Here is a 57,671-nt window from a genome sequence, read left to right as displayed (position 1 = left end):
CAATATTTTCATCAATTTCTTTAAGCTCTTTCATATCAAAAACAGTATGCTTATTATGATGTTCTAAGGAGCCGCACACAGGACAAGGCATTCCATCCCTAAGCTCACTTGATAATACCGCTGCCATATTGCTTATCTCTATTTCCTTTTTTCTTTCCTCCAGCTGCTTTATGGTTTCTGAAAGCTCTTCTATATGAAGCTGAAGCTCATTTTCAGAAGATTTTAATTCAACAAGCTTTTTATCTATATCATGGATTTCAGCTGATGAATTTTCTTTTTTATCCTTATAAGCCCTAACCTCTTCTATATTCTTATCTAATTTAAATACTTTTTCCTTCATAGCAATTAGCACAAAATTATCAGGAGGCACATCTTTATTTATTTTAACCATATCATCCTGAGCTACAGCCAATTCCTTAAAGCTTATATCTTTTTTACTGTTTATAACTTCTATTTCCATTTTAAGCTTATCGATATTCATTTTTCTCAATGAATTTTTCTTCTCCAGTTCCTGCTGTGAAATTTTAATTTTACTTATTTCCTGATTCAGAAGATACATGCTGTTTACAGCATTTCTATATTCGGCAGTTATAGTTTCACTATCAATTTTTGTCTCGTAATCCGCTTTAAGCTTCTGCTGCTGTTCCTGTTTTGAAATTATTTCGTTTAGTTCCGAATTTATTGAAGTAAGTAAATCTTTCTTAGTTCCATAAGCTCCTAAAAGCTCTTCTCTTTCCTTTTTAAGCTCTTTATTTTTCTCAATTAGCTCCAAAGCTCTAGTTAAATTAGTTTCTTTTTCTATGAGCACAGGTATCTCCTGTTCTCTCATTTTAGCATTACTTTTGTATTTTTCCTCCAAAGCTGAAAGCTCTTTTTCGCTTTCCTGAAGCCTATCTTTCATATGTTTAATAGACTCTTCACTGTTTTTTATTTTTAAAGCTATATCCTTTAGCTCATCTATATAAGGCTTAATAATCCATGCTTTCCTAGAAACGTTAAGTTTCTCTCTAGACTCTTCTATAAGCCTTGAATCCTTTAAAAGCTGATTTTCAATATTTTTATATTCTTCTAATTCCTTTTGAGCCTGCCACAATAATCTGTTTTGTTCATATTCCTTGTCTAAACTTTCTTTTTCAGACTTTATCCTTTGGTTTTCCTCCTCTAAAATCAAAAGCTCCTCTTTGAGCTTTTTATAGCTCTCTTCACTCACGCCTTTTTCAATATATATATTCTCTCGCCCAGTGAGCACATTCAAAGCATCACTCTTTTCCCTTTTCACCCCTCGTATCTTATCGCCTAGCTTTCTTCCGAACATCTCTAGATTAAAGAGCCTCTCCAGCATGTTTCTTCTTTCCTTACCTGTCAGCTTTAAAAATTCGCTAAACTTACCTTGAGGAAGTACCACAGATCTAGTAAAATCGTCAAAGGTTAAACCTAGTATTTTTTCAACATTATTTTTAACATCTGTAACGCCTTCTGCAATAACATTAGTTTCTCCAGCTGTACATTCCGTAAGCACAGCATGCTTGGATTTATAGCTTCCAGTTTTATCTCTTGAAAGAATCCTTTCAGCACAATAAGTTTTTCTTTCCCCGGAAGAAGCTATCTCGAATTCATAGCTCACTCTTAGGCTGTCACTTTCAGTATTCATGAACTCTCTGGTATCTCTTGCCACACTTCCATACAAAGCTATAGTCATAGCATCTAAAATAGTAGATTTTCCGCTGCCAGTAGGTCCGAATATACCAAATATACCTTTATCGGTAAGACTCTTAAAATCTATTTCCTGCTCTTCAACAAAGCTGTTTAATCCCTTTATTATTAGTTTTTTAGGTTTCATTCATTTTCTCCCTCCGAGTATGCTATTTCAGAAAAAAGCTTTAATATGTCCTCCTTGGGCTCTACTCCTCTTTGAGATAGGTAAAAATCTTTAAAGAGTTCTAATATGCTTTTCTCAGATATATTTATTTCTTCTTCCTCTTCGGTTTCTTGTCCAACTATCTTAGGTAATATTTCTACAATATCTTTTTTATATTCATTCATCTGCTTTATGTATTCCTGAGATATGTATTCTTCGGTTTCTATCTCTATATATACCCAGGAATCCTTATCTGAATTTGCCTTACACTTTTCTAAAGCCTCCTCCACACCCTTGCATTTCCAAATCTCTATAGGCTTATAGTTTTTAAGATAAATTTCTTCTACATTAGCCTCTTCTCCAGCTTTTACATCAATTAAATACACACACTTGCTATAGCCTATTTCACTTTTGCTATATTGAATTGGAGAACCGCTGTAATATGCCTTTGTGCTTATTCCTTTCACCCTTTGAGGTCTATGAAGATGTCCAAGAGCTATGTACTGAGCCTTCTCTGGAAGAGCTTCAGGTCTTACCGCTAAAGATCCTCCAAGTTCTATCTGCCTTTCAGAATCACTGCTTTCCCCACCAACTACATATATGTGAGAAATGGCTATATTTATGGTGTCTTCCCTATAGCAGCCTGAAAGTTCAGAGAATACCTGTTTGATTCTATCAGAATAGGTACTCTGTCTCTCTTCATCTGAAGACTTATCAATAAATATTTCATTCAATCTCTTTTCACTTGGGTATGGAAGAGTCACTATCGCTACTCTCTCCTCACCAATCTTTAATTCCAGAGCTCCCTCGATAGAAGCTGCCACTTGAATGCTTCCATAGCTTCCTGGGCTTATGGTGGCTTTGGGAGTTCCAAGAATTATAATCCCCTGCTCTAGGGCTAACGGATTTGACGCTGCAAGTCTTTCCGGGTTGTCATGGTTTCCAGCTATTATTAAAATAGTTCTCTCACCTCCTGCAGACAACCTTTTAAGAGTCTTATAAAAAAGTCTTTCTGCTCTTGCAGGAGGATTGCTGTTATCATATATATCTCCCGCGATGATAACAAGCTGTATATTTTTTTCTTCTACTATATCTATAAGTTCATCAATAAATTTCTCTTGTTCGTCTAATCTGCTGTTTTTTATTCCGTCTAGATATTTTCCAAGATGCCAATCTGCAGTATGCAATATTCTCATAAATTATCAACAGCCTAAGCAGGCTGTACCCCCTTCCTGTGGATAAGTATTGTGAATTAACTCTCCTAATACTATAATAAATTTTAATTATCAAAATTTCTATTGGTATTTTATATTTTTTTGCGTAGTTTTAGATATAATAAAATTATATCTGATTTAATACTTAGGCTTTAAAGCATAGCCTAAAAGAAAGTTGGTGTTAATATGCTGGATATTTGTCTTCTTGGCTGCGGGGGCAGTTTGCCAGTTCCATATAGAGCTCTTACCTCACTGCTGCTAAGCTGCAGGGGAAGAAAAATACTTATAGATTGCGGAGAAGGAACTCAAGTATCAATGAAACTGCTTGGATGGGGTTTCAAAAGCATTGATGTGATATGCTTTACTCACGCCCATGCGGATCATGTTTTAGGCCTTCCAGGTCTTCTCCTCACCATTGCAAACTCAGGAAGAGAAGAGACTCTCACCATAATTGGTCCTCCTGGATTTATAAATGTACTTAGAGGACTTATGGTAGTGTGTCCTGTACTGCCTTACGATATTTACTACATAGAATGTTCCATGGATGGTTCTGTGGATTTTTCCATAGATGATATTTACATAAAAAGCATGGCAGGAGATCACATGGCTCCCTGCGCCGCTTATTCCATAGATATAAAGAGGGCTAGGAAATTCGATGCAGAAAAAGCCAAGAAGCTTAATATTCCAATGAAACTTTGGAATAAGCTTCAAAAGGGTGAAACTGCAAAGGCAGATGGAATATCCTATTCCCCTGATATGGTGCTGGGAGATGAAAGAAAAGGCTTGAGACTAAGCTACTTTACTGATACCAGACCTTTAGACTCGCTAGTTGATTTTGTAGCTTACAGTGACCTTTTAATAGCCGAAGGAATGTATGGTGACAATGAAGAAATTTCGAAAGCTATAAAAAATAAACATATGCTTTTCAGTGAAGCTGCAGAGATAGCAAAAAAGGCCCAAGTATCGGAGCTTTGGCTAACCCACTTCAGCCCATCTCTTACTGAACCTGAAAAATATAAGGAAAATGCATCCTCAATATTTGAAAATACTGTTATTGGGGAAGATAGATTAATAAAGACCTTAAGTTTCGAATAAAAATTTTATTGAAAGAAGGATTGATATTTGTGAATAAGGAGCAAATAGAAAAAATGGATCCATTCATGCTTTTAAGCATAATTAATATGAAGCTCAGGGATCAGTACTCTTCTTTGCAGGATTACTGCGAAGACTTAGATGTAGGCATAACCTTGCTAACATCAAAATTGGAGTCAGCTGGATATAAATATAGCGAAGAGAAAAATCAATTTACAGCTGTATAGATTAATCAATCAGTATATAACAGATCTCATTATATTCTAATGGGACTTGTTATATACGTTCTGAAGGTGTCCTTTATCTCAAATCCATCACAATCATTAGCTGCAATGCTTGATGCAAAGATGGATACTGAAAATAATATTATCATGCTTATGATTTTTTTCATTACGATCACCCCATCTTTTAAGTATTAATGTATAACCATATTATTTCAATATTTAAATTTTATATACTTAGTAAAATATAACAATTCTTAAAATTCACAAAGTTTTAAACATTAAAAACTTAAATCTATGCTATAATTAATATAATTAAAGACAAAGGCTTTTTAAGCTTAGTTTTTCTAATAAATTACCTTAAACTATTATTTTACTCTTAATACAATTGAATTTGTAAGGGGGTTAAGTTGTGGTAGACGGCTTAAAAATAAGGGAAATTAGAATGAATAGGGGGCTTACTTCTCTGGATGTATCAAATCTTTCAAGAAACTTCAATGTAACAATTTCCAAAAGTTATTTAGAAGAACTGGAACGCGGAGATAAGAAAAATCCATCCTTTAATATTATTGAGACAATAGCAATAATATTAGGTGTAGGTATTGATGATATAAGACGCTTTGGATAAATTTTATGTAAATAAACTTATCATTAAATATTAAATAGCATCATTAAACTATATAAAGCTTAATGATGCTATTTCTTTGAAAATTATTTGAATTATAGTTCCAATAAAGATTCCATATACAAATTGAAATTTATCCCCTCTTTTGTCATCTTTAAAATCAGAGTAAGGAACCACCTTTCTACTTAAAGCAAATCTTATCAGATAATAGAAAAAATATTTAATCCTTTTAATAAAATTTTTTCTTATAACCATTATAAAGGCACTTATGATTCCAGCAGCAGCAAAAGAAAACAACATGTTGTTTAAGATAAAATTCACTCCTCCTATTATTCCAATTACAGAAAAGAGCTTAATATCTCCAGCTCCCATAATCCTAATAGCGTAAAGTAAAAATAAAAGAAAAAAAGGAATAAGGGAAGCTAAAAGTGAATTTTCTAACCCATATATCCCATAAAACACAATATTAAAAACCAGCCCTGCCAAGGCAAAAATCAGCAGCACCTTATTCTTAACTTTTTTATATTTAATATCGGTATAAAGGCATACGGAAGCTAAAATAATAATGATAACATACTTAAAAAACATAGCTCCCCTCCTATATGCTAATTAAAGTTATTACTACGGAAACATATATGAAGGGTGAAAATGGAATAGCTTTATTTTTATTATTTCTGTCCTTTATTAACAAAACAATACTTAATATGGCTGTAGCAAATATAGCCAATATGCACACAGACATAACACCATAAATTCCAAGCCATAGTCCTAACACTGCAAAAAGCTTAACATCCCCAAGCCCCAGTCCACCTCTGGTAGCCTTAGAAATAAGAAACATAGTGCCCCCCATGATTAAAACTCCTAGCAAGGCCGCAATATAAGTAATATTATGATTTAATAGCAAATTTCCTAAAGCTGCTGCCGCCATAATTATGAGCAATTTATTTAATATTATATATTTATCCATATCAATAAGAGTTACAACATATAAAACCGTCAATATTACAAATGAAAAAGCATAATATCTGAATTGTTTTTCATTGTTGAAAACAAATTCCATTGAGGCTAAATACAGCAGTGCTGCAGCTATATTTCTTTTTTTAGAAAACATCTTAATTAATATATTAGCAATTCCTTTCTCACCCTTATTATATAAACTGTAAAGCACTAAAATATTTGCCAAAAATGCAACTATAAAAACTATAAAATAACCCATATCTTTCTCCCATCAAAGCTATTATTTGGAATTATAAGGTCCATAATTCCAGCATCTTACATAAGCATTTTGTCTCAAAGTGAAGGAAGGAATTAATTTAATAGGAAGTGGCAATTTTACTTCATAAGTTACTTGGATGTCTATATCATTTTTTTTGTCCGCTAATATTTTTGATCCTGTAAAATCCAAGCCATCTATTCCCCCTACCACTCCAAAGTTTTTAAGCCTCTCATCTGCCGACATAGTACCTGAGGAAACCTGATTTTGCACAAAAGCATAAGCTATAGCAGAAGTTATATCCTCATTAATCGCCGGTCCATAATCATTAAATAGCAAAACTCCTACATAACATATAAGTCCGACCCCTTCTTGTTTTGCCATAGTTTTTGCCTTTTCTTTTATTTGATTTTTATCTGAATTTTTTATAGATTTACCCATGTTAACAGCATTTGTTATGGCGGAATTAATGGTGCCTTGCTGCTCTTCAGGACTCATATCACCAAATTTCCCTAAGGTCTCATAGGCGCTTGCTATGGCTTGCTGCTGCTGATCTATTTTATCTTTTCCGATTTCGGTACTATGAGCTAAACTATTTATTACAGACTCTAATCCACTACCAGTATATACGTAGCTATACTCTCCCACCTCGTTGGCAGCTTCATTGATAGAATCCTGAATTATTTCATGAAGCATGACAAGGTTCATGATATAAGCAAAAGTAAGTATAGCAAACATAAACAAAGGAACTACCAAAGCAGCTTCAACTGTTAAAGAACCTTTCCTTCTTTCATTCTTTTTATCTTCTTCCACATTCAAAAGCTCCGTATCCTCCTGAGGGCTGCAATCTATTAGCTCGGTATCATCAGCATTTATATTTGCTAATAATTCTGTATCCTCTTCTCCTTGAGTATCAATATACTGTGACTGTGCTTTGCTCTCTCCAAGGGTAAGGCTATTAATATTCCTTCCCAAAGAATAATCAAGACCGCCAGATGTTGCTCCAATATTATAATTAAGCTTCTTTTGAAGCTTCTTAAGCTTATTTAATTGAGCATCCTTTCTCCATTTCACTAGGAAGTCAAGTTTAGCATATTCGCTAAGGCCTTCCACCTTATACATTCTATATATCATAGCAGCACAGATTATCATGCCTAAAATCCCTATCGCTATCTTTATTATATTTTGAGTTATAATATCCATAAGGTCCTCCTACTTTATAACACCTTGATTTTTTAAATCATTATACTTTTTTTGTAAGGTTATAAAGTCTACATCATTATCATTATGATTTTTTTCCACCGCTAAATCATAATACTTTTTAAAATTATCATAATTTTTTAATTTGTTATTATTTTCATCAGTGACATATAAAAGAGCTAGCCCCATATATCCCTTATAGTCTTGGCCAAAAGAACTAACTTCTTGTAAAAAAATTTTTTCACTGTCTTGAAAATCTCCTAGATACTTATATATGGTTCCTAGATTATAATAATCGTCTGAAACCTTGCTACCTGCATTAATACAGATTTTATAATTATCTATAGCCTTGTTTAGATAATTATGGTAAGTATCTGGCTCAGGTTTATATTGTATAGCTTTATCATAATAAGCCTTAGCCAGCTGCTCATATAATATAGGGTTGTCCTTATTTACACATATACTATTGGCTTTTTCCAATACCTCTAAGGTTTTATCTGTGTTATCTTTAAAAACATTGGGATTGTCCCTGTATATACCAGCAAGCGTTATATAAGCATTTATCTTAAAATCCACATCCATGCTGCCGTTAACATAATCTGCTAAATCCTTAACCAGCTTTTCCACATCATCGTTAGTTTTAGGTGTGCTGTACCCTAGGGCCTGAGCCACTGGCTTATAATATTTAAGTCCCTCTAGTCCAACCTGTGACCCGTCTTTGATCTGAGCGAAATATTTATAGGCAGAATCATAATTTTTCTTTTGAAAATATACCATAGCTATTTTATAGAGAAGTTTATCCTCTTTCAGCACTGAAGAATTTTTATCTATTATATAGTTATCAATAAAATCAATGCAGTCATCAATATTATTTTGAGATACATAAGTATCTATAATTTTGCCATAAGCGTCTGCATTAGAAGAATCCTCATTTATAGCATTTTTGTAGGTTTCTATCGCCTTGTCTTCATTGCCTGAATCTTGAAATTTATTACCATTATCTATTATTGCATTGTACTGTCTTACCTTTTCTTTATGAATACCCATAACTCCATTTATGGTTAAAACAAGGCATATAAAAAAGAGTATTAAAAAAGAGTAAAATTTTACGAGCTTCTTTACTTGATTATTTTTGTATTGAGAATTTAATTTATGTATATTTTCTAAGTCATACCAAAGCTCTCTAACATTCTGATATCTTAAATTTGGATCTTGCCTTGTACATTTTTCTATTATTTTTTCTAACCCCTCTGAAAGAAGGTAGTTAACTTCTCTTATTGGTTTTATTTCATAAGGAGGTTCATTGGGACTCTTCCCAGTTACAAGGTGATATAGAGTAACCCCAAGGCTATAGATATCCGTTCTTGCATCCGTTTGATTGCTGCCATATTGCTCTGGAGCTGCATATCCTCTTGTGCCAATGTAAGTGGTATCTTGAGAAACATCTTCTTTATACTCTCTAGCTATTCCAAAATCAATTAATTTTATTTTTCCGCTGGGAGTAAGCATTAAATTACCTGGTTTCATATCCCTATATATTATAGGATTAGGCTCCTGTCTATGAAGATAATCTAAAACGTCGCAGATCTGCTTAGCCCAATACAAGGCTGTTCCTTCATCTATTACTTTATATTCCTTAAGCCTTTTATCCAGTGATACTCCATCTATATAATCAAGAATTACAAATATGCTCTCTTCTGTATTGATTATATCCACTATTCTAGGCAGTGCTGGATGGTCAAGTTTCTTTAAAATATTAGTTTCAGCCATCAAGTCTACCTTATTTAAGCTTTTCACACCTACATTCTTTTTTACTTCCTTTATAGCCCAAAGCTTTTGCAGTTTTACATCCTTTGCCAGGTATACAGTGCTCATTCCTCCACTGCCAAGCTTACCAATTATTTGATATTTATTATCAAACAAAGTCTCTGTCAAATTCATTTAGTATATTCCTCCTACACTGTTACACTTTACCATATTATAGTATCATTTTTTTAATTTAATTTCTATATATTAATTATATATTATTATTATAAACATATTAGTTTCATTTTACCATATTAGTAATATGTTGCATTTTGCGTTTAGTTGTTATAAAATGTAAATTATGTAGTTATAACTTATAATAGGAAGTGAGTGAATTTGAACAGAAAAAAAATATCCTCTATTATAATGGCATTTTTTTTGGCTTCGTATAACCTTTCAGGCTTTAAAGTTTACGCAGCAAATTCTGACGATAACAATATATTGCAATCTATAGAGGATGCTAATTCGTACAAATTACAGTTAGATGATTCAGCCTTAAAAAATGAGGTATCTTGGTATGATATAACTGGTGCTAACAAAGATGTATTAATAGAAATACAACAGGATATAGAAAGTGACAGCTACTTATCCAGCATATTCAGCATACTATATACCAATGATAAGGCTGTTAATTTACAGATATCCAAGACTAATGATACTGAAGAAAATATTAACAAACTTAAGGATAAAATAAATAACAGAGCTGTTCTAGAAAAAAATGAAAGCTTTGAAACTGGAAGTTCCGGAGATATATCCACAGCAGCTTATATTAAAGATTCATTAAACAACGAAAAATTTTTAAAAATTTCTTCTTTGTCAAGCAATAAAATCATCCCTAGCATCACTTGGGAAAAAGATTTTTCTGATAAAAACTATTCTTTGGTGTATGCAGTATCAAAAAAAGACAGCTCAGGCAATAGCTCTAAGGAAACTCATAGGTTTACAGGACTCTCAGCTGGAACCTTAAGTCTTTCTGAAATTGACGGAACAGATTTATCTTCAATAACCCTAAATTATAATATATTAGATAGCAATGGAAACATAATAAAAAAATGTGAACAGACTTTAACCAATGATACAACCGCTCCTAAATACTCCATAAAGAATATTTCTTGTGATGTAAACAACCAAAAAGTAACCGTACAAATAAATGCTCCAGATGAGGCAAATCTTTTAGAAAATCCTATTGTCTATTACAACAACAAAGTATTAGATTCCTCTAATATAACTTATAATAATAGTGAAAAGTCTTACTCCATTGTACTTGATAATGTAAACCCACTTACTTCTCCATTATCATCACTAACCTTCTATGCCGCTGATGATGCTTTAAACCTAGGAGAGATTTCTTTGACAGGGGATTTTATTCTTAGTTTCGATAAGATTTTTAAGAATCAAATTATGCTTTTTAAAGATAATGTTTTAAAAGGCTCTGCTTCAAGTGCTGGAAAAATATCTGACTTGTCCATTAATAGCAAGAATGTTGATATTGCTTCAGATAATAGTTTTTCCACTAATCTAGATGAAAAAACTAGCACTATAGATGCCAAATATACTTATGCTAAAGATGACAATACAAGCTTTCCTGTGGAGCTAACCGCCGCAATTTATAGCAGCTCTTCAGGACCAAACTTCAGTAGTTTTACTTGTACAAGCGGTGGAAAAACTTTAAATGTAGCTAACAGTGACACTTTATATATTACAGACAAAAATATCTCTATAAATGGTATCCTGAGTGACTATTCTGCCAGTGCAATAAACATAAACAGCATAAAGGCTAGGTACGATAATGAAGAGAGTGAGGAGCTTCCAAAGGACTCTTACAGTTTAACTTCCAAAGATGACAGCAGTGACAATCTATGCATAAACCTCTCTTTAAAAAATGATGATGATAAGAAACTTACCGCTATCACTATAGATGCCAAAAATGACTTAGGCTATGAAAGCAGCTTCACCTTTAATCTAGATGTGGACAATACTGCGCCTACGCTGTCCATGAAATATGAAGATGAAGACGGTCATATGTCTGACTTAAAAGATAATTCATATTTTAGCAGCAGCTTTTCACCTGCTTTTATAGTATCTGACAGCAATCTGGATTTAGATAACTCCTATGTTAAGCTGATAAGCTATGATAATAGTGGAAATAAAGTTGAAACCTCCACAGCCCTAAGGGATTTAACTTTAAAGGATGATAATCTCTATGTTTTGAAAAATTTAGATTTTCAAAATACTAAATATGATATATTGCTTCATGCAGTAGATAAAAGCGGCAATACAAATGAATTAAAGCAAACTTTTTACTTTGATAGCGAGGCACCTAAAATAACCTATTCAGGAGCTCTAGAAAATGCCAGCACTGCCTTCACTAGCTCTAAAAATGGATTTATTCCTGTAATAACTATAGAAGATTATTTACTAACTGAAGATGAAATTAAAGACTCTGAATACTTAGATGCCAAATTCAATGGTACTTCACTAACCATTGATCATATAGAAAGCTCCTTAAACGAAAATGGTGAGCACAAATATAAGCTAGTATATAAAAGCGTAAATTCTCCTGACTCTAAAGATGGAAGCTATGATATAACAGCAAAAGTAACAGGCTTGACAGGCCTAAGCAGTTCTTCCTCAAAAAGTATTTATTTTGATAACACGCCTCCTATTATAAGCTTCTGGGACCAAAATAATCTGCTGATAAATAATAATTCCGTAATAAGTACAAAAGCTGAACCCATTAAACCAACCATATATATCGGGGATGATGTAAAAATATCTAGTGATGCAATATCCATAACCAAAAAGACTCCGGATGGGAATTTGTCCACCATAGATAGCAGTACATTAAGCCCTTCAGATAATGAAGTTATAGATGGTAAACTCTATTCCAGCGGATGGACCTTCCGTGACACCATAAACGACCCAGGAGAATATACCATTACCGTCAATGCAGAAGATGCAGTAGGTAATGCCTATGAAAACGGCCCTTTTATTCTTCATTTTATAGTGGACAACTCGGCTCCTGTAATAAATATTGACGGAATTTCAGATAATGAGTTTTCAAATTCCACTTCACTTACAGCTGCTATTACAGCCTCTGATGATAATTTTTCAGAGGGTACTGCAATATTGACAAAGGATGATGGCTCAACACAAACTATTAGCTTGAACAATAACAAAGCTGAAAACATAAATATTAAGGATGAAGGTAAATATAAGCTGAAGGTAACAGCTAAAGATGCAGCAGGAAATAGCACCTCCGTTACCAGAAGCTTCTGCATAGACAGAACTGCTCCAGAAATAACCTCTTTTAATTTGACAAATAGCACCTATTATAGAAAGGCAATAGATCCCAGAATAGCTGTAAAAGAATCTAATCTGGATAGATCAAAATCTTATTTTAATGTAAATAAAAACGGTACATTATCACAATATACCTTGGATAGTGCTAATGTGGATTTTGACAATGCTACGGACGAATATGTGCTTAAAAATGTAGTTAATGAGGATGGAAGTTACAATGTCACTGTTCACATTGTGGACTTAGCAGGAAATCAGACTTCAAACGGTGATTTAAATTTAAATTTCTTTGTTCAATCCAAAGCTGCCACCGTAAGCATTAAAAATATAAATGACAATGAATACTTTAACCAAGCTGTCACACCCGAAATAGAAGTAGAGGATCCTTACATGGATTCATCTGATTTAAATTCAAGGATTACTGCTACCTTGAATGGTCAACCCTATGAATTAACCAGCTGCAAAAGAGAAGGAAGCAAACTTATAGTTACAGGTAAGGCTATAGAAAATCCTAAAGACTCCTTAGGGGACAACTATACCTTAAAAGTAACTACAAAGGATAGAACTAATTCTACAGACATAAATTCAGGTGAAAAAAGCTTCACCATTGATGAGGCTGCTCCAAGCTTAGAGACAAGTAATTTAACTAATGAAAAATATTATAGAAAAGCTTTGGATCCTGCTGTTGAACTACAGGAAAAATATCTTGATGAAACTAATTCATATTTTATTGTAACTAAAAATGGTGTTTCTTCAAAATATTCATTAGACGATGCTAATGTTCAGCAGCAATATAACACAGAAATAAACACTAGTGACTACACTTATACCCTAAAAAATGTTGTGGATGTGGATGGTACCTATGAGATAACAGTTCATTTAGTGGATTTATCAGGTAATTCTCCTTCCTCAGGTGATACTAAATATACTATATATATAGATTCAGTGCCCGCTTCAACCAACATAGTGAACATAGGTGATCCAAGCCAGGGTAAAAAGACCTATTTCAACAGTTCAGTAACTCCAGAAATATCCGTTACTGACGAATTTATGGATGCAGCGGACGTCAATAAGCTAATTACAGCTACAATTAACAATAAGCCCTACACCCTTCATTTTGATAAGAAAGAAAACGGAGTGCTGTATCTTCACGGGGATGAGCTAAAGCCAGATGCTGGAAAATCTACTGGAACGTATGCTCTTGTTGTATCTACCTCAGACAGAGCCAGTCAGCCAGGTGAATTTGAAACTATATCTCAAAGCTTTGTAATTGATGAAGCTAAGCCTATAATAAAAGCTACTAACATGGATGATAACAGATACTATAGAAGCTTTGATAATCCAAGCGTTACAATAGCAGAAGACTACCTTGACCTTAAAAATTCTTATTTTTCTGTTTCAAAGGATGGCAATGCTTCAACAAATTATAGTTTCGGCAGCTCCAATGTATCTAATGATGGCAGCGGAACTTATTTCTTAAATGGAGTTGTACAACAAGATGGCAAATATGTTATAACCATTCATGTACAAGATATGTCAGGAAACAATGCTGACAGCGATGTAACTAAAACCATATATATAGATAAACATCCCGCTGTGCCTATAATTCAAAATATAGATGAAGGTAAAAACTACAACTCTCAGGTTACAGCCCTAATAAAGGTTGAGGATAAATTTCTTCAGGATTCTGATATAAATACCTCAAGGTTATATGCTGCTTTGGACGGTCAAACCATAAGATTAAACCTTGTTGAAAAAGATATTGATCCTAATACAGGAGAAACCATATTCCTATTAAAAACAGATCCCATAACCGGGAATACAGCTAGAAATACTATGTACAATTTAAAGGTATATGCATTAGATATGGCAGCAAATTATGATCCAAATAATCAGGAAGCGCCTGGCACGGACAGCAGAGATTTTGTAGTAGATACCGACCCAGCTAAAATATCTTTTAGTGAAGATTCCGGAAGAAATATAGAAGACAATGGCTATTATAATGGTGTAATCAAACCTATCATCAAACTAACGGATAATTACACCGTAGATAATTACAGCATTACTCTAAATGGTAAGCCTTATAACGGAAGCGTTGAAAAAACCGATGACGGATATGTCTTCAAAGGAGCTCCTATAAATGGAGATGGCCTTTATACACTATCTGTTACTGATAATGATAAGGCTCAGGCTTCACCTACAACTTATCAAATATCCTTTACTATGGATAATACAAAACCAAATATAGACATATCCGGAGTTCAAAATAATGAGTTTAATAATAAAAGTGTTACAACTCCTACCATAAGGATTAGTGATACTAACATGGTGCTAGAGAACACTCATATAAATGTATATAAAAATGGTTCTCAAATACCCGTTAATATTAGTCAAAATGATAATTTATTTAGCTTCAGCGAGTATGACGAAGGAACCTATACTTTTAATGTAACTGCTGTAGATAAAGCTGGTAATTCCTATACTACTCCAGATTTAACCTTTACCATAGACAGGACTCCGCCTACTATGAAGTTTAATTTTAATGATGGCGATTTTATAAATAAGCCGTTTGCTCCAGAAGTTTCACCGGATAACCCAGATGATTTTATAAGTGAGCTGCTTATAAACGGACAAAGCTATGATTCTCACAATGTGCCTATCCTTACAGAAAATCGAAAATATGAAATAAAGGCTATTGCAAAGGATAAGGCAGGTAATGTTTCTGAGGAAATAGTAAAAAGCTTTGTATTAGACACAGAAGCCCCAAATGTTGATATTTCAGGTCTAGTGTCAAATTTCTATTATAATAAAAATATTTCTCCTTTAATAACCTGCACCGACACTAATTCGGATATATTCAATATTACATTAAACGGTCAGCCTTACAATAATTCAGTTATAAGCGCTGAAGGAAGCTATGAGCTTGTGGTATTTGCAGAAGATAAAGCTAAAAATATTACCAGAATAGTTTTAGACTTTGTTATAGATAAAACTGCTCCAAGCATAACTGTGCCAACTTTCATGAGCCAAAGCACTTTCTTATCTATATTTACTCCTCTAGTGGATATAGATGATGCAGATTGTGATAAAACACTAATGCTGGACGGTAATGACTACCACGGAGAACCTATAACTACAGATGGTAAACATACATTGTTAATTATAGCCGTAGACAGGGCTGGTAATGTTTCTAAGAAGGCATTTACCTTCTACCTGAAAGCTACACCGCCTAGCATTAAAATAACTAATATAATTGATGGAAGAAGCTACGATCATCCAGTAACTCCTGAATTTAATATATCTGATGATGCGGTGAGAGAAGCTACGGTGATAACCTTGGATGGGAAAGACTATAAAATAGGTGACAAAATTTCTTCTATAGGTGAACATACATTAACTATTACTGTAAAAGATTCTGTAGGGAATAAAACTACTCGAACTGTTAAATTTAAAATCGTTAGCGCTAAAGAATCCTTAACTGCAAAAATTACAAATAAAAAAGGCACTATTCTCCCAATTTTAGGCGGTGCCGCTGCGGGCATAGCAGCTCTTGGAACCCTATTATTTGTAAAAACTAAAAAATCAAGATTAAGAAAAGCAGAAAAAAATAAGGAAATACCAGCAGAATAAATCAAATAATCTTTAATTAAACTAATAAAAATAAGGTTGTACTAAAACTAATTCACATTAGTTTGTACAGCCTTATTTTTATATTTCTTTATAGCGTGACACACCGCTTATCTGAGGCTTGTAGCTGTGGTATGCCACGAAGAATCCTGATTTGGATTTCTTTTTATAGCCTGTCCTAAAACATCTTTTCTCTTATTAATTTTGCTTACCAAAGAATCCTCCCTTTGGAAGATTCTTGTGTAAACAAAATACTACTATTCTTATTTTTTTAGTTCCACCTTACCTGTATATAGCTTATACGCTAACATTTTTGTATTTGTTCCTTCTCCCAATATAACTTGAATATTTTGCTTGTAATCTCCAATGGTTGACTCCTCATTGCTTACCACATCTTTTAGTTCTTTATCCTGTGCAGTTTTTACTATCTGATTTAACTTACCAAAGTCGTAATTTGAGTCTCCTGTAATTGCTATTATCATATCTTTCAGCAGATTGCATGTATTAACATCAAATTGTGTCTTGTAATCTTTTTGCCTTACTGATATATTTATAACCTTTTGACCAGTGCTTCCATCATTGCTTACGGTTCCTCCAAATTTTATTACCTCATAAGAATTGTCTGATCCATCACTTAATTTAACCTTCTCTTCTTCAGTATCAAAAAAATAACCTGACCCCTTTTGTTCTGAATCCTGTCCTATAGAATCATCATTATCATATTTTACACCGTATTTGTCACATACCTTTTCCATATCCTTCATTATCTTCTTGCTCTGCTCTAAAAACTCTTCCTTTGTTGGCTTTTCTTTTTCTGTTTTTTGCACTGCCGTTGTTCCACTCGCTTTATTAGTGCTATCCTTTTTACCGCAGCCTGTGGATACAGCTGCTACTATTGTAACTACTATTAGTACACTCAATATTTTATTTGCTTTCATTTAATTCTCTCCTTACATTAATAATTCTTGTATCTTTTCATCTTAATAGTATACCTTGACCCTTTATCCTTTCTTCCCTCTGCAGGCATAAATGCTTCTGTCATAAAAATATAATTTATGCTTACCTGAGCTTCTACACATACAGTTGTAAATTTTTTAGTTAAATCATATCCGTTATTCGGATCCATATTAACATATACTAAATCTTTAATTCTTGCCAATGTGGTATCCTCACTCTGAAGTAAGAGATAAAACATAAGATAATCATGATAACTTAAGGCAAGTGGATCTTCATCACATATTTTTATTACTTTTTCTAATCTTGATGGTGAAATAACATTAAAAGTATCTGTAAACCAAGTTTTACTACCCTTTATTACTGGAATCCTATGCCCGTCCATTATTGCCTTCATATCATAACTTGCTTCTAACATGCTCCAGCATGCTAACAGAAGTGCCTCCATAGGTTTTATAAAAATACCGTCTCCAATCCAGCCTACTGCTGCAGTAGCAATTGCAGTAACTTCATGCTTTTTAGTATCATCTGTAACTATATAAGCAAAATCCAAAGCACATCTTATTATATAGGTTCTAATCCATATATTGTCTGCATTTTCTTTATCTGTTTTGGCTCCATTTATAACATATTCTATTTCATAATCCTCTGGTGCGCTTATTCCATCCGGCAGCGTTCTTTGGGCTGGCACCCTAAAATTACTTTTGTTTCCTACTTTGTCTCTAAATTCTGTCATAACATATTCATCAATATAATATTTATCTCTCACACCCAGCAATGCATTTTCTACAGCTGCACATATCTTATCTATTATGGAGTTACCGGCTGTTACCGTTGATGTATCTGCTGCATAATCTGAGCCTACAGTTACTCCATCGCCTCCATAACCGGCAATTTTACTTGGCAGCTTAGACCATAAGCTATCTGGTATCCCTTTTTTAGTATTATCTTCTGGAGGTTTGCTGTTATCTTTCGCTTTATTTTGTGCATCTTTTTTCCCGCCCTCATCCTTCTTTCCAGATGGCTTTCCATCTGTAACAATTATTATATCTATATCATTTATGCTGGCACTATCTCTGATTTTTTTCCCTGAATCATTTATCCAGCCTACCTGTTTATCAAACTGATGCATTATATCCTTATAATTATCCGCATCCTTTTTAGTGGTATCAAAGTTGTTTTCTGATGCCATTTTATCTATTTCATCTATAGATTTGTCATCAGCTTTATAAAAGTTATAGGCTTCGGTTCTGTCAGAAAGCAAATCTCCTAAAGGTTTTTTTATTCCAGCTATTTTATCTGCATTTGCTTTTATTACATCTATTTGCTTTTTTAAATTGTCTTCACCAGTAAATAATTTAGAATATTTGCCCAAATCATCAATATATCCATCATAATACGAAGATACATTTGGGTCATTTTTAAGTGCCTCAACTGCTTTTGCATAATCATCATATAAAGGTTTAACTTTCTTCATTTCGTTTAAGTAATCATTTATCTTATTGGTCAAATCTGACCCCTTGCTTACTAACATATCTAATAAAGAATTCATTTTATAATATTCATTTAAAGCTGCAGAGTCCAAGGTAGTGCGGAAAGTATCGATTTTATCCTTATCTTCTGGCTTTTCTTTGTCATACTCATCAGATTGTGTATATCTCAGTATTACCTTTCTTAGATAAACAGCTAGAGCTAAGCTTTCCAAATCGCTGTCGTTGCTGGGAGGATTGATTTTATTATAGGAAAAACTCTTTTTTATGCTGCCTATTATAGACTTATAGCTATTGGCCGCATCAACATATTTATCATAATAGTCTTTTACTTTTTCTATCTCATCATCTAGTGCCTTCTTTTTATTAGTGGCATCTGTTATCTTAGTTAAACTCTTAAACTTTTGAAATCTGTCTATTATTCCATCCACCAAATTCAATGGAGCTCTGTATTTCATGTATTCCAGCAGCTGCTCTTTAAATACATTATCATCAGATAAGGGGTTTAACCCTGAAGCCTTTACGCTTTCTATGTCATAATGATATAAATCAGTAAATTGTTTGCCATCGCTTTTGTCCACTAAAAGATTCTTTTGTAAAAAGGTCTGGGCGGTACTGTTTAGGTCAGCATTTTCTGTATTCATTGCCATAAAACCATAGGCATCCTTTAGCTTTGTATCATAATCGGCCAGCTCTGCTCTCACGGCATTATCTATGGCCCTAGACACTTGAGAATGAGCTGTTACCATTCTTGTGCCATCAACTAATGCTCCTACAAAACATATGAGAATTAGCAGTATGAGGCTTAAAAATACAGTTATTACGCCCTGCTCCCTTCTCCTAATCACATTTATTTTCCTCCTCCTCCAGTTAATTGTTTCCACTTATCTGCCAATTCATTCAATTTATTTATTATTGCATCATAACTGCTTTTAGTTTTTTGTACCACTGTAAATCTATGTCCTAATTCGTCAAAGGCATATGAAACAAAATCTACATTTCTTGTAACCTCCACAGGATCATTAACTATTAGATTTACATCCACCTCATCATTATAGGTGCCTGGAAAATGTAACAGCTGTATTAGTCCCTTTAACGGAAGGTCGTAATGATCTTGTATCTTAATTTTAATTTTTCTATAAAATAGATAATTTACATAGCCTATTTCTACATCTGACTGAGGATCTAAAAAACCTATATCCAGCTTTCTTTTATTAAAATAAGCTTTTACATCATTAATTTTGCTTTGAGTATTTGTTGCAAATAGCCTGGAATAAAGGTTATCATTTGTTATCATTTCGCCTGTGTCCACCTCTATATTAGGCGAAGATAGCATCATGGATGCTCTTTCTGAAACATCATGTCCTACTGCTGAAAGCTGTGTTCTGTTATACATTATCACGCATATATACATGAGTATAATCAAAACTGCAAATACTATAGGAAGCAGCAATGCTGCTTCAACAGTAAAGCTGCCCCTCTGATTAATATTTTTATTATTCTTCATTATGTTTCTTCACCTGCACTTATTTACCAGATGGTGTTGTTGGTGTTGTAGATTGTTGAGCATCATCTGCAGATTTTGTTATATTACTCATAATATTAGTAACCAATTGTTCTATTGATTTTCTGAATATTATTACCAATGCTATAAGTACAACGATTATAAGCGCTATCTCTAGAGTTGCCAGACCATCCTCTTCTTTAAAAAAATTTTTTAATACATTCATTTTTGATACCTCCCCAAAAATTAAAACTTTAAATTTTTCTTAATTGAAGAAATACTGGAGTAAGTATTACCATAAATATTGCCACAAGCATCAGCATCATTGGAAGCAGTAATCTAGTGCTAGCTTCCTCTCCCCTTTGCTTAGCCATGTTTTTTCTAAGTATCCAGCATTCATTTGAGAGATTTTTCAGCATATATACTATGTCCGTGGTACCTTTATTTAAGTTTTGAAGAATAATAGAAGTAAACTTTGTTATTTCTTGTACCTTGCATCTTCTTGAAAAATCTCTAAAAACTATTTCTTTTGACTTATTCGCTGAAAGTTCTTTGTAGACTATATTAAGTTCATAGTACAAAGGTGTTAGCTTCTTGTTTTCCAAAACTAATCTTTCCAGCGCTTTATCTACGGTTAATCCTGCATTAACCAGCAATATAAGCTTGTTCAGCAGATCTGGAAATTCATACTGAATATCCTTCCTTCTATTTTCATGCTTTTTGTTTAAGTCACTGTCCATGAGTATATATATAAATACAGCAGCTAGTGGGCCTCCAAAGAATATATATAAATCAAAGTTTCCTTCCGCAGCCATTATGAAGTATATGCCATCCAATATTATAAGCACAGTGGAAAACTTGTAAGCCACATATAATCTAAATTTGTTAAAGCCATCTAGCATGTACATAGAAAGCATTTTTTGAAGAGCTCCATTGTTGACTTTCTTAATGGTCTCATTTCCTATGAGATCTACTATAAATAATCCCATGGGAAGTACTTCTTTTGTTGAATACTCTTTCTTAGTTACGTCCTTAATTTCATCTTCATATTTATTTTTTGATAATAGATATAATACAATTATTATTATTAAGACAAATATAAATGGTATATAAGCCATAGCTACACCTCTATATTAGTTATTTTTCTGGCCCAAAGCTGAGCCAAAAATATGACTACCATCGCAATGGTCATTATAATTCTGCCCATGGTTGTAAACATAGGTGCAATAAAATCTTTTGCACTTACTTCTAAGAATAGCAATATGCCTATAGGTATAAGCACCAGAACTCTTCCTTCAAGCTTTTTAGAGGACACCATGGTGTTTATCTCCTGCTTAATTTCTATTTTTTCACTAATTATATCTGAGGATTTTTGTATTACTTCCTTTAAATTTCCTCCAGTTCTAGTGCAAGCATTGAAGATATCAGCGAAGCTTTGAACATCATCCAAGGTAGAACGTTCTGCGAAATCTATTAAGGCTTCTTCTATAGTCTCATTTCTTTCCAATCTTCTATTTATGAATTGAAGCTCCTCCAATATCATCATATTTTTTCCCTCATACATATTGGACAAATCCTCATAGGCTTCCTTGAAGGCCAGTGGCACTGATTTTCCTGCTGTAAGTGAAGATGATATAGCATAGAGAGCTTCTTTAAATTCAGAGGTAAGTTTATCTTTTCGAGCATTAATTATACTTTCTGTTTTAAATTTAGGGTAAACAAATCCTGATAAGCCTACTATAAAAGACCATATTATATTTCTATAGCACAAAAAGCCTATAGAGAACGCTCCAATAAACCCTACGGCTGCCCAAAGTATAAATTCTATTTTAGACATTTTGTAGCAGTTATAATGCGGAAGTTCATAATCTTCATCCTTGCTTCTCTTAGCTTTCACTATTTTTTTATTATTTTTCTCAGATTTTTCTTTCTTTTCTTGAATTAAAAAAAATATGCTTACTGCTGCTAAGATTACAAATACTGTTATCAATGCTATAATTGCTATTTTCATTGACTTATCACCTCATATTTTAGGAGTAATTCCTGCATGGACAAACTTATCCAGGTTTTTCATGGGATTATTGGTTCTTTTTAAAACTCCCTCTACTTTTCTAAGCTGTGATTGGCTGCTTTCCTCAAATTCATATAGAGGATTAAGAATTATTTCCCCATTTTGAAACCCTGACACTTCTGTTATCTCTACCACTTTCCTAGATTTATCTCTAAGCCTTGATAAATGCACTATTATATCCAAAGCTGAGGCTATCTGCTGCTTTATGGCCTCTAAGGGAAGAAGTGCTCCTGTAAGTACCATGGTTTCGAGCCTACTTAACATATCTGCTGTGGAGTTGGCATGGCCTGTGGAAAGAGAGCCATCATGGCCTGTATTCATAGCCTGAAGCATGTCTAGGGCCTCCGCTCCTCTTACTTCTCCTACTACTATTCTGTCCGGTCTCATTCTAAGAGAAGATTTTATAAGGTCTCTTATGGTTATTTCGCCCTTGCCTTCAGTATTGACGTTTCTGGTTTCAAGGCTTACTAGATTTTCTATAGTTTTTATCTGAAGCTCCGCAGAATCTTCTATTGTAATTACCCTTTCGTCATGAGGAATAAAATTTGATAGGGCATTTAACATGGTAGTTTTACCGGAGCCCGTACCTCCGCTTATGAATATATTGTATTTAGCCTCTACCAGCAGTCTTAAAAATTCTGCAGTTTCCTCCGTCAATGCCCCCCAGCTAACCAAATCTTCTATGGTTATAGGATTTTCGGGGAACTTTCTTATAGTCACAATAGGACCATTCAAGGCTATAGGCGGCAGCACTACATTTACTCTAGAGCCATCTTTTAATCTGGCATCAACTATAGGTGAGCTTTCATTAACTACTCTGTTTACATCAGATACTATTTTATATATTATATCCTCTAGCTTCTTTCGATTTTCAAATACCATATCTACCTTTTGTATGGCTCCATTTTTTTCAATAAATATATTTTCAGGCCCGTTTATCATTATTTCTGTTACAGTCTTATCATCTATTAATGGCTGCAGCACATCTAATTTTTTTATGGCATTAAATATTTGAACTATTATTTCTTTCTTCTCCATAATAGAAAGATTCTTTCTTTTTAACCTTGCAAAAACCTCTTCCTTGATAAGTTCCCAAAGCTCCTCTTCTTCCATGTCTTTCCTTAAGTACTTGTCATCCTGAATGCTGCTTTTAACCTCTTCTATTATAGTTTGCCTAGCTTCATCATCCATTTATAATCATCTCCGCTTTATTAAATCCATTAATTTTGTAGTGCCATTTACTAGGACTGCACTTTGTAAAAGATTATCATATTCTACCTCTCCTGACGCTAAGCTATTATCAAAACTTATAAAAGCTTCTATTTTTTTATTTTCTCTCTCTATATTCTTGGGAATATCGTAATTTTTCGCAGGAAAGCACTTATTCACTATAAAATAGAAATTGGACATATTTTCAAACTCATTTACAAATAGATTAGCTTTAAAACTAGACATAGTATCTTGTCCCAAAAGCACAAATACTCTGTATGACATATACATAAGAGTTTTATAATTTAAATCAAATTTCGAAGATGTATCCACAATTATATAGTTGTATATATTCATATTCTGAAGATTATCAAATAAAAACTTTATGTCCTCTTCTTCTAATTCATCTATATCCAGCAGGCTTTCCACTGAGGGTATATAATCTACTTTGGTCTTTTCATCCTTAGCCCTTATCTGCAAAAATTTTTGAGATAGATTACTGTCTCTTTCTTTTACATAGTATATAAGCTCAGAAAAACCTTTTTCTTTCTTTTCGCTAAAAAGTAAATAGGTGGATTGAATATCCTCTAAATTTATATACAAAACGTCGTTATTTTCTGCCAAGGCTTCCGCTAAAGCTAAGGAAACTGTAGTTTTTCCTATACCGCCTATAGGAGAATAAAAGGTTAATATTTTTGTATCCTTATTTCTGCTGGTGATTATTTCTAATCTTTCAGGATCTCTTTCTATATAAGTATTTATGATATCTTCATACATCTTTTCCGCATGTTGATATTTTTTAATTGAAGGGTAGCCACCTACCTCACCATCGGAATTTTTTTCTGAAAGTACCATAATTGACTTAGCCCTGCATTTCTCTATGTCCTTGCATAACATATTACTGCTTATTAGTAGTATATCTATACTTTTTTCTTCTTCTATGTATTTAATTAGGTACTCTTGATTAGTAAAACAATTAATATTAAATTTTTCATAGTGATTGCTTCTTAAAAACTTCATAAGTCCACTTAAATATTTATCATCAGTATCTGCTATCGTGAGATTAATTCTAGCCATATTTCCTCCCTGCATATTTATTTGAATTTCCTTTGAACAGGACTTGATTTTTATCTTTAAGTCCTCATTTTTATTTAAATAATCTTGAAAATAAATTTTCATGCTTTTTTCTATCACATTGTTCTGAATAAACTAATATTACGGATATATTATCTTTTTCTCCCTGATCTTTTATGGTTTTTACCGTTTTTCTTGATATTTCTTGAAGTATATCATTGTTTATCATTTTATGGTTGTTAATATTTTTCTTTAATGTATTAATATCTAATTTATTGTAAAATCCGTCAGTACAAAGCAAAAAAAATTCTCTTTCTCTTATAGATCCAATTCTCTTATAAATATCTATTTTTTCTTTTGCTCCAACGCATTGAATCAATACATGCTTTTGCGGACTCTGCTCAGCTTCTTCTTCACTTATTATCATGTTTTTAACTTGATATGCTACAAGAGAATGATCCTCAGTAATCTGTTTAAATTTATTTTCTAATTTATAAATTCTACTGTCTCCTACATGAACAATATAATATTTATCGTTGTATATAAAAATACAAGATACTGTGGTTCCATATAAGCTATTGTTCTGTTTACCTGCGTTGATTATTCTTAAATTTATTTTGTTCACAACACTTTCCATAGAAGTTATGATATCTTCATCTGCTGAAGTTATAATGTTTATGACTTCGTTTTTCCACCAAAGCTTAAAAGCATTTATCGCTATAGAACTGGCTATTTCTCCGTGGGAAAGTCCACCAACTCCATCACATACCACCATCAATCCAAATTCTCCATAGGGTCCATCACCAATCTGAACTAATATATTATCCTGGTTTATATTTTTATAATTGCCAATATCACTTAAAGCACCTGTAGAAAGTTGCAATCTACTCATACTATATCTCCCCTAATACAGCTTAAATATAAAGTTAATATCAGATAAAGTTATTAAATCATCATTCTGCAATAGATACTGTTGTCCACCTACAAGTCTTTCTCCATTTATATAGCTGCCATTTTTAGAATTTAAATCAGTTATATAGCATTCTATATCTATTTTATCTATTTTAGCATGAGTCTTTCCTATAGTTTTATTACTGCATATATAATCTGCTTGCCCTTGCAGCCTTCCGATAACAAAGCTGTTTTTATTAATATATATTTTTTCCACCGTACCATCATTACCTTTTAACAGTAAGTATGGGTTATTTGAAGTCAAAAGTTCTGTTTCAAAATTCATATCAGTAACTATTTCTCTTTTTGACAGATTTATTTGACTTTGGTTTAAAGATTTTGAGGCAGCTTTTTTATTTTTTTCTTCTTTGGGCTTGCTCTCAACCTGCTTAGAAATTTTAATTTCTGCTTCCTTTATTGGAATCTTTTTCTCTATTAAATTATTCTTGGAAAGCAATCTTCTAAGAATTAATATGTCTGCTGCTGCTGCAAGCAATACAGATGCCATTATGCTGGTTGTATCTAAATTCTGGGTCATAAATGCAAGCACCAAAACAATTATTAACGCAAGCTGTATTGTTAAACTTATTAATTTTATTGATGTTCTGTACTTTTTCTTCACCTCATATTTTACATCCTGAATTTGCTTTTGATGAATATTCTTCTGATTTGTTATTTTTTCTTTTGATAGGCTATTTGAAATGACAACACTTTCTTCTTTTATTTTCTTAGAATTTACGATTTTTTCTGAATTAGTCTTAGTTATCCTTGAGTTCAGGGCAGTATTATTGCTGCTTACTTTATTTGAATCTATATCCTTAAGTAATTTAAGGAAATCCTCCAAATTAAAACTTGCTGACTTTAAAGCACCTAATATCCTCTCTACAAAGTTGTCTCCAATTGTATTTTCAATTGTTGCGTAATCTACCAGAATACTTTTTGCCAGTTGCTGGTATTCTTCATTTACATTCTCATATAGTTCCACATCTAACGGTACATATATTAATTGAATTTCTAAAGAATCCTGACATACATATATCTTTTCTAGATCAAATATAAAATTTTTTTCACACAAAAAATAGTTTTCACAACTAGCAATTATCTCTCCAATACTTTTTAATATACCTATAAATTGCTGCTTATTTAATTTATTTTCCATAAGATAACTCTTTAGTGTAAGCTTTGAACTGATATCATAAAATAATTGGAAAGTTTCGTTATAGCGCTGACTATACAAAGTATTGATACCAGTATGATAATTATTGTTTATCATCTCGATTTGATAGCTTATTGGTTCCTTATTATTAGCACTAGTACATACTAAAAAATTCTTTAAACCATTACTATTATAATCAAAATATACATTTTCGCCCATTTGCATGCTATCACCTACATTTTTAATAAATTTAGTAATGCATGTATAATAATACCATAAAAATAGCTAAGTTTCCATTATTTCTTGATTTATTTTTATTTTTTAATACTTTTATTGAAAATTAGTTATTATTTAATTTTCGCATAAGATTCATATGTCATTTTTCAACAAATAAAGCTTTATTTAATTATACTGAAAAAATATCCTGTTAAATCTTTAAAATCCTCCAGCTCTTTTTTACCTTTTTCAGAGATTCCATAGAGTCCTCTGCCAGCTTTGTAAAACCATCCATAAACATCATTATATAATATGGACAAGGTTTTCTTTTCATCAGAGCCCATATTTCTAAGCTTCTTAGGGGTAAGTTCTCCATACTTACTAAGGCAACAGGCTATGTATATAGCGGCTTCTCTATAAGCAGTAACAAGCTTTTTCCCACGGCTTCCTCCTTTATTGAGGTCCATATATCTTCCCTGTGTTTCTTTGATTATGGCTGTTCTCTTGCCTTTATTAACCCTCTTGCTCTTTTCCATATCAAAGGCTTTCGGCTCTTGTACTATATCTACAAATGTCTTATTTTTTTTGAAGTCAACCATTATTAATCCAAGCTCTAACCTTCTTAAAAGGTGGCATATATCTCTCCACTTGCTGCTATATTTCATATTTTTAGGCTTTGGTACGGCCGCGTAAACAAAGTCCGCTGTTTTTTGTCTTTTTACTGCTTGAGCCAGAAGAGCTACTGTAAGATTTTTCTTCAGTTCAACGATTATAATCGTCTCATCCTTAATAGCTACCAAATCACAGTCCTTTACCTCTCCATTAACCTTATAGCCTTGAAGCTCAAAATATTCTTTTATTGGATTATATAAATCTTCTTCTTTAAGAATTTCATTCATGAAAAATCACCATTGTTAATCCTTTTAAGCATTTTTAATGTACATTCTTATTATAATATCAATATCTCTTTTATGTTAGTCTATATTAAACCTGCAATTCGTAATTTATAAATTATAAGTAAGAAGTAAAAATGAATAATTAGGAGTTTAGGTAGAAATTTAATATTAGAATTGCAGTATATTAAATACTGATAATGATAAACTCTTAAAAAAATGATATAATTATATAGTTAATGGTTTTATATTTATATTTTAATTTTTAATCCATGTCTATTTAACATGAGTTCTTATTAAGGGGGAATTTTATAATGAAAACATTACTTATGACAGATTCCTGCTCAGACCTGCCAATAGAATACACAAAGGAAAATGATATATTTGTTTTTCCCTTAACCTATCACTTTAAAGGAGAAGATCATGTAGATGATTTTGGAACTACTTTAAGCTATAGTGATTTTTATGCAGAGGTTAGAAAAGGTGAAATGTCGTCAACCTCTCAAGTAAACACCTATACCTTTAAAGAAACCTTTAAAAAATTTATCGACCAAGGATACTCTTTAGTATATATAGCTTTTTCTTCTGCTCTTAGCGGAACCTATAATAACGCTATGCTTGCAAAGGAAGAAATTATAGCAGAAAATCCAACTGCAGATATTTCTGTTATTGACTCCAGATGTGCCTCTATGGGTCTAGGCCTTCTAGTTTTTACAGCCTGCCAAAAGCTAATGGCTGGTATGGCTAAAGAGGATTTAGTAGCTTGGATAGAAGCTAACAAATTAAAATTAAATCATTGGTTTACGGTGGATGATCTTTTTCATTTAAAAAGAGGTGGAAGAGTTTCTGCTACCAGCGCTGTTATAGGAAGCCTATTAGATATTAAGCCTATACTTCATGTGGATGATGAAGGCCGTTTAATACCTGTAGCTAAAACAAAAGGCAGGAAAAAATCTATAAGGACTTTAGCTAATGAATTAAATGATCGAATAACAAATGCAGAAGATCAATTCATAGCTATAAGTCATGGTGACTGTTATGAGGATGCTAAATTGCTTGAGAAATTAATTTTAGAACAGCATAAAGTAAAAGGATTTATCATTAATTATGTAGGTCCAGTAGTTGGCTCCCATTCAGGTCCTGGAACCATGGCATTGTTTTTCTTCGGTGAAAACAGACATATTTAGTTATTTTCCATAAAAAAATTGCCCCTAAGGGCAATTTTTTATTTTGTTCCTTTTATGAAAGCATCTACCTGCTTCTGAGCTTCTTTTTGTATTTTATCTAATCCAGCTTCCTTTAATTTTTGTTTGTAGGTTTCTAGTCCCTTCACTGGATCTGATATTACACCAAGGCTTAGTGGAATACCATATTGAATAGTTACGTTATTTACTGCTGCCATTTCATTCTTAACATTTGAATCATCGAAGTTAAATGCTTGAAGAATATTATTTACAGTATCCTCTTTTGCCCATTTATTAGACATTTGGTCTACTATTGCTGGCTGAGATTCATCTGTACGAGCCATTGAGTCTACATGCCATCCCCATGGACATACATTGTTAGCTGGGAAGTTAGAAGATGTACTTAACTCTTTGTACTGCTTATCCCCTACTGCCTGCCAATGTGTTCCCTCTATACCGAAGGTAGTTAGATTGTATATATCTTTGTCATATCTTAATAGGTCTAAAGCCATTAAAGCTCTGTCAACATTCTGTGAGCTGGCATTTATAGCCATACCGTTGTTAGTATAAGGATTAGCAACCTTCTTTACTCCTGGATGAATGTCTACGATTTCAACTTTCCAATCAGGATGCTGAGCATTTATAGATGCTGCGTCGCTTGCTGCAGAACCGATGTTCCAAACCATGGATGCTGCTTTTCCTGCTTTAAATGCATCATCTCTTGTCTCTTTGCTGGATAGAGAGCTCTTTGACCAGTAGCCATTATCTGCGAACTGTTTCATCTTAACAACATAATCTTTATAAGCATCTGTGTCAACAATTGATACTACTTTTCCTGAAGTATCATCAAGCTTGTAGAATAATGATGGGTTATCACTATTGGAGTTTGCTCCCTTTAGAACAGCTAATCCATTACCTTCAAATGCATAAGGATAGTAAAGATTCTGCACTCCTCCGTTTACTAATGAAACTATACCCTTTTCATTTTTAGCAACAGCATCGTAGTATTTCTCCAAATCAGCTTCGCTCTTTATTTCAGGTATTCCATATTTCTCTCTAAGGTCTCCTCTTATAGCAAATACATTGTAGGAATATTCATGACCCTGATCATTCGGTACCATGTATATCTTGCCGTTAACCTTTGCCTGATCCCAGGCAACCTTTGGTTCATTCTTGTAAGTATTAGGCGCATCCTTTTTAAGCATATCTGTAGTTATTTCTGAAAATCCGTTTCTTACTGCCATCTGATTATAGAAACACCAGCCTGAGGCAGTAAATATTAAATCGAAATCATCTCCGGAAGAGAATAATAATGGATATTTAGTGTTCATGTCCCCCCAGGATATAAACTGTACATCTAATGTAGCATTAATCTTTTTCTTCATTATATCGTTTACTTTTCCGTAAACAGCATCATAGTCCTTTGGCTTATCACCTAAGAGATACATCTTAAGTTTAACTGCACTTAATTTACTAGGATCTGAGCTTTCTGATGAACTTTGCTTGCTTGAACAACCACTGAAACCAGCTGCCATAGTCATTGTTAATGCTATTGCAAGAGTTAATTTCTTTAAAACTTTATTCATTACAGTTCCCCCTCGTATATTTTAAAATTTTTAGAATTATGATGCATACTTTGGAGCCTCTTTAAGAACTCCAAAGTACTTATCAATTATTTTACCAGAATATTGATTTATGATAATCTCATATTGAGCTTTATCCTTTAACAGCTCCTACTGTAATACCCTGTACAAAGAATCTTTGCACGAAAGGATATAGAAGTATTATAGGTCCAGTAACTATGACTGTAAGTGCCATTTTAAAAGATTCACTTGGCAAATCCATGTGTATATTAGTTCCTGTCTTAGAAATCAAATTCTTATATGCATCTATATTATTTACTATTTTGTAAAGAAAATATTGAAGACTATATAAATTTTGATTCTGTATAAAGAGCATTGAATCATACCAGTCATTCCAATAGTTTAATGCTGTGAACAGACCAACAGTTGCTAAAGCTGGCTTTGCTAGAGGTAAAATCAGTTTGATGAATATGGTAAAATCGCCTGCTCCATCAATCTTTGCTGATTCTGAAATTGCATCTGGTATTCCGCTCATAAAACTCTTCATAACCAAAATGTTAAATACATTTAAAAGCGGAGGCAGTAAAAGTGCCAGATAGCTATCTTTTAGATGAAGATATTTTACCATCAATACATACCAGGGTACCAACCCACCGCTAAATAAAGTGGTAAAGTAGAAGTAAAAAGAAAATTTATTTCTCCATTCAAAATCCTTTCTGGTAAGAACATAAGCAGTCATAGCAGTTATAAATACACCAAGTATTGTTCCAAGTACAGTTAAACTGATGGTGACTCCGTAAGCCCTGAAAATCGCAGAAGGATCTTTAAGTGCCATCTTGTATGCTGAAAGTGATAATTCCTTTGGAATGATTCTAAAACCATACTTTGCTATAGAATCCTCTGAAGTAAAGGACCCTGATATTACCATTAAGAAAGGTATCAAGCAAGCTAGTGCTGTAAATCCGAGAATTACATAGGCACAAACATTGAAAACAAGTACATCCTTTGGCTTCTTAGCTTTTTTAAATCTGACTTCTTCATTTATAGATATGTTCTGCAAGTGAATCGCCTCCTTCTCTAGAATAATGAGTAATCTTTATCATATCTTCTTACAAAATAATTCACTACCACTACTGTTATAAAGCAGAATATGGACTGGTATAAACCGGAAGCTGCTGCCATACCAAATTCGTTGGTTTGCAGTAAGGATCTAAACGTAAAGGTATCAATAACATCCGTAGTATTAAATAGAGTTCCATTGTTTCCTATCAGCTGGTAGAACATTTGGAAATCTCCTCTGAATATATTTCCTATAGCTAATAATATTAATATAATCATTGTTGGCTTTAAGCATGGGATTGTAATCTTAAATATTCTCTGAAAAATATTAGCTCCATCAACCTCAGCTGCCTCGTAGATTTCTGTGTCTACTCCCATTATGGCCGCTAAATAAAGTACTGTTCCATATCCAACGTTCTTCCAGGTGTTAAAAATAATTATAATGAAAATCCACGCTACTGGTTTGGAGTAAATATCAATGGGCTGAGCTCCAAAAGATTTTAATATGGAATTTACAGTACCATTTTCAAAGTTGAATAAATTATATACCATAACTCCAACTATTACCCAAGATATAAAGTAAGGAAGGAACATCATGGACTGAGTGGTCTTCTTAAAAAACTTATTTTTTATTTCTGAAATAAATATAGCCATCATTATCTGCATAGTAGTATTTATAGCTATGAATGCTACATTGTATAATACAGTATTACGGGTTACCTTAAAAGCCTGACCTGATGAAAAGAAAAATTTAAAATTGTCAAAGCCAACCCAAGGGCTAAGATATAAACCATCTCTATAATTAAAGCTTTTAAATGCTACTACTATACCTGTCATAGGTATATAGCTAAATAAGAAGAAAAATAAAACCGCAGGCACAAGCATTAATAGCAAGGTTCTGTTTTTCTTTAGCTTGTATAAAAAACTCTGATTATGCTTACTCATTTTCTACCGCCTCCATCATTAATACGTTTTCATGTCTACGGTCTAATATTATCATGAATTCGATATCAGAAATTTAGTATTATCTTTTTATTTTAGTAAAATATTTCACTCTTTTTTGGAGGAACCTTAAAACATATTGGTGAAAAGTACAAATTATTGCTTTTAAAATTATTTAGTAATATAATAAATATACCATTTTGGGAATGTGTTATGCTTTTAAGGGGGGAATCTTAATTGGTTAAATTGCTAATAGTAGATGATGAAATTTTCACCAGAGACGGTATTCTAGAGCAGATGCCTTGGTCTCAATTAGGAGTAGACCAAGTTAAATCAGCTTATGATGGAATTAATGCACTTGAAATTGCTAAGGATTTTAAACCTGATATATTGCTTACCGATGTAAGAATGCCTCGAATGGATGGAATAGAGCTTTCTTTCAGTCTGAGAAAAATTTTACCTTCTTGCGAAATCATTTTCATGAGCGGCTACTCTGATAAGGAGTACTTGAAATCAGCTATTAAATTAAAGGCTGTAAGCTACGTTGAGAAACCTATAGATTTGGACGAACTAGAAGCAGCAATTAAAAATGCCGTTATTTCAAATTTAGAGACAGCTAAAGCTGATGATAATGCAAAAAAAAGTATCGCACTTTCGCTAATTAGTGAAAACGTTAATATGGAAGAACTAAAGCAGCTCATTGGAACACAGCATTTTGATTCATTAAAGGATGTATCTTTTTTAACCTTTTTGATAGCTCTTACTGATTCTAATACAAATGTGAAAGATAAAATTCTTTCTGAAGTGGATGACATAATCTCTAAAAGTGAATTCAGAAGCCTATCCTGCTTTAAAAACGAAAAGTTAATGCTTATCCACTTATTTTGGAATAAAAACAATAAAGCTGCTCTGAAGCAAGAGAATCTTGAAAACCTTTTTATAGCTATCTCTGAACAGCTGAAAAAATACGGAAACTTTTTTGTTTCGGTAGGTAACCAAGCTGAAAGCCCTGACAAAATTTATGAGTCTTACAATGCAGCTTTAAAAGCATTAAATAAATCTTTTTATTATGATTATTCTTCAATCTTATATTGCTGCCACACTAAATCAGATATATATAAAGGTGATAAAAAAATCTTTGAAACCTTTTATAAGCATTTGTGTCATGAAGAAAAAATGGAAAGCATACTTTTAATCAAAAGATTTGCCGGCGATATACGACTTTATCCTGATACCCCAGCAAATCACGTTAAGGATATATTCTATAGATTCTTTCTAGAGTTAATAAGATTTTGTACTGAAAGAAAAATTCAGATAAATGATGCAGACTTAAATTCACAAATACCCTTTGATAAATTCATACAGTTTAATACTATTGCTGAAACAGAGACTTTCATCATTGAAAAAATAGAAGCGGTTTTTTCTGCGATTTCCGAGGAAAACGTTGACAAGAACTCCATAGCTCAAATTACACGATATATTCGTGATAATTTCAATGATGCAGACTTATCCTTAAATACTATAAGCGAACACACTTATCTGACCACCGCTTATATGTGCAAGATTTTTAAAGATAATACGGGAACAACTATAAACAAATATATTTTAGAATATAGAATAAATAAAGCTAAAGAACTGCTTAAAACAAGAGGTATGAAGATAAGTGATGTTGCAGGAAAGGTTGGCTATACGGACGGTAATTACTTCACCAAAATATTCAGGAAAGAAACAGGCCTTACTCCATCGGAATTTAGGCAGAAATATCTATCATGAAAATAAACTTTATTAAAAATATGAAGCTAATGCAAAAATTTCTATTGTCCTACTTTTTGCTTATTGTAATACCTTTAGCTCTTCTTTCCACCCTAACTTATCGTAAGGTATCAGGAATTGTGGAAAATTATATTACTTTTTCAGCTAACCAAGCTTTTGAGCAAACTAGTTCATTTTTGTCCTATAAACTATATAGATTTATAGAAATATCTGATCTGATTCGCAATGATAACAATATAATAAACACCTTGAATAAGGATGCGGACACCTACGATCTCCATGAACAGATAAAGGATATGGTATATTTGAGGCAGTACCTTCATTCCTTTGAAGATGGCATAGATATATGTAAAGCCGCCTTATACGTAAATGATAATTTTGCCTATTCCGGAGACAATGTGAATTTATTTCCAGTGTCCCAGGCGGAAAAATCAAAATGGTATGCAGAATTAAAAAAAGATGGGAAAAAGGATTTATGGTGCCCTAGCTCTTATTTAAGCAATAATAACCAGGATAACGGTGATTTTTTATCCGTGATTGCAGCTATCAAAAATCCCACTGATTACAGTAAATTTATAGGATACCTTCAGCTCAATTTTAAAAAGCAGGTAATTGATGATATCATTAAAAAAGCTAACGCCTTTGAAGGAAGCTTAACATATATACAGAATTCAGCTGGGGTTGTAGTATGCTCTTCCAACACCTCAATGTTAAAAAAATATGGTCTTGGCAGCGATTTGATTAATTCTCTTTCCAATGCTTCGAGCACTCTAAAGCCTGTAATGATAGGAAATAGTAAATGCCTAGCTGCAAGTTTTTTGATTGATGGAACAGACTGGAATATGGTTACAGTAATACCCTATAATAAAATAGGAGCCAAGGTAGTATCTATCGGATATGATTTGCTTCTGTTAATGTCTATAATCGCCACAGTGGCCTTTTCCTGTGCCTTTTATTTCTCAAGATCTCTGAATAAGAGAATATCAAAGCTTATCAGAGCAATGCGAAAAGTACACAATGGTAATTTTGATACCTTTATAGAGAATTCAGGCAATGATGAAATAGCGGAACTTATAGATAATTATAACTATATGCTGAGTCAAATATCTATATTAATCGAAGAGCAATATAAGTCAGGCAAAGCAGTAAAAAATGCAGAACTTAAAGCTTTGCAGGCTCAAATAAATCCTCACTTTTTATATAATACTTTGGATATGATAAATTGGATGTCTTACAAAAACATGAATGTTGAAATCAGTTCGGCAGTGAAAAGCTTAGCTAAATTTTACAAATTGAGCCTTAACAAAGGCAAATCCATTATTTCTATTAAAGATGAATTGACTCATGTTTCCCTTTATGTTCAAATTCAAAACATGAGATATTCCAACAGAATAAATTTAAATATTCTTGTAAATGAGGAAATTCAGGAATTCAGCATTCCAAAGATCACCTTGCAGCCCATAGTTGAAAATTCTATTTTGCATGGGATACTTGGAAAAGAGAATCAGGCTGGTAACATCATAATAAAAGGAGTTATGGAAGATGAAGATATACTTATTTCTATTGAGGATGATGGTGCAGGTATTCCTGAGGATGTCATAAGTAAAATTTTTTCTGATGAATTAAATAGCAGAAAAGGCAGCGGCTATGGCATTAAAAATATTAATGAAAGGCTAAAAATATCCTATGGTGAGAAGTATGGTATATCCTTTGAAAGTGAAATCGGAGTAGGCACCAAGGTTAAAATAAGAATTCCAGCTAAAAAATACGATAACATTTAGCCATGATAAATTAAACGCCTCTCAGATTCTTGTGTTTCTGAGAGGCGTTCTTTATATCTTATTCTGCTTTAAACCATAGTCTATTTTGCCTTTTTTGCATAAAGTGCTGCTATTTTAACTATTACTTCTACAGCCTTTTCCATGGACTCTACTGGTACATATTCATATTTTCCATGGAAATTCTCTCCCCCTGCAAATATATTAGGCGTTGGAAGTCCCATGAAGGAAAGTCTTGAGCCATCAGTACCACCTCTTATAGGTCGTACTATCGGCTTTACGCCTGTACTCTCCATAGCTTCATAGCCTATGTTGAATACATGCATAGCTTCTTCTATTTTTTCTTTCATGTTATAATATTGATCCTTCATATCAAGCTCTGCAGTACCAGCTCCATATTTTTCATTAATCTTATTTACAGTTTCAGTCATTAGAGCTTTTCTTGCTTCAAATTTATTTCTGTCAAAATCTCTGATTATATATTTTAAAACTGTCTTTTCAACTTCTCCCTGTATTGCGTTCAAATGGAAGAAACCTTCATAGCCCTCAGTCTTTTCTGGCACTTCATTTTCCGGTAAAAGTCCTATAAAATCATTTGCAACAAGTATAGAGTTTTTCATCTTTCCTTTTGCATAGCCTGGATGAACATTTCTGCCGTTTATTGTTACATTAGCCGAAGCCGCATTAAAGCTTTCATACTCAAATTCTCCTATTTTTCCACCATCTATAGTATAAGCAACTTCGGCGCCAAACTTTTTAACATCAAAATAATCTGCTCCTCTGCCCACTTCTTCATCTGGAGTAAACCCGATCTTTATAGTTCCGTGCTCTATTTCGGGATGGCTTATAAGATGCTCTACAGCTGTCATTATCTCCGCTACACCAGCCTTATCGTCTGCTCCAAGAAGAGTTGTTCCATCTGTAGTTATAAGGGTCTTCCCTACATATTCCTTAAGCTCTGGAAAATCTGCAGGTGAAAGCACTATGTTAAGTTCCTTGTTTAGAACTATGTCCTTTCCAGCATAATTTTCAACTATCTGTGGGTTTACATTAGTTCCAGACATGTCTGGAGAAGTATCCATATGGGATATAAAGCCCACAGCTGGAATAGCTTTTGAAGTGTTAGCTGGAAGTGTTGCCATAACATATCCATGCTCATCTATTTCCGCATCCTTTAATCCTAATTCCTTAAGTTCCTTTACAAGCTCATTTCCAAGTACAAGCTGTTTTGCGGTGCTTGGTACTGTAGTTGAAGCTTCATCAGATTTTGTATCAATTTTTGCATATTTTAAAAATTTTTCTACAACTTTACTCATGTTAATTCTCCTTTTTATCATTCTTTTTTATTATTGAAAAGAAAACGTGATATGCATTAATACCTTCGTTATTCTCATTTTGCTTTTTTCCGTTTTCATCCATATAGTTTTCTATATAACTTCTCAATTCTTCCATCTTCTCTTTAGTTAAATATAAATCCCCCATGGAAGCTGAGGCTACATCCTTTTTACCAATATCAAAATAAGTTAGAAAAGAATCCCTAGCCCCATCAAACAGCTTGTGTATGGCATTTTTAGCTTCGTTAAATACCTTTTCCTTAGGAATACCTTCTTCCTCAGTAGTTAAATTAAATTTGTGAGCAGCAGGTTCATAGTATTTAGCTGTAATACCATTTATAACTTTTGTATAAACAAGATTTAATATTCCTACCTTTTCCATTTTTTTTACGTGATAATGGATTTTAGCAGGAGCTTCTCCCATCTCATCCGCCACACGCTTTGCTGTAGCCGGCTCATTTAAACTGTAAAAGCAATCCAATATTTTATATCTATATGAATCTGAAAAAACTTTTATTTCCTCTAAGGTTTTTAAATATTTAACATCTTCCAAAGGCAATCCCCTTCTATTACAATTGGCTTGCTTTAAATTCTATTTTGTTTTAAATATCAGCAAGCCTCTTATCCACTAATAATAATACTGATGATAGTAACATTATAACACCAAATATTATAAATAGTACAGACATAGAAATATATTCGCTCATGACCCCTGTAACCGCAGCTCCTAATGGCACTGTAGACATGGAAACCATGTTTAAGACAGAATTTACTCTTCCAAACATATTTTTTGGGGTACTATTAACTACAATAACACCTAAAGGTGAAGTCATAATTGGAATACAAAGACCGATTACGAAGTAAATCATAACAGTAAAGCCTATAGATACAATTCTAGAGCTTATGATATTTCCAGGCATAAAAAGCAGGGTGAAAAACACTCCAAAGACTATAAGCCCTCCAGCTACTATATGAATAAACTTAAATTTTTTACCTATATTGGCCGCAACGACTCCTCCAATAATCATTCCCAAAGTAAGCGTTACAGAGAGCAAGGACAGAATTTCGCTGCCTGCTTTTAATTTCTCATAAACAAAGGGTGTTTCTAGTACATTTATAGGGGATAAACAAAAGTTCACTATAGCAAAAGCTGCTATCATCCTTATGATAACATAACTTTTAACTACGTATTTAATGCCTTCCTTTATATCCTTCAAATATTCCTTAACCCCGCCAGAACTTTTTAATAATTCCTCTCCACTTACTTTTATGAAGATTACCATAGCTGCTGCAATAAAGAAGGTCATACCATCTACAAAAACCGCAGTGAATACTCCGCATAAGCCTATTATAACTCCAGCTGAAGCCGAACCTATGAATTGAGCTATAGAACCTACCGATGTTGCGTAGGAGGTTCCTTCCATCAATGCTTCCTTAGATATTAAAATTGGAATTATGGAAGACATAGCCGGAGAGCTTAGCGCCTGAAAAGATGCATTACATATAGTAAGCACATAAAGCTGCCAAGGCACTAAAACACCTGTAAGAAAGAGAAATGCAGTTAAGGTGACTAGTATTCCTCTGCCCACATATCCTATTAATATAAGCCTCTTTTTAGGAAACCTGTCCGCTAATACTCCAGTAAAAGGTGTAAGCACTATAGTAGGTATGGCATTAACCGCCATCAAAGTTCCAAGCATTAGCTTAGAACCAGTAATCTGGTATACCATTATGGAGTAGGCTATGGTATCCAAAGAATCTCCGAATTTTGATATAGCACTGGCAATCATCAATATACAAAAGCTTTTAAATTTCAGTAATGACTTAACAGCAGGTTGTTTATTTTCAGCAAGTTCCATTTCAACACCCCATACAAAATTAATTTAACATATAAAATATTTTAAACGTTAAATTAATTTTAAACGTGTTGCAATTTTTTGTCAATATTAAATTATCCTTCTCTAGATATAAACATAGCTAAAAATATTAGTATGCAGCCTATAAACGCTCTTGGTGATAGAACGTCCCCTATAAAAGATGAAAAAACGACTCCAAATACAGGCTCAAAAAGATATATTATAGCTGCATGCGATGGATTTATCATAGGCTGCATCTTATTTTGCACAGCCATTCCTACACCACTTCCAAATATTCCTGTAATAAGAACACAAACTACTACGGAGGAAGAAGAACTTATCCTATATCCCTCTAACATAAAAGCTGGTATAAGAGAAAATACTCCTACCATGAAAAGCTCTACTATAGCAAGTGTTATTCCATCATATGCTTTACCCGTTTTATCTACCAAAAGTATCTGAAAGGAATAGGAAAAGGCACATAATATAGTTAAAATATCTCCTATATTTACTCCTGCATCCCCATTATAGGTGAGAAAGAAAAGCCCAATCACTGCCGTCAATGCCCCAAGCGCTAGTCTTAACTTAGGTCTTTTTCTGTATATTATTATCATTAGGATTGGTACAAAAACCACGGATAATCCAGTTATAAAACTTGATTTACTAGGCGTTGTATATACCATGCCTAAAGTCTGAAATATATTTCCTACAACTAGAGCCAAGGCCACTAGAGAACCTGCAGCTATCATCTTTAGATTAATGAGCTTAAATTTATTTTTAAATATAACTGCCAATACCAAGGTAGCCACAAAACTTTTTATAGAAACCAAGGTATATGGTCCTATACCATTCTTAAGAGCTATACTGGTTAAGGGAAAGCCCACTCCCCATATCATTGTAATAAATATTAATACACCTTCCGCCTTATTTCTTCTCATGTTTTATCCCCCATATTCTATTTTTTGTCACGAATAAAATAAATATATCTTAAATACTTGTCATTAACAATGTATTAAGTTAGGTCTTTATAAATACAAAGCTATTATTTATAATTAACTTATAAAGATGCGTAAGCTGGAGGTTAAAATGTACAAAATAATGATTGTAGAAGATGAACTTAAGATTAGTTCCCTGCTGAAAAAGAATATTGAAAAATGGGGTTTTGAAGCCTATATAGCAAATGATTTTAATAATGTGCTGGAGGAATTTAACCTTGCTAAACCTCATCTTGTACTTATGGATGTAAACTTGCCTGCCTATGACGGCTTTTATTGGTGCAGCAAAATAAGACAGCTTTCAAAGGTTCCAGTAATCTTTCTTTCAGCCAGAAACTCTAATATGGATATTGTTATGGCTATCAATATGGGCGGAGATGACTACATTAACAAACCTTTTTCTCTGGAGGTTTTAATGGCAAAAATAAATGCTCTGCTTAGGAGAACCTATTCCTACAAAGATAATTCTGTGGACACTCTGGAGTTTAATGGGGTAATGTTATCCTTGAAAGATAATTTTGTATATTACAAGGATAACAGTGTAGAGCTTACAAAGAATGAATTTAAAATATTATGGATACTTATGAAAAGCAATGGAGCTATAGTCACAAGAGAGAAAATCATGCAGGAGCTTTGGGAGGATGAAAATTTTATTGATGATAATACTCTTACAGTGAATATAAACAGGCTTAGAAAAAAGCTTAAGGAGCTTCAGCTTAATGAATTCATAATTACAATAAAAAATCAGGGGTACTGTATAAAATGAGCTTTTTTACATATTTAAAGGATAACTTAAGATTAGCAGCTTTCTATGGCTTCACTTTACTGTTCATATGTCTCATGATGTATTTTGACCGCAATAATAGGATGCTTAACTCAAATGTATTATATGTGGCGATTATTTACACCTTGGCTTTTATAATTTTTCTTCTAGCAGATTATTTTATTAAAAATTCCTATTTAAAAAAATTATTAGCTTTAAGAGGTAGTAAGGACAACACACCCTTGCTGCCAGAACCTCTTGAGTATAAGGACAGCATATACTCCTCTATGATGATGAATATGTATGAAAGTTACTTAGAAAACATCAAAGACCTGGAAAACGCTTTTAAGGACAACAGCGAGTTTATGACCTCCTGGGTACATGAAATAAAAACTCCCCTCACCACTTCGAAGCTTATACTAGACGATACCCCAGTGGATGTTTCATCCTTAAAAGAAGAAATAGACAGGATAGATGATTATGTAGAAAAGGTTCTGTACTATTCCAGAAGTGACAGCTTTTCAAAGGATTATGTAATATCAGAGATAAATCTAAATTCCTTGATGAAGGAAAGCATCAAAAAACATTCTTTGTTATTTATAAAAAAACATATAAAGCTTGTAAATGACTGTCCAGAAGACTTTGTTGTAGACAGCGATAAAAAATGGCTTTTGTTTATAATAAATCAAGTTTTGTCTAATTCCTTAAAATATACTCACGATAACGGAAGCATAAGCTTTGAGATTACAGAAAACAATATGGAGAAGCTTCTTATAATAAGTGATACGGGTATAGGAATAAAACCAGAGGATATAAAAAGAATATTCACCAAAGCCTTTACAGGGTATAATGGGAGAAATGAAAATCTTAAAGCCACTGGAATTGGACTTTATCTTGCTAATAAGCTTTGTAAAAAGCTTGGCCACAGCATAACCCTTGAATCTACTGTTGATGCAGGCACAAAGGTCTACATACATTTTCCTAAATGGAATGATTATTATCAGGTTACAAAAATGTAAGTTTAGAGGACAAAATGTAAGTCAGATAAATGGCTGTACATTTTGTTTTTTTGTAAAATAAAGATGTTCTCAAACAAATATAGAAAACGGAGGGTATTTTTATGGAGGTTTTAAATATAAAAGACTTGAAAAAAGTTTATGGATCAAAATTTGGAGGAGTGAAATATACCGCTTTAGAGGATATAAATCTTTCAGTAGAGGAAGGAGAATTTGTTGGAATAATGGGGCCTTCTGGTTCAGGTAAAACCACTTTCTTGAATGTGATATCAACTATAGATAAACCTACAGCTGGAAAAGTTTTTATTGGTGAAAATGACATAACAAAATTGAAGGAGCCTTACCTTTCAAAATTTAGAAGAGAAAAACTAGGTTTTATTTTTCAAGATTTTAATCTATTAGATAACATGACTCTTAAAGAAAATATAGTACTTCCCCTAGCACTGTCCAATACTCCTTATGGAGAGATTAAAAAAAGACTTAATGATATAAGCTCAAAGCTTGGTATTCAGGAAATATTATCAAAACACCCTTATGAGGTTTCCGGAGGTCAGAAACAAAGAGCCGCTGCTGCAAGAGCTATAATAACCAATCCTTCTATCATACTTGCAGATGAGCCTACTGGAGCTTTGGATTCAAAATCCTCTAAAGAGCTTTTGAATTCCCTTCAGAATCTAAATGATAAAAATGCTGCTACCATACTTATGGTTACTCACGATGCTTTCGCTGCCTCCTACTGCAAAAGGGTTATATTTATAAAAGACGGAAAGCTTTTTAATGAAATATATAAGGGGTCCTTAAGCAGACAAAATTTCTATCAAAACATATTAAAGATATTATCTGTAATAGGCGGTGACAGCGATGCTATTTAAGATGGGACGAAATAATGTAAAGCATAATTTCAAAAATTACTGGACTTTCTATTTAAGCTGCACCTTCAGCGTATTTGTGCTCTATCTTTTTACTTCAATAATCTACGATAAAAATGTACAAAATGCTGTCTCCGGCTTTAAAAACTTCATGGATATATTTAATTTAGGAGATGGCTTATGTACCGCCTTTTCAGCCTTCTTTATCTGGTATTCAAATTCCTTTTTCATAAAGTCTAGAAAGAAGGAATTCGCCACATATATGCTGCTGGGTATGTCCAAAAGACAGGTAAGCGCTCTAAATTTATTTGAAAATTTTATTATCATGTTCCTGTCCTTTTTAACTGGTATTGCAGCAGGGATACTTTTTAATAAATTTTTCGTTATGCTCCTGTTTACTCTCATGCACACTACTGGAAATACTGCCTTCCAAATAAGCTTAAAGTCCTTAAAGTTCTGCGGCATAATCTTTGGAATAATTTTTATAGTGATAACTCTTCACAGCTTTATACTCATATATAAAAACAACCTCATTGATCTTTTTAATGCTTCAAAGAAAAGGGAAAAAGCTTTAAAGGTTTCTCCTCTTACCTTCTTGATAGGCATAGGTGCTGTTTTCTGCCTTGCTTATGGCTATTCCATAGCTGTAGTTAAATTGGGAGATAATTTAATGTACACACCAAAGGTAGTTTTGCTGGTAGTAGCTGGTACCATATTATTCTTTACCTCTACTATTTCCTTGGTAATATATATAAACAAAAAGAACGAAGCCTCTCTTTTCAGTGGTACAAGAATAATTTCTTCCGCTCAGCTTTATTATAGATATAAAAGCAATGTAGGTACCTTAAGTGTTATTGCTATATCTACCTCAGTAGCTTTATGCGCCATACTTACCTGCTGCGGCTCTTACACAAAGGCTGAGCAAAATTCAAGAAATCTAAGTCCCTTTTCTATAGAATATTTAAACGGAAATAATAAAACAGATGAAATTTTTAAAGATACCTTAAGCAAGTACCCTAATATAAAAGTAACTTCTAAGGATTCCTTTGAATTTATTAAATTAAAAGCCTCAACTCCTTACAGTAAAAATGATGATTTATTTGTCCTTGATGAAAGCACCTTTAACAATATAAATTTACACCATAAAAAAAACAGCAAACTTTCCCTCTCCAATGATTCGGAATGCTACCTTGTTCATATCAACACTTATGGTTTCGATACTTCTATCAAGGGTAAGGATATAGCTATTAACCTAGGAGGTCTAGATTATTCCTTTAAGATATATGGAGATGATACAAATTCCTTTATTGCCCTTGAGCATACTAGCAACAGCATAATGATAGTGAAGGATAATCTGTATAAGAAGCTTAAGGCTTCCTCTGAAATAAGTACTTTTAACGTTACTGGATATATGCTGAAAAATGATTTCATTGCAAAAGACTTTATCCATGACCTAGATAGCAGTATGCCTAAAGAAAATAAGCTTTTAACCTTCTACGACCATTATAACGATAGCATAAAGCTCTTGGGAATACTAGCCTTCGTGGGATTGTTTACCGGTGTACTTTTCCTTACCGCTACAGGGAGCATAATCTATTTTAAATTGAATACAGAGTCAAAAGAGGATAGGAATAGATTCTTTACCTTAAGAAAAATAGGAGTTACTAAAGAAGAAATACACCAAGCGGTATCTAAAGAGGTCCTGATACTTTTCGGAGCACCCTTCCTGCTTGGAAGCTTGAATACCTTTGCCGCTTTGTTCCCTCTAAATAAGCTATTAGGTCTAGATGTAACTTTGTCCTACTTTGTGATTATACTTGTATATGCTCTATTCTACTACATCTACTATGTATTAACCCTAAAATCCTATTTAAAAAATGTAACAGAATATGCATAAAACATGACTAAAAAGCATAGCTTCAAGCTATTTTACTTGAAGCTATGCTTTAAGATTTATGCTATATAAGGAAGACTATTTCCTTTGAAGTATTTTTCAAGTTCTATATTGTTATAAATAGCTCTGGGAACTTTAATGAATAGATAATAGCTCAACTTCATAGACTGCTCAGGAGTCATTTCATCAAAATTTATACCAACCCTCATTATTTCATTGTTTATCAGCTTAGTATAAACCACTGTACCTTCTAATACTATGTTATTATCATCTATAATCATAGTTATTTTAGAATCAGATCTAAACTCATTGATTCTTTTAGTTACAAAACCCACGCCTGACTGAGATATATCAGTCATAATAACTCTATTAAGCTTGTCCGTTTCATTTTTAGTTAATACACTTATTCTTATGGGGAATCTATAATCCACCCTTCTATATACTCTTTTTAATACATCATAAATAACTGAACCTACTAGTGCTAGATTTATAGCAGACCAAAATATTGGAGATGCCACATACATAAAGCCGCTATGCTTTATATATGTTTTTATTAATGCTGCTAATATGCAAACCAATATAAGCATAAATAACGCTATATGATTTCTTATCTCCCTAACTTCAGTTTTCTTTATAGAGTTGTCTACTACCTTGGGAGTTACCTGGAAAAAGTGCTTTTTACTAAAAAATATACTGATGGTAGCCCTTATAAAAATAAACATTTTTAATATATTAAACTTTTCAACATCTATAAACTTAACATATCCTCTTCCCATTAACTTAACACTAAAAGAAATTAAAGATAAATAAATAAGCCAGTGAATTAAAAAGCTGCTTCCTATTCCGTTCTTTAAAGGGGCTAAGCCTGTGAGCATATATATAAGAGGCAGTACCATGTACATTAACTTTTGATAAGCGTCAAAATATATTAATATTACTGAAAAATGTGCAAGTCTTTGCTTCAAAGAAAGACCCTTTATCAATAATGGGTTAAACTTGCTTTTTAATATCTCCATAGACCCTTTTGCCCATCTAGATCTTTGTATATTAAAAGCATGCAAGGATTGAGGAGCAATACCAAAAGCTAGAGGCTCGTCATGAAACTTTACTTTCCATCCTTTAGCATTTAGCTTTATTGTAGTCAAAAGATCCTCTGTAACACTTTCCGTAGCCACTCCTCCGATATCCTCCAGCGCTTTTCTTCTTACTATTGAAGGACTTCCGCACCAAAAGGCAGCATCTATAGAATTTCTACCTGGCTGGAGTGCTCTGTATAAAGTTTGCTGTTCATGCCAAACCAAATTGGAGCTGTTATGCTGCATGGAATCCATATTATAAAATTCCTGAGGAAGCTGAACCACCGCAGTTTTTCTATCCCTAAAATACCCCAAGGTTTTTTCTAGAAAATCTGGCTGAGGAACCATATCGGCATCAAAAATAGCTATGAAGTCTCCATCTGTTCTGCCTAAGGCTTTATTTATATTTCCAGCTTTAGCATGCTCATTATTTTCTCTGGTTAAATATTCACAACCAAGCCTTTCAGCTAACTGCCTTACTTCCTCTCTTCTGCCATCATCTAAAATATAGGTTTTATGGGGATATCTCATATTTAGGCATCCTATTAATGTAGCTTCTAATATTTTTATACTTTCATTATAAGTAGGCACAAAAACATCTACTTTTAAATTACTTTTGGGCGGCAGGGGTTTTTCTCTTTTAACATTCCATGTAGATAAAACCAATAAATAAAAATTTATCGTTCCTTGAAATTCTAAAAGCCAAAATATTATGGAAACAATTAATGCTGACTGGTTAAGTGTTTCAGTGGCTCTCCAAAACAAGTAATATACTGTATAAAACATTGTTAATAAAAAAACAATGTGTAAGGTGATTTTCTTATACAAAAATGACATCACATAAACTCTCCCAACTATAAATATAATAATATTCGGCGCCGATTATTATTATATCACAGTTTCCAGCATGTTACATATATTGCCAGTTGTATTATTTTGTTCTATTTTACTGTTTTTGGTGGTTAAATTTGTTAATTTTTTAATTTAACGTTTTCATTTTATTCATAGAAACCTCTTCCTTCCGTATCTACTTTAACCTTAGCTGTAACCTGAATTTCTGAATCCATCATTACTCTATTCCAATCAACGCCAGTGTGCCTCCCATATTGGGAAGCTGCTATCCTTCCTAAATCCAGTACATCCACTCCATATTGCTTATATATTTTCTCTATTGATCCATTGCACATATTTTCTACTTTTCTACTCATATCTTCCTCAAATTGCTTTAATTTTTCAGGACTATTAACAAGGTTCTTATATAATTCATTACTTAACAGCTGACCTGTTATATTTAAGGCTATATTAATTTTATATTTTCCGTTTTCTTTAGACAGCTTAACTTTTCGTTTTGAATATCCATAAAAACTTATTTGTTTATTCTCAGACTGCTTAATGGTCAAAATTCCTCTCACATTATTCTGTTTCAATAAATTTATTATTTTTGCCTCATTCATATCTGCTTTCCCTATCATTTTATCTCCCTTAAAGATAGCAATTCCAGTAGTTTTTATTTCTTCTTCCTTTAACTCCAAATAGGGCAATATAACATTTCTTCCTTCAGAATCAATTCTTACGATTATATCCATGGTTTTATACTCCATTGGGAAAAAATTAAATTGCTTTAGATTTTTAACCATTCCTTCAATATATTCTGCAGAACTAGTATAGCCAATTACCTTATGCTTTAGCATATCTTCAGACTTTCCCTTACATACTACACATAGAGACCTATCGTTTATATCAGGATTGTTTGTATTTATGTCTATATAATTTCTTATTCCATCTCTTGAAGCTTCTTCGCTAAATATAAATACCCTATTAAGTCCCATTAAAAATTTTTTTGATGCTATAAGCTGCCTATTTTCTCTTGTTTCTCCTATACTTTTTCCAACACCTACTATTACCTTTCCTACTATATCCCCATTAGCCTGAAAAGAATAAATCAGTGTAGGTACCCTGTATATGTAGCTGGCTCCGTTTTTTTCCATATCAGCCCCTACACCATAGGGTATGTCAAGATTTTCAACTAGTTCTCCCTTGGAATTCAGAAGGGATATAAAAACTATGATAATAATTATAATCATTAATATTTTATTTTTTTTCATTAGTAATCACCTTTTAATTATGAGTTTTTTTAAATCTTATAATTATAAATATTGCAGACGTAAAAATCAGATTATACAATACATAAATTACAGTTATCTTATTGAAATAATATCTTGAAGTTGTTAAATTCCCATAAAAACTAGTTAAAATTATTGCCACCGGATATAAAATCAGAGAAAAATTATTTGTTGATACCTTTTTAAATACTTGATTCAAGCTAAAACAAGCTGAAAAATAAGACATCACCATACATTTAAGGGCTAATAATCCCCATAGGGATATAAAAATGTACCTGGTACTAGTTATTATTGGTATATTGATAGCATCGCTTAATGCTACCATTGGCCACAAAAACTTAATTGCTACATCTATACCTAAATAATAGATGCTAAGAAAAACCGCACCTGTACATACCAGCATTACAAATATAATACCAATAATGCCGCATGGAAGCAGTTTTTTCTTATCCTCTAAAAATGGATAAAATAAGAATATATTTTCTGCCCCAATATAGAAATATAATGCCTCTTTTGATCCTTTTATAATATTTAATACTCCAGTCCCCAGTATTGGCTTGATATTCATTATACTTCCTTCCACCAATGTTCCTAACGGTACAAATATTAATACTAGAGTTAAATAAAATAATACTTCATTAAGCTTTGTTATAGTTATTATACCCTTATAGCATACGTAAGCTATAACCATAGCTGAAGCTAAAAAGACTTGGATTTTGGTAAGAAAATTCGTTGAATAAACCCTGAACAGATCTGAAAAATCTGCTAATTGGGAAGTCATGAGAAATATAAAAAACGAAATAAAAATGAGATTAGCTATATTTCCAAATATAGGGCCAAAACACTTTATGCTTAGCTGTAGTATATTTTCATTGTTCTTTTTACTGATATAGCAGCAAATTAAAGTTAAATAAATTGGATATGCAACTGCTATTACACAGGTAATCCATGCATCCTGCTGACAACTTCTTATGGTTACATTAGGCAAATATAAAACACCTACTCCAATCATAGATGATATTAAAGAACATGTAAATTTGCTTGCACTGATAGTGGTGCTTGTATCCAATATTATTTCACCTCCAACCATTATGTTAATAATCACCTCTGCCTTGTCTGTCTAGCTTTACTTTGGCTTTTACTGTTATATCAGAGCCAGTTATTATGTTGTTCCAGTTTTCTCCTTTACCTCTTCCATATTTAGCTATAGCATATCTCCCTAAATCTAAAACATCTATGTGATATTTCTGGTATATCTCATTTATTTTAGATTGAAATTCCTTTTCGATATAGCTTTTTAAATCTTTCTCAAAAGCCCTAACCTCTTTTATATCTACATTTATTTTTTTATATAATTCATTGCTCAATATATCAGCTGTAATATTTAAATTTATAATAAATTTATATTTACCATCTTGCTTCAGACATTTAACCTTTCTTTTAGATTTAATCTGAGCATTTATAATGTCTTTAGAATTTTTCTGCAATGTCAGCACTCCTGTTACATTGCTTTCCTTTAATATATTTATAACTCTCGCTTCACTCATATCAGTTTTGGCTACCATCTTATCCGAATTAAATATTGCAAGTCCTGTAGTTTTTATGTTATCCTCGACTATTTCTATATATGGAAGCAATAAATTTCTTCCTTGTGCATCCACTCTTACCATTAAATCCATAAGCTTATATTGCATAGAAAAAAAGTTATAATCCTTTAGATTTTTTATCATTCCTTCTATATACTCTGCAGTATTTTCATATCCCTCTACCTTAAATCTTAAAATATCTTCAGATTTTCCCCTGCAAACTACGCATAAAGCTCTATCATTTACCTCTGGATTGTTAAAATTTATGTCAATATAACTTCTCAATCCTAATTTTACGGAATTCTCACTAAAAATAAAAACTCTATTAAGTCCCAGCAAATATTTTTTTGAAGAAAGCAGCTGCCTGCTTTCCCTGGTTTCAGCGATAGTCATTCCTTCTCCCATAAGCACATCGCTGGATATCTTGTTTTCACCTTGAAAATAATAAACCAATATAGGAACTTTATATATGACATCCTTTCCTATTAATTCTATATCATTTCCTAAGCCTGCCGGTATTGTTAAGTGCTCCACTTCTTCACCCTTTGAGCTTAAAAATGATACTATAATTGCTATTATGCTAGCCACAATTATTACCACTCTGATTTTTTTCATAGATATCACCTTTTTTTAATGTGTATTAAAAATACTATAAGAGAAACGTACAAAATATTAAAGGCAAAATATACAATCGTTACCTTGTTCTCAATGCTTCTTCTAAAAGTTGGATTACCGTAAAGCAATGCTAAACTTATAGCAATAGGATATAATACTATTGAAACTTTCATAATAGAGAAGTTTTTTAATACATTGCTTACACAAAAGCAACAGGAAAAATAATATGTTGCTATGCATTTAAAAACAATTAACGCCCATAAGGAAATAAATATATATCTGATACTATTTATTATGGGTATGGTAACAGCATCAGCCAAAGTTAAAAATGGCCATAAAAATTTTAAGCATATGTCTGAACCAAAATAATAAATAGTGAAAAAAACAGTCAGAGAATATATAAAAGCTATGTATATGCAACTAAATATTCCAACCTTCAGCAAATTTTTTTTATTATCTAAAAAAGGGTATAACCAAAAAACACATTCTGCACCAGTATAAGGGAATATAGTGGAAACTGCTCCCTTACCAATATCAATTATGCTGTTATCAAATACAGGCATCACATTCAAATAACTTCCGCTGAACAGAGCGCCAACTGGCACTACTATCAATATTATAGTTAGATAAAATATAGTTTCATTGCATTTAACCAATGTTTTTAAGCCCTTGTAACTTATGTATGCTATAGGCAGCATAACAGAGATAAATATTTGATATCTTTTTAAAAAACTAGTAGCATACACTCTAAAAACATTAGTAAGACCAGCTAGTTCAGTAGTAAGGACACTTAAAAAATATATAGAGAAAATAAAATTCAAAATACTTCCCATTATTGATCCAAAACATTTTTTACTTAGGCTTAAGATATTATCTTCTGGATATTTCTTGCACATATAATTAGCTGCAAAAATCATATATAATGGATAAATAGCACCTATTAAGGTGGATATACATGCATCCTGTTTGGCATATTTTATAATACCGTTCTGCATATACATTATTTCCACCCCCATTATAGACGATATTATTGTGGTGGCTAGCTGTCCTGTGGTTATTAAGGTCTTATTGCTACTCATTTTTATCCTTTCCAGTATTGCCTTGTCTTGTTGCATTACTATTTGGTATAGCCTGAGGTCTTTTATTCATCTTTTTCAGTGAAAATTTAAATATTGTATCTTTAATATCATTTTTATGAATAGAAAAATATTCTACTCCTAGATTCTCTAAAGAACATATATATGCTATTATAAAAAACCATCCCAAAACTATACCCAAAACCCCTAACCAGTTAGACAAAATAAGCATTGGATAAGTAAGAGTTCTTATAGCTATAGCCATCTGATAATTGGATATAACAAAAGATGCTACTGTACATATTCCTGCTACAAGCAAGGTAGGTGAACTTACTATTTTAGCTTTAAGCGCTGCATCACCAATTATTATGCCTCCTACAACACTAAGGGTTTGACCAATCTTCCCTGGTAACCTTAGTCCTCCCTCTCTGAGAAGCTCTATAGTAAATTCCATAGCAACTAAGGACATAAATGGGGTTAAGGCTATGACGCTTCTTGCTTCAATCAAAGATTTTATAAACTCAATTGGTATAAGCTCAGAATTAAATTTTATTAATGTTATATAGATGGCTGGAAGAGTTATAACTACGAATACTGCTACCATCCTTAATATTCTTATGAAATTTGTCTGAATGTACCTGCCATAGTAATCTTCTTCCGTCTGAAAAAATTCAGTGAATACTGTAGGGTAAGTGGTAACGTAGGATGTACCGTCTAAAAGGAATGCAATTCTTCCCTCCAGTATTTGGCCCACCACTACATCAAGTCTCTCATTTCCTATGACCTGAGGAAATATACTTCCACCATTTTCGCTTACATATTGTTCTACGTAGCTATTGGAATTAACAGCATCAATGTCTATAGAAGATACCTTCTGCTTTAATTTTTCTAAATACTCCTTATTCACTACATCATCAAGATATACTAAAAGTAAGTCTGTTTGACTCCTTCTTCCCAAGGTAAATTTTTCTGTTTTTAAGTTTTTATCCTTTATTTTTCTTCTTATCATACTCAAATTAACCTGAAGATTTTCTACAAAGCCCTCTCTAGGACCTCTCAGAGAAATATTATTTGCAGGTTCTTCTATACTTCTCTGCTCTCCTCCAGAAGTATCAATAACTATATACTTTTCATAATTATCAATCATTAATAAGGTCTTTCCTCTTTTTATGGAATCCACCGCAATATTAATATCCTGCTCTATTGTACTTCCGCTTACAGTCACATATTTTTTATATATAAATTCTCCTATATCTTTCACTGTCATCAGGTTATCTTTCACATGCAGCATAAGTGGATTTAATATATCTCTGTCAATTATGTTGTTATTAACTAATCCGTTCATATAAATAATCACAGCTTCAATGCTAAACTCATTGCCTATCATTAAATTTCTTACTACTAGTTCTCGAGGATTTCCCGCCAAATTCTTTACTTCATCTGTCTTTTGCTGTAAATCCATAGCTTCACCTACCCATTTTAGTTAATTTTATAAAAATCATAGTTATACGAAATATTGTTAATGATTTAAAATTTAGCCTTATATGAATATTTTGCTCTACGGATGAAAAATTATTTATTAAATCCAATAATAAATAAACAGCTTTCTATGCTATTTTTATTTACCATAGTAAGCTGTTCTACATATCAAACCTTGCAATCTCTTATTTTGCTGTTTTAACATCTAGCCAAGCATCATCATACAGTTTTAATTTGTCTCCTAAATCTCTGTAGTTCTCGCATTTATCTAATATGCCCTTTGGTAAGTACGCATTTTTATTATCCTTTATATGATCATCCTGCGCTTCCATTGCTTCCTTCTGAGGAGTTGTATATCCTACTTCAGCCGCATTTCTTAAGGATGGGTCTTTCTCACACAAAAAATTAATAAAAGCTTCTGCTTCCTGCTTGTGCTTTGCACCTTTAGGAATGGCTAAGGAATCTATCCAGAAATTAGCTCCCTCCTTGGGAACTATGTACTTTAGGTAAGGATATTTATCCTGAAGATTCAAGCCTTCTCCAGACCAAATAACTGCCAATTTTCCTTCACCGGATATCATTAAATCTTTAACCTCATCGTCCACATATGCCTTAACCAACGGCTTTTGTTTAATAAGCTCTTCCTTAGCCTGATTTATCTGAGCTTTATCCGTAGTATTTAATGAATAGCCTAATCTCTTAAGAGAAACCCCTATAGCGTCCCTTTGAGCATCTAACATGAATATCTCACCTTTATACTTTGTATCCCAAAGAATGTTCCAGGAATCCACTGGCTCTTTAATTAAATTCGAATTGTAAAGTATCCCTATGGTTCCGGACATATAAGGAACGGAATACTTATTTCCTGGATCAAAGGGCCTATTTAAATAATCTGAAGAAAGCTTGCTGAAATTAGAAATATCCTTAAAGTCTAATTGTTCCAGCATATTTTCCTTTCTCATCTTTTCCACCATATAATCTGAAGGTACAACTATATCATAATTGGATTTGCCTGATTTTACTGCTTGGTACATAAATTCATTTGTATCATATGTATTGTAATTTATCTTTACATCATACTTGTTCTCGAATTCCTTTATTAATCCCTCATCTATATTTTCTCCCCAGTTAAATACATCCAAGACTTTTTTCTCTTTCTTGCTGCTGCAGCCAGCAAAAGAAAGAACTAATAAAGCTGCAAATATAAAACTAAGTATCTTATATTTATTTTTCATTATTCCTTCCCCCTAAATATAATGATAATTATTCTCGATTATTTTATCACATTATTCTGCTCTTTTCTACCAGCGCTTCACTATAAACGCCAAAACAAAAGTGAGCAATTCCTAAATTGTAAGGGCATTGCTCACTTTTTATTCGTTGGTTTTCAATTTATAGTTCTGTTTTACTTAGCCTGCTTAGCAGCCTCTAAAACTTTGTCATAATCAGGATAGTCAGTAATTTCGTTTAAATATTCTGCATAGGTTACTTTATTACTGCTATCAACAACGAAAGAAACTCTAGCAAGAAGTCCTAATTCTTTTACATAAGTACCTGTAGCTTTTCCAAAGCTTCTATCCTTATAATCTGAAAGAGTTACAACATTCTTTATTCCTTCTGCTCCGCACCATCTAGCCTGAGCAAATGGTAAATCCATAGATACAGTATAAACTGTAAGTCCTGGCACTTCAGCAGCTCTTTCATTGAAAGTTCTTACTTCTAAATCACATACTGGAGTATCAATTGATGGCACAGCCAAGAATACTCTCACTCCCTTTGTATCCTTAAGAGATACTGGCTGCAAAGAGTTATTTGCTGCGGTAAACTCTGGGAAAGCATCCCCAACCTTAATTTCATTTCCTTCTAATGTTACAGCATTTCCTTGAAAATTAACTTTCATATTCATTTAGTTTATTCATCTTATTTTAAGATAAATAAACCTCCACCTCTTTTCTTTTAAATTTTATATTTAATATTTAGTATTATCTAATATGTATTCTCTATTGATAATTTTACCACTTAAAATTTGAATTGTAAATACATTGGCAAAAGTTTTTATTGACCATATGGTCACCTAGGTATATAATATTTTCATAAATGACCACATGGTCAGAAAGGTGATGCTTATGTTAGCTGTAGAAACTATAAATTTGTGCAAAAATTATGGTAAATCCAGAGGCATAGTTGATGTGAACTTACAAATTCAACAAGGTGAAATATTTGGTTTCATAGGTCCCAATGGTGCAGGTAAATCTACTACCATAAGAACTCTTTTGAATTTCATATTTCCTACTTCTGGACAAGGAACAGTTATGGGCTATGATATTATAAAAGACAGTAAAAAAATTAAAGAACTCATAGGTTATCTTCCCTCAGAAATCAATTATTATGACGATATGAGGATAAAAGATTTACTAGAGTATTCAGGTAAATATTACCACAGAAACTGCTCTAAGAAAATATCTGAGCTTTCTGAAAGATTTGAACTAGATTTATCTAAAAAAATCAGAGAGCTTTCTCTTGGAAATAAGAAAAAAGTTGGCATACTACAAACTTTAATTCATGAGCCTAAGCTTTTAATACTAGATGAACCCACCAGCGGACTTGATCCATTAATGCAAAAAACATTCTTTGATGTATTAAAAGAAGAAAACAAAAATGGTACAACAATTTTCTTCTCCTCCCATATCTTAAGTGAAGTTCAAGAGGTTTGTAATAGGGTGGCTATAATAAAGGAAGGTGTCATTCTAAGAACGGAAGAAATAGCAGCTCTTAGAGCTTCCCAGCTGAAGAAGATAACTCTAAAGCTTACCAACACCAATATAAACGAAATAAACATACCTGACATAAGAAATATTAAAAAGCTTGAAGATACCTTCTACTTCCTATACAGAGGCGATATGAATTCTCTAATAAATAATCTGCATGGAATAAGCGTAGAAAACCTTCTGATAGAAGAACCTTCCTTAGAGGAAATTTTCATGCATTATTATAAAAAGGAGGAAAATTAAAATGCTATTATTTAGACGTGAACTTAAAAGAAATTTTACAGGTTTTATTATTTGGATTATATCTTTAGTGTTCCTGATTTTTATAACTATGAGCATGTTTCCTTCTATGGCTAAAAACGGTTCTTCCATGCAGCAGATAATAAATCAAATGCCCAAATCTATAATAAAAGCCTTTAATATGGATAAGGTTAGCTTCACCAGCATATTAGGCTATTACAGCTCTCAGATAGGCATACTTCTTGTTTTAAGTGTGAGCATTTATGCTATGCTCATGGGGGCAGGAGCCATCTCTAAGGAGTTGGATGAACAAACTATAGAATTCCTTCAATCAAAGCCTGTTACTAGAACTTCAGTGCTTACCCAAAAGCTTTTATATGTTCTAACCTACATTGCTTCTATAAATGTTATACTTTTTTTAATCACCTTTTTATCCTTTGAAATTTTTAAAAGCGTCTCCTATTCGATAAATATATTGCTGCTTATCCATGTAGGTTTCTTTTTAATTGAAATTTCCTTTGCTAGTATAGGTGTTTTGATTTCACTGTTTATGAAAAAGAAAAATGCAGCTACTCCTCTGAGTCTATGGTTTGTTATAGGCATGTATTTTATATATACACTGTCTGGAATTTCGGATAAACTGAAATTTTTAAAATATGCAACCCTGTTTAAATATGCTGATTCTGTTGATATAATTACAGACAGTAGGTTAAATTTAATATATGTGTTAGTACTTCTTCTTGTATGTGCAATTTCAATCGCTTTATCTTATGCGGTTTATAGAAAAAAAGATCTCTAAATTGGGCTATGTTTTGAAAGAATGGACAGGTGAAATGTATTGTACGAACTATTTGAAAAACTTGACGAAGCTAAAAGAAATTTAATAATAGATTGCAGCATAAAAGAATTTACAATTAACGGCTATCATAAAGCTTCCACGAATAACATTGTTAAAGCTGCAAATATCTCTAAAGGAGCCTTATTTAATTATTTTGGCAGCAAAAAAAATCTATTCTTATATGTACTGGATTATACTACTGACTACTATGTGAATTATATAATTGATAATATAGGTGAAAGCAGTCCTGATCTTTTTCAAAGAATTCTTCAGTGGACAGAGTTTAAAATAAAAATATCCATGAAAAATCCCTTGGTATATAAGTTTTTTATTTCTGCCTTTCTTAAATCTCCTGAAGAATTAAAAAATGATTTAACCAAAAGATATGCTAAGCTTTATGAAAAAGGAGTTTTCTTAGCTTTAGATGGTATAGATAAATCAAAATTTCGAACTGAACTAGATGTGGATAAATCTATAGAAATCATATTATATTCTCTCAATGGAGTATCCGAAAAAAACATGGGAAAAGTATCTTCTCTTGAAGATTCAGGCTTAAATAGCATTGAAGAAAGATTTGAAGACATAAAGAAATATATAGAGGTGCTTAGAAAAGCCTTTTACAGTAAAGAATTCTGGTAATTATGGGTTTATAAAGCTATGTTTTAAGAGGGTTCTTATCAACCTTCTCTTATAACATAGCCTAATTTATGCCTTGTTTAAAAGCGTATTGTCTCAAAAGGCTTGTAAGGCTGACAACAGTATTATTGAAAATAATATTACAGATTCAGCTATCTTTGAAAAACTTCTCATAACCTCCATATATAATAATTTGGCATTATTCCCTAATAGGGTTATAAATTTAATAGCAGTTCTGCTGATAATGCTCTTAGAAGGCTTGATAACAAATTTCATCTTATTCACTTCCTTAATTTAAATTCGCACCTCTTTAATTAAAACTTCCTTCAGTTCGGTAGGCTATGTTTTAGAATGTTGATATTATCGTTTGAGTTCTTTTACGAAAAACTCCTTTATCAACATTCTTTTAAAACATAGCTTTGCATGATACAAGTATCATAAATGTTAATGAAAACCTCTAGTTTTGTCAATAATCAAAATATCGGTATAAAATCGGAAGGCATTGATACTTGAA

Annotated in this window: 48 protein-coding genes (1 of these 48 running past the window's edge); 14 read left to right on the top strand and 34 right to left on the bottom strand. The window is 32.6% G+C overall.

The window, feature by feature from the left end:
* Positions 1–1,840: the 5' portion of an SbcC/MukB-like Walker B domain-containing protein gene (locus IAI10_RS18185; protein WP_315674732.1), read on the bottom strand. It extends 1,697 nt beyond the left edge of the window; only the first 1,840 of its 3,537 coding nucleotides appear in the window; it begins with the start codon at positions 1,838–1,840; its stop codon lies off the left edge, out of view.
* Positions 1,837–3,054, bottom strand: a complete 1,218-nt coding sequence (locus tag IAI10_RS18180) for an exonuclease SbcCD subunit D (RefSeq protein WP_315674731.1) — start codon at positions 3,052–3,054, stop codon at positions 1,837–1,839. Before IAI10_RS18180 ends, IAI10_RS18185 begins: the two co-directional genes overlap by 4 nt.
* Positions 3,055–3,258: 204 nt before the next feature.
* On the opposite strand from IAI10_RS18180, the gene IAI10_RS18175 reads away from it, so the two are divergent.
* Together IAI10_RS18175 and IAI10_RS18170 are read left to right on the top strand one after the other, a co-directional pair.
* Positions 3,259–4,167 carry a ribonuclease Z gene (locus IAI10_RS18175; protein ID WP_315674730.1) on the top strand — a complete coding sequence of 303 codons (909 nt, stop codon included), beginning with the start codon at positions 3,259–3,261 and terminating at the stop codon, positions 4,165–4,167.
* A gap of 29 nt (positions 4,168–4,196) precedes the next feature.
* Positions 4,197–4,391: a DUF4250 domain-containing protein gene (locus IAI10_RS18170; RefSeq protein WP_315674729.1), complete on the top strand. Its 195-nt coding sequence runs from the start codon at positions 4,197–4,199 to the stop codon at positions 4,389–4,391.
* A gap of 29 nt (positions 4,392–4,420) precedes the next feature.
* Here IAI10_RS18170 and IAI10_RS18165 read toward each other — a convergent pair whose 3' ends face one another.
* Positions 4,421–4,555, bottom strand: coding sequence for a hypothetical protein (locus IAI10_RS18165; protein WP_315674728.1), 135 nt, complete (start codon positions 4,553–4,555; stop codon positions 4,421–4,423).
* A 242-nt stretch (positions 4,556–4,797) separates the two neighbouring features.
* Between IAI10_RS18165 and IAI10_RS18160 the strand changes: the two genes are divergently transcribed.
* Positions 4,798–5,013, top strand: a complete 216-nt coding sequence (locus IAI10_RS18160) for a helix-turn-helix transcriptional regulator (protein ID WP_315674727.1) — start codon at positions 4,798–4,800, stop codon at positions 5,011–5,013.
* A 48-nt stretch (positions 5,014–5,061) separates the two neighbouring features.
* Here the strand turns inward: IAI10_RS18160 and IAI10_RS18155 are convergent, their stop codons facing one another.
* The 4 genes from IAI10_RS18155 to IAI10_RS18140 are packed head-to-tail and all read right to left on the bottom strand — an operon-like array spanning position 5,062 to position 9,364.
* Positions 5,062–5,598 carry a prepilin peptidase gene (locus IAI10_RS18155; RefSeq protein ID WP_315674726.1) on the bottom strand — a complete coding sequence of 179 codons (537 nt, stop codon included), beginning with the start codon at positions 5,596–5,598 and terminating at the stop codon, positions 5,062–5,064.
* Positions 5,599–5,608: 10 nt separating this feature from the next.
* The gene (locus tag IAI10_RS18150; protein ID WP_315674725.1) at positions 5,609–6,226 is read right to left on the bottom strand and encodes an A24 family peptidase; all 618 of its coding nucleotides are present in this window, start codon (positions 6,224–6,226) and stop codon (positions 5,609–5,611) included.
* Positions 6,227–6,247: 21 nt separating this feature from the next.
* Complete coding sequence (locus tag IAI10_RS18145; RefSeq protein ID WP_315674724.1) at positions 6,248–7,426, bottom strand: pilus assembly protein; 1,179 nt, start codon at positions 7,424–7,426, stop codon at positions 6,248–6,250.
* 9 nt (positions 7,427–7,435) lie between these two features.
* Entirely contained in the window at positions 7,436–9,364 is a 1,929-nt protein-coding gene (locus IAI10_RS18140; RefSeq protein WP_315674723.1) for a protein kinase domain-containing protein, read from the bottom strand.
* 201 nt (positions 9,365–9,565) lie between these two features.
* Between IAI10_RS18140 and IAI10_RS18135 the strand changes: the two genes are divergently transcribed.
* Positions 9,566–16,159, top strand: a complete 6,594-nt coding sequence (locus IAI10_RS18135) for an Ig-like domain-containing protein (RefSeq protein WP_315674722.1) — start codon at positions 9,566–9,568, stop codon at positions 16,157–16,159.
* A 260-nt stretch (positions 16,160–16,419) separates the two neighbouring features.
* Here IAI10_RS18135 and IAI10_RS18130 read toward each other — a convergent pair whose 3' ends face one another.
* From IAI10_RS18130 to IAI10_RS18080, 11 genes are all read right to left on the bottom strand, one after another.
* The gene (locus tag IAI10_RS18130; RefSeq protein WP_315674721.1) at positions 16,420–17,094 is read right to left on the bottom strand and encodes a hypothetical protein; all 675 of its coding nucleotides are present in this window, start codon (positions 17,092–17,094) and stop codon (positions 16,420–16,422) included.
* 17 nt (positions 17,095–17,111) lie between these two features.
* Entirely contained in the window at positions 17,112–19,448 is a 2,337-nt protein-coding gene (locus IAI10_RS18125; RefSeq protein WP_315674720.1) for a DUF5702 domain-containing protein, read from the bottom strand.
* Between the two features lie 2 nt (positions 19,449–19,450).
* Positions 19,451–20,107 carry a pilus assembly protein gene (locus IAI10_RS18120; RefSeq protein ID WP_315674719.1) on the bottom strand — a complete coding sequence of 219 codons (657 nt, stop codon included), beginning with the start codon at positions 20,105–20,107 and terminating at the stop codon, positions 19,451–19,453.
* Between the two features lie 19 nt (positions 20,108–20,126).
* Complete coding sequence (locus IAI10_RS18115; RefSeq protein WP_315674718.1) at positions 20,127–20,330, bottom strand: Flp1 family type IVb pilin; 204 nt, start codon at positions 20,328–20,330, stop codon at positions 20,127–20,129.
* Between the two features lie 28 nt (positions 20,331–20,358).
* Positions 20,359–21,222, bottom strand: a complete 864-nt coding sequence (locus IAI10_RS18110; RefSeq protein WP_315674717.1) for a type II secretion system F family protein — start codon at positions 21,220–21,222, stop codon at positions 20,359–20,361.
* 2 nt (positions 21,223–21,224) lie between these two features.
* Positions 21,225–22,115: a type II secretion system F family protein gene (locus IAI10_RS18105; protein ID WP_315674716.1), complete on the bottom strand. Its 891-nt coding sequence runs from the start codon at positions 22,113–22,115 to the stop codon at positions 21,225–21,227.
* A gap of 12 nt (positions 22,116–22,127) precedes the next feature.
* Positions 22,128–23,366, bottom strand: coding sequence for a CpaF family protein (locus tag IAI10_RS18100; protein WP_315674715.1), 1,239 nt, complete (start codon positions 23,364–23,366; stop codon positions 22,128–22,130).
* 6 nt (positions 23,367–23,372) lie between these two features.
* Positions 23,373–24,461, bottom strand: coding sequence for an AAA family ATPase (locus IAI10_RS18095; protein WP_315674714.1), 1,089 nt, complete (start codon positions 24,459–24,461; stop codon positions 23,373–23,375).
* Positions 24,462–24,531: 70 nt separating this feature from the next.
* The gene (locus IAI10_RS18090) at positions 24,532–25,350 is read right to left on the bottom strand and encodes a protein phosphatase 2C domain-containing protein (protein ID WP_315674713.1); all 819 of its coding nucleotides are present in this window, start codon (positions 25,348–25,350) and stop codon (positions 24,532–24,534) included.
* A gap of 12 nt (positions 25,351–25,362) precedes the next feature.
* A complete protein-coding gene (locus IAI10_RS18085) occupies positions 25,363–26,784 on the bottom strand; it encodes a DUF6382 domain-containing protein (protein WP_315674712.1) in 1,422 nt (473 codons plus the stop codon).
* 179 nt (positions 26,785–26,963) lie between these two features.
* On the bottom strand, positions 26,964–27,680 hold the full coding sequence (locus tag IAI10_RS18080; protein WP_315674711.1) for a DUF2161 family putative PD-(D/E)XK-type phosphodiesterase: 717 nt from the start codon (positions 27,678–27,680) through the stop codon (positions 26,964–26,966).
* A 308-nt stretch (positions 27,681–27,988) separates the two neighbouring features.
* Between IAI10_RS18080 and IAI10_RS18075 the strand changes: the two genes are divergently transcribed.
* Positions 27,989–28,861 (top strand): DegV family protein, encoded by an 873-nt coding sequence (locus IAI10_RS18075; protein WP_315674710.1) that lies wholly within the window; start codon positions 27,989–27,991, stop codon positions 28,859–28,861.
* Between the two features lie 38 nt (positions 28,862–28,899).
* Here the strand turns inward: IAI10_RS18075 and IAI10_RS18070 are convergent, their stop codons facing one another.
* The 3 genes from IAI10_RS18070 to IAI10_RS18060 form a co-directional block, all read right to left on the bottom strand.
* Positions 28,900–30,444 carry an ABC transporter substrate-binding protein gene (locus tag IAI10_RS18070; RefSeq protein WP_315674709.1) on the bottom strand — a complete coding sequence of 515 codons (1,545 nt, stop codon included), beginning with the start codon at positions 30,442–30,444 and terminating at the stop codon, positions 28,900–28,902.
* 130 nt (positions 30,445–30,574) lie between these two features.
* Positions 30,575–31,501 (bottom strand): carbohydrate ABC transporter permease, encoded by a 927-nt coding sequence (locus IAI10_RS18065; protein WP_315674708.1) that lies wholly within the window; start codon positions 31,499–31,501, stop codon positions 30,575–30,577.
* Between the two features lie 17 nt (positions 31,502–31,518).
* On the bottom strand, positions 31,519–32,445 hold the full coding sequence (locus IAI10_RS18060; protein ID WP_315674707.1) for an ABC transporter permease subunit: 927 nt from the start codon (positions 32,443–32,445) through the stop codon (positions 31,519–31,521).
* Between the two features lie 234 nt (positions 32,446–32,679).
* Between IAI10_RS18060 and IAI10_RS18055 the strand changes: the two genes are divergently transcribed.
* Positions 32,680–34,215, top strand: a complete 1,536-nt coding sequence (locus IAI10_RS18055) for a response regulator (RefSeq protein WP_315674706.1) — start codon at positions 32,680–32,682, stop codon at positions 34,213–34,215.
* On the top strand, positions 34,212–35,996 hold the full coding sequence (locus tag IAI10_RS18050; protein WP_315674705.1) for a sensor histidine kinase: 1,785 nt from the start codon (positions 34,212–34,214) through the stop codon (positions 35,994–35,996). Before IAI10_RS18055 ends, IAI10_RS18050 begins: the two co-directional genes overlap by 4 nt.
* Positions 35,997–36,076: 80 nt before the next feature.
* Here IAI10_RS18050 and pepT read toward each other — a convergent pair whose 3' ends face one another.
* The 4 genes from pepT to IAI10_RS18030 all read right to left on the bottom strand — a co-directional run bounded on the left by pepT (position 36,077) and on the right by IAI10_RS18030 (position 40,121).
* A complete protein-coding gene (gene pepT, locus IAI10_RS18045; RefSeq protein ID WP_315674704.1) occupies positions 36,077–37,309 on the bottom strand; it encodes a peptidase T in 1,233 nt (410 codons plus the stop codon).
* Position 37,310: 1 nt separating this feature from the next.
* Positions 37,311–37,880 (bottom strand): helix-turn-helix domain-containing protein, encoded by a 570-nt coding sequence (locus tag IAI10_RS18040; protein ID WP_315674703.1) that lies wholly within the window; start codon positions 37,878–37,880, stop codon positions 37,311–37,313.
* A gap of 49 nt (positions 37,881–37,929) precedes the next feature.
* Entirely contained in the window at positions 37,930–39,186 is a 1,257-nt protein-coding gene (locus IAI10_RS18035) for an MFS transporter (protein WP_315674702.1), read from the bottom strand.
* A 92-nt stretch (positions 39,187–39,278) separates the two neighbouring features.
* On the bottom strand, positions 39,279–40,121 hold the full coding sequence (locus tag IAI10_RS18030; RefSeq protein WP_315674701.1) for a DMT family transporter: 843 nt from the start codon (positions 40,119–40,121) through the stop codon (positions 39,279–39,281).
* Positions 40,122–40,269: 148 nt separating this feature from the next.
* Between IAI10_RS18030 and IAI10_RS18025 the strand changes: the two genes are divergently transcribed.
* From IAI10_RS18025 to IAI10_RS18010, 4 genes are all read left to right on the top strand, one after another.
* On the top strand, positions 40,270–40,944 hold the full coding sequence (locus IAI10_RS18025) for a response regulator transcription factor (protein ID WP_315674700.1): 675 nt from the start codon (positions 40,270–40,272) through the stop codon (positions 40,942–40,944).
* Entirely contained in the window at positions 40,941–41,960 is a 1,020-nt protein-coding gene (locus tag IAI10_RS18020) for a sensor histidine kinase (protein WP_315674699.1), read from the top strand. The genes IAI10_RS18025 and IAI10_RS18020 overlap by 4 nt, the downstream gene beginning before the upstream one ends.
* Positions 41,961–42,061: 101 nt before the next feature.
* The gene (locus IAI10_RS18015) at positions 42,062–42,829 is read left to right on the top strand and encodes an ABC transporter ATP-binding protein (RefSeq protein ID WP_315674698.1); all 768 of its coding nucleotides are present in this window, start codon (positions 42,062–42,064) and stop codon (positions 42,827–42,829) included.
* On the top strand, positions 42,819–44,723 hold the full coding sequence (locus IAI10_RS18010) for an ABC transporter permease (RefSeq protein ID WP_315674697.1): 1,905 nt from the start codon (positions 42,819–42,821) through the stop codon (positions 44,721–44,723). The genes IAI10_RS18015 and IAI10_RS18010 overlap by 11 nt, the downstream gene beginning before the upstream one ends.
* A gap of 56 nt (positions 44,724–44,779) precedes the next feature.
* On the opposite strand, the gene IAI10_RS18005 is transcribed toward IAI10_RS18010, so the two are convergent.
* From IAI10_RS18005 to tpx, 8 genes are all read right to left on the bottom strand, one after another.
* Positions 44,780–46,633 carry a glycosyltransferase gene (locus IAI10_RS18005; RefSeq protein WP_315674696.1) on the bottom strand — a complete coding sequence of 618 codons (1,854 nt, stop codon included), beginning with the start codon at positions 46,631–46,633 and terminating at the stop codon, positions 44,780–44,782.
* A 161-nt stretch (positions 46,634–46,794) separates the two neighbouring features.
* Positions 46,795–47,901 carry a Ger(x)C family spore germination protein gene (locus tag IAI10_RS18000; protein ID WP_315674695.1) on the bottom strand — a complete coding sequence of 369 codons (1,107 nt, stop codon included), beginning with the start codon at positions 47,899–47,901 and terminating at the stop codon, positions 46,795–46,797.
* Between the two features lie 13 nt (positions 47,902–47,914).
* A complete protein-coding gene (locus IAI10_RS17995; protein ID WP_315674694.1) occupies positions 47,915–49,009 on the bottom strand; it encodes a GerAB/ArcD/ProY family transporter in 1,095 nt (364 codons plus the stop codon).
* 4 nt (positions 49,010–49,013) lie between these two features.
* On the bottom strand, positions 49,014–50,120 hold the full coding sequence (locus IAI10_RS17990; RefSeq protein WP_315674693.1) for a Ger(x)C family spore germination protein: 1,107 nt from the start codon (positions 50,118–50,120) through the stop codon (positions 49,014–49,016).
* A 5-nt stretch (positions 50,121–50,125) separates the two neighbouring features.
* On the bottom strand, positions 50,126–51,199 hold the full coding sequence (locus IAI10_RS17985; protein WP_315674692.1) for a GerAB/ArcD/ProY family transporter: 1,074 nt from the start codon (positions 51,197–51,199) through the stop codon (positions 50,126–50,128).
* On the bottom strand, positions 51,192–52,658 hold the full coding sequence (locus IAI10_RS17980) for a spore germination protein (protein ID WP_315674691.1): 1,467 nt from the start codon (positions 52,656–52,658) through the stop codon (positions 51,192–51,194). The genes IAI10_RS17985 and IAI10_RS17980 overlap by 8 nt, the downstream gene beginning before the upstream one ends.
* A gap of 202 nt (positions 52,659–52,860) precedes the next feature.
* Entirely contained in the window at positions 52,861–53,910 is a 1,050-nt protein-coding gene (locus IAI10_RS17975; RefSeq protein ID WP_315674690.1) for a spermidine/putrescine ABC transporter substrate-binding protein, read from the bottom strand.
* A gap of 170 nt (positions 53,911–54,080) precedes the next feature.
* Complete coding sequence (gene tpx / locus IAI10_RS17970) at positions 54,081–54,575, bottom strand: thiol peroxidase (protein WP_315674767.1); 495 nt, start codon at positions 54,573–54,575, stop codon at positions 54,081–54,083.
* A 226-nt stretch (positions 54,576–54,801) separates the two neighbouring features.
* Between tpx and IAI10_RS17965 the strand changes: the two genes are divergently transcribed.
* The 3 genes from IAI10_RS17965 to IAI10_RS17955 are packed head-to-tail and all read left to right on the top strand — an operon-like array spanning position 54,802 to position 57,160.
* Positions 54,802–55,686 carry an ABC transporter ATP-binding protein gene (locus tag IAI10_RS17965; protein WP_315674689.1) on the top strand — a complete coding sequence of 295 codons (885 nt, stop codon included), beginning with the start codon at positions 54,802–54,804 and terminating at the stop codon, positions 55,684–55,686.
* A gap of 1 nt (position 55,687) precedes the next feature.
* The gene (locus IAI10_RS17960; protein WP_315674688.1) at positions 55,688–56,482 is read left to right on the top strand and encodes an ABC transporter permease subunit; all 795 of its coding nucleotides are present in this window, start codon (positions 55,688–55,690) and stop codon (positions 56,480–56,482) included.
* A gap of 39 nt (positions 56,483–56,521) precedes the next feature.
* Complete coding sequence (locus tag IAI10_RS17955; protein WP_315674687.1) at positions 56,522–57,160, top strand: TetR/AcrR family transcriptional regulator; 639 nt, start codon at positions 56,522–56,524, stop codon at positions 57,158–57,160.
* A gap of 93 nt (positions 57,161–57,253) precedes the next feature.
* Here the strand turns inward: IAI10_RS17955 and IAI10_RS17950 are convergent, their stop codons facing one another.
* On the bottom strand, positions 57,254–57,433 hold the full coding sequence (locus tag IAI10_RS17950) for a hypothetical protein (RefSeq protein ID WP_315674686.1): 180 nt from the start codon (positions 57,431–57,433) through the stop codon (positions 57,254–57,256).
* Between the last annotated feature and the right edge of the window lie 238 nt (positions 57,434–57,671).

It is taken from the genome of Clostridium sp. 19966, assembly GCF_032335695.1.
Taxonomy (GTDB): Bacteria; Bacillota; Clostridia; order Clostridiales; family Clostridiaceae; genus JACTOJ01.
Note: the sequence above shows the minus strand (reverse complement) of the source record. Positions and strands in the feature narration are given on the sequence as shown.

Excerpts from the sequence above, each read along its gene's own strand:
- IAI10_RS18180 (WP_315674731.1), bottom strand. The coding sequence starts at position 3,054 with ATGAGAATATTGCATACTGCAGATTGGCATCTTGGAAAATATCTAGAC.
- IAI10_RS18175 (WP_315674730.1), top strand. The coding sequence starts at position 3,259 with ATGCTGGATATTTGTCTTCTTGGCTGCGGGGGCAGTTTGCCAGTTCCA.
- IAI10_RS18165 (WP_315674728.1), bottom strand. The coding sequence starts at position 4,555 with ATGAAAAAAATCATAAGCATGATAATATTATTTTCAGTATCCATCTTT.
- IAI10_RS18155 (WP_315674726.1), bottom strand. The coding sequence starts at position 5,598 with ATGTTTTTTAAGTATGTTATCATTATTATTTTAGCTTCCGTATGCCTT.
- IAI10_RS18150 (WP_315674725.1), bottom strand. The coding sequence starts at position 6,226 with ATGGGTTATTTTATAGTTTTTATAGTTGCATTTTTGGCAAATATTTTA.
- IAI10_RS18145 (WP_315674724.1), bottom strand. The coding sequence starts at position 7,426 with ATGGATATTATAACTCAAAATATAATAAAGATAGCGATAGGGATTTTA.
- IAI10_RS18140 (WP_315674723.1), bottom strand. The coding sequence starts at position 9,364 with ATGAATTTGACAGAGACTTTGTTTGATAATAAATATCAAATAATTGGT.
- IAI10_RS18130 (WP_315674721.1), bottom strand. The coding sequence starts at position 17,094 with ATGAAAGCAAATAAAATATTGAGTGTACTAATAGTAGTTACAATAGTA.
- IAI10_RS18120 (WP_315674719.1), bottom strand. The coding sequence starts at position 20,107 with ATGAAGAATAATAAAAATATTAATCAGAGGGGCAGCTTTACTGTTGAA.
- IAI10_RS18115 (WP_315674718.1), bottom strand. The coding sequence starts at position 20,330 with ATGAATGTATTAAAAAATTTTTTTAAAGAAGAGGATGGTCTGGCAACT.
- IAI10_RS18110 (WP_315674717.1), bottom strand. The coding sequence starts at position 21,222 with ATGGCTTATATACCATTTATATTTGTCTTAATAATAATAATTGTATTA.
- IAI10_RS18105 (WP_315674716.1), bottom strand. The coding sequence starts at position 22,115 with ATGAAAATAGCAATTATAGCATTGATAACAGTATTTGTAATCTTAGCA.
- IAI10_RS18100 (WP_315674715.1), bottom strand. The coding sequence starts at position 23,366 with ATGGATGATGAAGCTAGGCAAACTATAATAGAAGAGGTTAAAAGCAGC.
- IAI10_RS18095 (WP_315674714.1), bottom strand. The coding sequence starts at position 24,461 with ATGGCTAGAATTAATCTCACGATAGCAGATACTGATGATAAATATTTA.
- IAI10_RS18090 (WP_315674713.1), bottom strand. The coding sequence starts at position 25,350 with ATGAGTAGATTGCAACTTTCTACAGGTGCTTTAAGTGATATTGGCAAT.
- IAI10_RS18085 (WP_315674712.1), bottom strand. The coding sequence starts at position 26,784 with ATGGGCGAAAATGTATATTTTGATTATAATAGTAATGGTTTAAAGAAT.
- IAI10_RS18080 (WP_315674711.1), bottom strand. The coding sequence starts at position 27,680 with ATGAATGAAATTCTTAAAGAAGAAGATTTATATAATCCAATAAAAGAA.
- IAI10_RS18075 (WP_315674710.1), top strand. The coding sequence starts at position 27,989 with ATGAAAACATTACTTATGACAGATTCCTGCTCAGACCTGCCAATAGAA.
- IAI10_RS18070 (WP_315674709.1), bottom strand. The coding sequence starts at position 30,444 with ATGAATAAAGTTTTAAAGAAATTAACTCTTGCAATAGCATTAACAATG.
- IAI10_RS18060 (WP_315674707.1), bottom strand. The coding sequence starts at position 32,445 with ATGAGTAAGCATAATCAGAGTTTTTTATACAAGCTAAAGAAAAACAGA.
- IAI10_RS18050 (WP_315674705.1), top strand. The coding sequence starts at position 34,212 with ATGAAAATAAACTTTATTAAAAATATGAAGCTAATGCAAAAATTTCTA.
- pepT (WP_315674704.1), bottom strand. The coding sequence starts at position 37,309 with ATGAGTAAAGTTGTAGAAAAATTTTTAAAATATGCAAAAATTGATACA.
- IAI10_RS18035 (WP_315674702.1), bottom strand. The coding sequence starts at position 39,186 with ATGGAACTTGCTGAAAATAAACAACCTGCTGTTAAGTCATTACTGAAA.
- IAI10_RS18030 (WP_315674701.1), bottom strand. The coding sequence starts at position 40,121 with ATGAGAAGAAATAAGGCGGAAGGTGTATTAATATTTATTACAATGATA.
- IAI10_RS18025 (WP_315674700.1), top strand. The coding sequence starts at position 40,270 with ATGTACAAAATAATGATTGTAGAAGATGAACTTAAGATTAGTTCCCTG.
- IAI10_RS18020 (WP_315674699.1), top strand. The coding sequence starts at position 40,941 with ATGAGCTTTTTTACATATTTAAAGGATAACTTAAGATTAGCAGCTTTC.
- IAI10_RS18015 (WP_315674698.1), top strand. The coding sequence starts at position 42,062 with ATGGAGGTTTTAAATATAAAAGACTTGAAAAAAGTTTATGGATCAAAA.
- IAI10_RS18010 (WP_315674697.1), top strand. The coding sequence starts at position 42,819 with ATGCTATTTAAGATGGGACGAAATAATGTAAAGCATAATTTCAAAAAT.
- IAI10_RS18005 (WP_315674696.1), bottom strand. The coding sequence starts at position 46,633 with ATGTCATTTTTGTATAAGAAAATCACCTTACACATTGTTTTTTTATTA.
- IAI10_RS18000 (WP_315674695.1), bottom strand. The coding sequence starts at position 47,901 with ATGAAAAAAAATAAAATATTAATGATTATAATTATTATCATAGTTTTT.
- IAI10_RS17995 (WP_315674694.1), bottom strand. The coding sequence starts at position 49,009 with ATGGTTGGAGGTGAAATAATATTGGATACAAGCACCACTATCAGTGCA.
- IAI10_RS17990 (WP_315674693.1), bottom strand. The coding sequence starts at position 50,120 with ATGAAAAAAATCAGAGTGGTAATAATTGTGGCTAGCATAATAGCAATT.
- IAI10_RS17985 (WP_315674692.1), bottom strand. The coding sequence starts at position 51,199 with ATGAGTAGCAATAAGACCTTAATAACCACAGGACAGCTAGCCACCACA.
- IAI10_RS17980 (WP_315674691.1), bottom strand. The coding sequence starts at position 52,658 with ATGGATTTACAGCAAAAGACAGATGAAGTAAAGAATTTGGCGGGAAAT.
- IAI10_RS17975 (WP_315674690.1), bottom strand. The coding sequence starts at position 53,910 with ATGAAAAATAAATATAAGATACTTAGTTTTATATTTGCAGCTTTATTA.
- tpx (WP_315674767.1), bottom strand. The coding sequence starts at position 54,575 with ATGAAAGTTAATTTTCAAGGAAATGCTGTAACATTAGAAGGAAATGAA.
- IAI10_RS17965 (WP_315674689.1), top strand. The coding sequence starts at position 54,802 with ATGTTAGCTGTAGAAACTATAAATTTGTGCAAAAATTATGGTAAATCC.
- IAI10_RS17960 (WP_315674688.1), top strand. The coding sequence starts at position 55,688 with ATGCTATTATTTAGACGTGAACTTAAAAGAAATTTTACAGGTTTTATT.
- IAI10_RS17950 (WP_315674686.1), bottom strand. The coding sequence starts at position 57,433 with ATGAAATTTGTTATCAAGCCTTCTAAGAGCATTATCAGCAGAACTGCT.